The organism is Thalassobius vesicularis (assembly GCF_004799325.1).
GTDB lineage: Bacteria > Pseudomonadota > Alphaproteobacteria > Rhodobacterales > Rhodobacteraceae > Thalassobius > Thalassobius vesicularis.
On record NZ_SSMD01000006.1, the window covers coordinates 168,764 to 223,271 of the forward strand.

Below are 54,508 nucleotides of genomic sequence, written 5' to 3' on the forward strand. Positions count from 1 at the left end.
GGTCAGGTTCGGCTCGGCCAGGCTGCGCACGACGCCTTTGGATTCAAGGGCTTCCAGCAGCAGGCCGACCTCGACCGAACCAGCCGAGAAGCCGAACAGCATCGCGCCGTTCGCCGTCGAGGTGGCGGGGATCGTGCCGGACAACGAATTGCCCTGCGAGCCCGAGTTGTTGTTGGTGTTGGTGCCGCCCGAAACGGTGGCGTTGCCGCCCAGAATGCCGCCGTCCAGCGCCAGCGAGGTGCTGAGCGACTTGGAGACGTTGCGCTCCATCTCGGCGAAGCGGACTTTCAGCATGACTTGCTGCACGCCGCCGACGCTCATCAGGTTGGAGACGCGCTGCGGGGCGTAGCGTTCGGCCAGATCCAGTGCGCGTTGCAGGCGCGAGGCCGACGACACGGTGCCGGACAGCACGATGCCGTCATTGGCGGTGCGGACTTCGATCTTTTCGCCGGGCAGGATCTGGCGCAGGCGTTCCTTGAATTCGGTGATGTCGGCGGCGACGACCACATCGACGTTGGTCATCAGCTTGCCAGCGGCGTCCAGAATGGTCAGGGTGGTGATCCCCGGCGATTTGCCCAGAACATAGATCGTGCGGTCGGACAAAGAGGAGATGTCGGCAATCGCGGGGTTCGCGATCGAAAGCTCGGCAAAGGGGGCATCACTTTCGACGACAATGGCCCGGTTCATGGGAACCTGCAGCGAGGTCGAGGTGCCGCGTTTGACGACGCGCAGGCTCTCGGCCTGGGCGGGTGTGCTCAGGGAGGTTGCGGCAAAAGCCATGGACAGCCCGATTGCGGCTGCTTGGAAAACGCTTACGATTTTCATGTGACCTGCCTCTTCGATCACGCCTCGGTTACGGGTCTTTGTGCCCGCTCGTTTGTGCCACCATGAGCGAAAAAGCGAAACTTTGCAAGAATCAATAGGTTCTGGACTGAACCTGAGGTCGAATCGCCCCATGTGGCCCCCGGTCTGCTGCGAAAATACAACGGGGCGACCGATCGTTCGGCCGCCCCGTCGGGATAAAGGCTTGCGTGCCAAGGCAGATCAGTTGGTGCAGGGGATCGGGATCTGCACCACGTCCGAGCCGCGGCGGGTGCGGATCGTGCAGACCTGTTTCTGCTCTGCGACCTGCTCTTCGATGATCGGGGCCTTGTCTTCGATGCCCAGCAGGCTGCGCATGTCGACTTCGACGGCTTGCGCGACGCTGTCATCCTCGGCGCCGACAAGGGCCAGCGACAGACGACCGGTGGAGCTGGCCTGAGCCAGCGCAGCGACCTGTTGCGAATTGGCGGTGACGGTCACGGTGCGGGCAATCGAGGCCTCGGCGGTGTCGCCGTTTGCCGTCTGGTCGACCGCGATCAGCTGGATGTTCGGCTGGATCAGCTTGGTCACTTCGCGGCGCGAGTTCACGGTGGCGCCGGGGATTTCACCGGTCCAGTAGACATCGACCACATCACCCGGACGCAGGAAGCCCGACACGCCGGTGGCCACGTCGACCTTGATCGTGAAGGCGCGCATGCCGCGCTTCAGCCGCGAGGTCAGGCCGGCATCTTCGCCCGGCTCGGTGACCTTGATGGCCAGGACGGGCTCGTTCGGTTCCATTGCACGCAGCACAACGCGGCGCAGGTCGGGGTTCTTGGGGTCCGGAAACAGCGAGTCGGCGGTCTGGAACACGCCCTCGGGCAGGAATTTCTCGGGCCATTTGATCATGCGAACGTCTTCGGGTTTCAGCACTTCACCGTATTTCAGTGCTTTCTTGGCGACGATCACATCCACGGTCTGGACGATCTGTTCCTTGGCGGCGTTGGCCCGGGCCAGCTCGGTCTGGTAGCCCGAAATGTAATTTTTGGCCATGTAGACGGCAAAGCCCGCAAGGGCCAGGCCGGCGATCAGCACAAGTCCGAAAACTGCACGCATGTCGTTTCCTTTCGTATCTGCCCGCAAGTCACAATGCCTGCTTGCTCAGTCTGAAGTGCTAACAGTTGAATGTGGCGGAAAAATGCCCCGGCAGGGGCGGTTTGGCGACGTTCTGGAAACAAAAGAGCCGCGGCAGGATGCGCGCGGCTCTTCGTATGTCCTGGTCCGAGGCCGCTAGGGCGGCCCCGGCGCCTGGCTGGATTACGAACCGATCGTGGTCGATGCGTCAGCCGAGTTCAGGGCGGTGGTCATCTCGGTGGTCAGGCCCGAGGTCGAGGTTTCCACTGCGGTGAAGGCTGCAACGCCCAGGCCAACGACGGCTGCGGTCAGAACGACCCAGTCAACAGTCACGGCGCCGTTTTCGTCTTTGCGGAAGTTTTTGATGAACTTGATCATGGTGTAGGTCCCTTCGTTTGAATGTTGAACCGCCTCGCCGTTGCGGGCCTCTCTCACTTGCCCTGTCGCTGCGGTATGAGTGTAATTTGCCGGTGAATTCTGGCTGGAGTTGGGCAGGATCAGAACCATTTCGAGGAAATTCAGGTTCTTTTCCGTGCCGCTTTCGCCAATCAGCTGCCCAGCGTCGTGGTGGCGTCTGCCGAATCCAGTGCGGTCTGGGTGCGGCCGGTCACGGTGCCGACGGGGGCCTCGACCAGGGGAATGATCGCAATCACCAGCCCGATGATGCCAGCGGTGATGACGACCCAATCAATGGTGACGGCGCCTTCTTCGTCCTTGCGGAAGCTCTGTTTCAGTTTTTTCATCTCGGTGCCTTTCGCTGAAGCAAACTCGGTACTGGTCATCGGGGTCTGCGGTGCATGACCGGCAGGCAAAATATCCCTGCTCCGTGTCGAAAGGCGGACCCAATTGTGGCGAAACTTCATCCGTTAAAGACAATCCGACGGAGTTCTCGCACTTGCAAAAAGAGCCGCGGCGGGATGCGCGCGGCTCTTTTGTATGTCCTGGTCCGAGGCCGCTAGGGCGGCCCCGGCGCCTGGCTGGATTACGAACCGATCGTGGTCGATGCGTCAGCCGAGTTCAGGGCGGTGGTCATCTCGGTGGTCAGGCCCGAGGTCGAGGTTTCCACTGCGGTGAAGGCTGCAACGCCCAGGCCAACGACGGCTGCGGTCAGCACGACCCAGTCAACAGTCACGGCACCGTTTTCGTCTTTGCGGAAGTTGTTGATGAACTTGATCATGGTTTTAGTCCCTTCAGAAGATTTGAGTTTCAGTCTTTTTCCAACCTCGGCGGCGGTTTGCGTTGCCATCTCTCCTTGGCCCGCCGCCGTCTTGGTATGACCTTAATAAGCCACCGGATTCGGGCGAGAGTTGGGCGCGAATGGTACATTTCTGAAGAATTTCTTAATCTTATTTGCGGCTTGGATCTTATTTGTGGCCCAGGCCCGAAAACGGCCGCGCAAAAGAAAAAAGGCCGCTCGGTATCGAGCGGCCCCAGGAAAGCGTGTGCAAGGATGGCTTAGCTGTTGATCGTCGAGGTGGCGTCAACAGAATCCAGCGCGCTGGCGGTTTCCGTGGTCAGGCCCGAGGTCGAGGTCTCGATGGCTGCGGCACCGGCAACGCTGATGCCCACCACGGTTGCGGTCAGCACGACCCAATCGATGGTGACAGCGCCGTTTTCGTCTTTGCGGAATTTATTGATGAATTTCATCATGGTTCGGTCCTCGTTAAAGTTACAATCGTTACACTCACCGCTGGCGCAGCTTTCTTTGCGCCTCGAACTTGCGGTTCCATCACAATCTGCGGGTGAATCGGGGCGCAAATGTGGTCGGCTTGGTGCGTTTTTCAGAGAAAACGAAGAAACTTTTTGACGTGGTCAGAGCAGGGCCCAATGCGGGGTCAGCTGCTGCGAAATGCCAAAAAACAAAAGAGCCGCGGCAGGATGCGCGCGGCTCTTCGTATGTCCTGGTCCGAGGCCGCTAGGACGGCCCCGGCGCCTGGCTGGATTACGAACCGATCGTGGTCGATGCGTCAGCCGAGTTCAGGGCGGTGGTCATCTCGGTGGTCAGGCCCGAGGTCGAGGTTTCCACTGCGGTGAAGGCTGCAACGCCCAGGCCAACGACGGCTGCGGTCAGCACGACCCAGTCAACAGTCACGGCACCGTTTTCGTCTTTGCGGAAGTTGTTGATGAACTTGATCATGGTTTCATTCCTTTGAATGTAGGTTGCTCTGTGTCCCACCCCGGCGACTTCGGGCTGTCTCTCTCTGACCCGTTCCGTCGTGGCATGGTCATAATAAGCCACCCGATTGGGGCGAGAGTTTGGCGCGATTCCAGCAAAAAAATAGAAATTGAGGGAAAGTGAAAAATTCCAACTAAGCCAATGAAAATAAAAGATATAAAAGTGATATAGCCCTGCCGCCGTTGGGTGTTGGGGGGCGAATGTGGCGAAAACAACCTGATTTCGTACGTTCGTCATAGTTGTGCTGGCCGTAAGCCCTGTTTTTTGAGACACTAGAAAAAACAAACAGAGCAGGCATCTTCGTGAAATCCGGGCGATTGGGCGCATTTCTGGTGGTATTTCTGGCCGGGGCGGCTGTGGCCGAGTCCCCGCCGCCGTTCACGGATTTCACGTTCAAGCGGATCAAACCGCCCTCGAGCGGCGCCAAGAAGATCACCGTGCAGATCTCGCCCCAGGATTTCGCCGCGCAACGACCGGCCGCTGTGGTCGAGCCTGCGCCCAAGGTTACCCCGACGGCGGCCAGCGTCGCGCCTGTGCCGATGGCCTATGACTGGTTCTGGGAACAGGTCTCGCCCGAGTTGGCGGCCAGCGGGCCCGGGCGTCTGGAACCGGCGCTGGTGCGGCTGGCCAATCCGCCGGGCGGGGCCGGGATCGACGCGCCACGGTTGCAGACGCTGCTGGCCATCGCGAAAGACCGCAATGCCGATCTGTTGCTGAATACGGTGGGAACGGGCGTGTCCCCGGCGCTGGTGCTGGCGGTGATCGCGGTCGAGTCGGGCGGGCGCAAGGATGCCGTCAGCTCGGCCGGGGCGCAGGGCCTGATGCAGTTGATCCCGGCCACGGCTGAACGGTTCGGCGTCACCGATGCGCTTGACGCCGGGCAGAACATCAAGGGCGGTGTGGCCTATCTGGATTGGCTGCTGAAAGAGTTTGGGGGCGATCCGATTCTGGCCCTGGCGGCCTATAACGCGGGCGAAAACGCGGTGAAATCGCACGGCGGGGTGCCGCCCTTTGCCGAAACGCGGGCCTATGTGCCCAAGGTGCTGGCCGCCTTCGCCGCGGCGCGGGGGCTGTGCCGGACGCCGCCGCAGCTGGTCTCGGACGGGTGCGTGTTCAACCTTGGCAGCTGACATGAAAAAAGCCCGACCAAAATTGGCCGGGCTTTTACATCGTCGCTAAGGGTGGGCCTTAGCCGACGATGGTTGCTTCGGTAGCGGCGCGCAGCTCGGCCTCGGTCACGCCATCGGCGCATTCCACGATCTTCAGGCCACCCTCGACGACGTCCAGCACGCCCAGGTTGGTGATGATGCGGTCAACGACCGAGCGACCGGTCAGCGGCAGGGTGCATTCCTTCAGAACCTTGGAATCGCCGTGCTTGGAGGTGTGATCCATCACGACGACGACGCGGCCAACGCCGGCCACCAGGTCCATCGCGCCGCCCATGCCCTTGACCAGCTTGCCGGGAACCATCCAGTTCGCCAGATCGCCGGTTTCCGACACTTCCATGCCGCCCAGGATCGCCATGGCGATCTTGCCGCCGCGGATCATCGCGAACGAGGTGGCGCTGTCGAAATACGCGGTCTGGGGCAGTTCGGTGATGGTCTGCTTGCCAGCGTTGATCAGGTCGGCATCCTCTTCGCCCTCATAGGGGAAGGGGCCCATGCCCAGCATGCCGTTTTCCGACTGCAGGGTCACGTTGACGCCCTTGGGGATGTAGTTGGACACCAGCGTCGGAATCCCGATGCCGAGGTTCACATACCAGCCGTCTTGCAGTTCCTGTGCCGCGCGGGCGGCCATTTGGTTGCGGTCCCAAGCCATGGATCAAGCCTCCTCACGCTTGCGGGTGGTGCGCTGTTCGATGCGCTTTTCGTGCTGGCCCTGAATGATGCGGTGCACGTAGATGCCGGGCAGGTGGATCGAATCCGGGTCCAGCGAGCCGGTCGGCACGATTTCCTCGACCTCGACCACACAGATCTTGCCGCAGGTGGCGGCGGGGTGGTTGAAGTTGCGCGCGGTCTTGCGGAAGATCAGGTTGCCGGTTTCATCGGCTTTCCAGGCTTTCACGATCGACAGGTCGGCAAAGATGCCTTCCTCGAGGATGTAGTCCTGACCGTTCCAGTTTTTGACTTCCTTGCCCTCGGCGATCACGGTGCCCACACCGGTCTTGGTGTAGAAACCGGGGATGCCGGCACCGCCGGCGCGCATACGCTCGGCCAGGGTGCCTTGGGGGTTGAATTCCAGCTCCAGCTCGCCCGAGAGGTACTGGCGCATGAATTCCGCGTTCTCACCCACGTAGGAGGAGATCATTTTCTTCACCTGACGGGTCTGCAGCAGGATGCCGATGCCGAAATCGTCCACGCCCGCGTTGTTCGAGGCAAAGGTCAGGTCCTTCACGCCCGACTGCTTGATCGCTTCAAGCAGCAGTTCCGGAATACCGCACAGGCCAAAGCCCCCCGCGGCGATCAACATGCCGTCCTTCAGGACCCCGTCCAGGGCCTCGGCGGCGTTTGCGTAGACTTTCTTCATGGATGTCTCCCTCAAACCCAGTCTGATGGGCGCGGCGACTCGGGCACGCTTGCCCGAACGTCATCGACGCCAGCATGAGCAGGGGTTCTACGCGGTTAGACTACGTAGGCCAATACGTAGAAATACGAGAAAGCGCGGGAATCCCCGCGCCCGCTCATTTCTTCTTGGCCTTGCCCTTGGCGGGCTTCTTTTTCGCCGATTTCTCGGCGATCAGGGCCAGAGCCTGTTCCAGCGTGGCGTCCTCGGGTTTGACGTCCTTGGGCAGGGTGGCGTTGACCTTTTCCCATTTCACATAGGGGCCATAGCGCCCCTCCATGATCGAGATTGCGCCGCCATCGGGATGCTCGCCCAGTTCCTTGAGCGGTTTGGCTGCCGCAGCCCCGCCGCGCCCGCGACCGGGGTTGGCGCGCTTCTCGGCCAGCAGTTCGACGGCGCGGTTCATGCCGATCTCGAACACGTCGTTCGGGTCCTTGAGGTTGGCATAGACCGGCTTTGCCTCGTCGGGCAGCTGGTGCATCAGGTAGGGGCCGAAGCGGCCGAAATTCGCGGTGATCTGGCCGCCGTCCGGGTGCGCACCGATTTCGCGCGGCAGGGACAGCAGGGTCAGGGCCTTTTCCAGGTCCATGTCGTCCTTGCTCCAGCCTTTGGGCAGGGAGGCGCGGGGCGGTTTCTTGTTCTCGGGCGTGGGTTCGCCGCGCTGGACATACGGGCCGAAGCGGCCGGATTTCAGCCAGATCTCGTCGCCGGCATCTTCGCCCAGCACACGCTCGTCACCATCGGCACCTTCACCGGCGATGGGGCGCGTGTAGGTGCATTCGGGGTAGTTGCCGCAGCCGACAAACCCCCCGGTCCGCGAGGTTTTCAGGTGCAGCTTACCAGTGCCGCATTTCGGGCAGACGCGCGGGTCCGAGCCATCCTCGCGCGGCGGGTAGAGCTGGGGGGCCAGCGCCTCGTCCAGCACGTCCAGCACTTCGGTGATGCGCAGATCGCTGGTTTCGCCGATCGCGGCCGAGAAATCGCGCCAGAATCGGGCCAGCACGTCCTTGTAATCGCGGTCACCGGCGGACACGTCGTCCAGCTGTTCTTCAAGATCGGCGGTGAAATCGTATTCCACGTAGCGTTTGAAGAAGTTCATCAGGAACACGGTCACGATCCGGCCCTTGTCCTCGGGGAAGAGGCGGTTCTTGTCCTTGCGGACATATTCGCGGTCCTGGATCGTGGTGATCACCGACGCATAGGTCGAGGGGCGACCGATGCCCAGCTCTTCCATCTTCTTGACCAGCGTCGCCTCGGTGTAACGGGGCGGGGGCTGGGTGAAGTGCTGTTCAGGGCTTATCTGGCGTTTGTCGGCCTTTTCGCCCTGCATGATCTGGGGCAGGCGCTTGTCGTCATCGTCCATGACGCTGTCGTCGCGGCCTTCTTCGTAGACCGCAAGGAAGCCGTCGAACAGCACGACCTGGCCGGTGGCGCGCAGCTCGACCTGGCCATCGCGGCTGGCGATGTCGACGGTGGTGCGCTCCAGCCGGGCGGCTTCCATCTGGCACGAGATGGTGCGTTTCCAGATCAGATCATAGAGGCGACGCTGATCGGCATCCGTCAGTTTCAGCGCGGCGGCGTCCTTGGTCATGTCCGTCGGGCGGATACATTCGTGGGCTTCCTGCGCGTTCTTGGCCTTGTTCTTGTACATGCGCGGGCTGTCGGGGACATATTGGGCGCCGAACCGGTCCTTGATCGCGTCACGGGCCGCCATCACGGCCTCGGGCGCCATGTCGATGCCGTCGGTCCGCATATAGGTGATGTGGCCAGCCTCATAAAGGCGCTGCGCCGCGTTCATGCACTGCCGTGCGCCCATGCCGAACTTGCGGCTGGCCTCTTGCTGCAGGGTCGAGGTCATGAAGGGTGCCGCAGGGTTGCGGCTGGCAGGCTTGGCCTCGACCGATTTGACGGTCAGCTCGCGGCTGGTGATCGCCTGTACCGCCATTTCGGCCTGCGTTTGGTTCTCGATGCTGTACTTGTCCAGCTTGTCGCCGGCCAGCACGGTCAGGCGCGCCTCGTATTCCTGGCCGCGCGGGGTGCCCAGCAGGGCGCTGACCGACCAGTATTCGCGGGGGCGGAAGGCCTCGATCTCCATCTCGCGTTCGACGATCAGACGCAGGCAGACCGATTGCACCCGCCCGGCCGAGCGTGCGCCCGGCAGTTTGCGCCACAGCACGGGGCTGAGGTTGAAGCCCACCAGATAGTCCAGCGCGCGGCGCGCCAGATAGGCGTCGACCAGCGGCTGGTCGATGTCGCGCGGGTTTTTCATCGCCTCGGTGACGGCGGTTTTGGTGATCGCGTTGAACACCACGCGGCTGACGGCGGTGTCCTTCTTGATGGCGCGGCGCTTGCGCAGCGTCTCTTCGAGGTGCCAGCTGATCGCCTCTCCTTCGCGATCAGGGTCGGTGGCGAGGATCAGTGCGTTGTCGTCCTTCAGCGCGTCGGCGATGGCCTTGACGTGCTTGCGGCTGTCGACGCCGACCTCCCACTCCATCGCGAAATCATGCTCGGTATCGACCGAGCCGTCCTTGGCGGGCAGATCGCGGACGTGGCCGTAGGACGCCAGAACGGTGTAGTCGGACCCCAGATACTTGTTGATCGTCTTGGCTTTGGCCGGGGATTCGACAACGACTACTGGCATGAAAATTCCTTTCGACTCGCACCTCTGCGTATGGCGGCGGAAAATGTCGGTCGGAAAGGGTGTTTGTCAATGCGCCGTTGCAGGGTGCCTTGGTCGCACCTTTGGTGCGTAATTTTAAGGCACCAGCGCCAGCATACCACCAGGTTGGCGCTGGATGCGGCCATCCAGCTCCAGATCGGTCAGTACCGGAGAGACCGCAGCGGCCGGGCTGCCAAGGTCGCGGATCAGCTGATCCTCGGCGATGGGCGAGGGGCCCAGGCGGCGCAAAATCTGGCTGTGCAGGTTCGCCGTTTCCCGCAGCGTCCGCTTCTGACGCGGTGCCGGGGCGTCGCTGAGGTCGAAGCTGTGCTGCGTGGGTTTCGCGGTTTCGACGGGGGGCAGCGCCTCAAGAATATCCTCGGCATTGCGGACCAGACGCGCGCCGTCGCGGATCAGCATGTTGCACCCCGCCGCGCGGGCGTCGAAGGGGTGTCCCGGTACTGCCAACACCTCGCGCCCCTGATCCAGCGCATTGCGGGCGGTGATGAGGCTGCCCGATTTCGCCGCCGCCTCGACCACCACCAAGGCCTGCGCCAGGCCCGAGATAATGCGATTGCGGCGCGGGAAGTGGCGCGCTTGCGGGGGCATGCCGAAGGGTTGCTCGGACAGGCGGACACCCGTTTTGGTGATCGCTTCGGCAAGTTGTGCGTTTTCCGCAGGATACAGAACGTCGGCCCCACCGGCCATCACGGCAACGGTGCCGGTTTCCAGTGTGGCGGAATGGGCGGCGGCGTCGACGCCGCGCGCCAGCCCCGAAACGACGACATAGCCGTGGCTGGCCAGCTCTTGCGCCAACCCGCGCGCCATGCGGGTACCCAAGGACGACGCGTTGCGCGCGCCGGCGATCGCGATCATGGGGCGTTCCAGAATGGCGAGGTTACCGATCGCCCACAGCACCGGCGGCGCGTCAGAGATTTCGGCCAGTTGCGCCGGATAGCGGGCGTCGCCGGCGCAAATCATCTGGGCCCCAGCCGCGCGGGCGGACTTCATTTCGGCCCGTGCCAGGTTTTCGGGGCAGGGGGTGTAGTTGGTGACGCCCGCCGCGCGGGCAACTTCGGGCAGCGCCTCCAACGCGGCGGCGGCAGAACCGTGTTCGCCCATCAATCTGTAAAATGTCGCCGGACCAACCCGGTAAGAGCGCAAGAGGCGAAGCCACGACACCCGGTCATCTTCCGTGGTGGGTGGGAGTGGGGGGTGAGTGGAAGAATGATTTGTGTCGGTCATCGTCGCCTCGCCGTCTTGCAGAATCAGGTTTAGCTGCAAAGCGGTTAATGACGTGTAAACCGAAACGCGAGTTCAGCCTTTTGTTGTGAAAGAGGCTGGAGAAAACCAGCGCAGGGATAACCACTGAGCGCGGCGAATGTCAGCCCAAGGGGCATTGTCACCGTCCAGATCATGCCGAAGGTGGCGTGGATGAGCGCGCTAGCCAGCAGTCCCAGCGCATGCCCCCCAGTCCGGGGTTGCCGCTTGGGCGTTCGGATGTTGGGTCAATGGCTCATGCGGCGGCACCGCCGACGGTCAGGCCGCCGATCATCACGGTGGGTTGGCCGACGCCGACGGGCACCCATTGGCCGGCCTTGCCGCAATTACCCAGACCGGGATCCAGCGCCATGTCGTTGCCAAGGGCGCGGATCCGCTTCAGCGCGGTTGCGCCGTCGCCGATCAGGGTGGCTCCTTTGACGGGTGCGCCGATCTGGCCGTTTTTCACGCGGTACGCCTCGGTGCAGGAGAAGACGAACTTGCCGTTGGTCACATCCACCTGGCCGCCGCCAAAGCCCACCGCATAGATGCCGTCCTTCAGATCGGCTACGATATCTGCGGGGTTGGCGTCGCCGCCCATCATATATGTGTTGGTCATGCGCGGCATCGGCACGTGGGCATAGGATTCGCGGCGTCCGTTGCCGGTGGGTTGCACGCCCATCAGTCGGGCGTTCTGGCGGTCCTGCATGAAGCCGACAAGAATGCCGTCCTCGATCAGGACGTTCTTGCCCGAGGGCGTACCCTCGTCATCGAAACTGATCGAGCCGCGCCGGTCCGGAATCGTGCCGTCATCCAGCACGGTAACACCCTTGGAGGCGACCTGTTGGCCCATCAGTCCGGCGAAAACGGACGAGCCTTTGCGATTCGCGTCGCCCTCCAGCCCGTGGCCGATGGCCTCGTGCAGCAGGATGCCGGGCCATCCGGGGCCCAGGACCACGTCCATGACGCCAGCGGGGGCGGGCTCGGCATCCAAGTTGACCAGTGCGATGCGCAGCGCCTCGGATGCCTTGGCCTGCCAGTCCGCGGGGTCCAGAAGGCCGGCCAGGCCCACGCGCCCGCCGCCGCCCGCGGTGCCGGATTCGCGCCGACCGTTCTGTTCGACGATGACCGAGACGTTGACCCGTGTCATCGGGCGCACATCGCGCAGATGGGTACCTTCGGGGCGCAGGATCTCGACCTCTTGCAAAGAGGCCGTCACGGTCGCCGTCACCTGCACCACACGCGGGTCAAGCGCACGGGCGTAGGCGTCGATCTCGCGCAGGGTTTCGAGCTTCACCGAGAAAGAAGCGCCGCCGATCGGGTCTTCGTCGGTATAAAGGCGGCGGTTCGTGGCCTGCGGGGGCAGCGCCAATATGCCGCCGCCATCACCGACCGCCAGGCGGGCCGTAGCCACCGCGCGGCGCAGGGCAGATTCGGAAATTTCCGTGGAATGGGCGTATCCAGAGACTTCTCCGCTGACGGCGCGCAGGCCAAATCCCTCGGAGGCATCGTAACTGGCCGTTTTCACACGACCATCGTCGAACACGATCGCCTCAGAGCGGCGACGCTCCAGAAAAAGTTCTCCGTCTTCGGCCCCAAAAGTGGCCTCCCTCAACAAATCAAGGGCCTTGTCCGGGTCCAGTGCCTGCTCGAACGGGCGGAAAGGCGTATCGCTCATATCTGTTTTTCCTGTCTTTTCAGCGGCTGGAATTTGATCTAAATCAAAAAAAGCGTCCGTTTGCCGCAAGCACCATTGTTGTTCTGTGAAGGAGAATATGGTTTCTAGCGGCGACAAAACAACGGGTTTTGCCCCTGTCCGGTCCTGTCCGGGCGTCCGAATGAAAAACAAACACCTCAACCGATCAGGGTGACATATGAAACTGAACTCCAGCCTTCTGGCGGCAGCAGCAGCCTTTACCGCAGCCCCGGCTTTTGCTGCGGAAACCATTGGCAAGCCGCAACCCGGCCTTCTGGGCTTTCAGCCCGCCGCAACCGAACTGGCCCGTGACCTGCAATCGCTGGATCACCTGATCCTGGTTATCATCACCGCGATCACCCTGTTCGTGGTCGGCCTGATCGCCATCGTGATCGTGCGCTACAACCGCCGTGTGAACCCGAACCCGGCCAGCTTCACCCACAATTCCCCGCTGGAAGTGGCGTGGACGATCATCCCGATCGTGATTCTGGTGTTCATCGGTGCGTTCTCGCTGCCGGTTCTGTTCAAGCAGCAGGAAATCCCGGCTGGCGAAGTGCACATCAAGGTGACCGGCTACCAGTGGTACTGGGGCTACGAATACACCGACGAAGGTTTCGCCTTTGACAGCTACATGATCGGCCAACCCGCCACCATGGACGACGAAGACGAGAAAGCCGGCGCACAGGCCTACGTGAACAGCGACGCAATGCGCGCCAAGCTGAAGCGCATGGGCTACAACGAGGACGAGTTCCTGCTGGCCACCGACACTCAGGTCGTGATCCCCGTCAACAAGGTCGTCGTCATGGACGTGACCGGCGCCGACGTGATCCACTCGTGGACCATCCCCGCCTTTGGCGTGAAGCAGGACGCCGTTCCCGGCCGTATCGCCCAGCTGTGGTTCAAGGCCGAGAAAGAAGGCATCTACTTCGGTCAGTGCTCGGAGCTGTGCGGTAAGGACCACGCCTACATGCCGATCACCGTCAAGGTCGTCTCGGAAGCCGAATACGCCAAGTGGCTGAATGAAGCCAAAGAGCAGTATGCCGGCACCCCCGCCGCGCTGACCGTGGCTTCGGCTGACTAAACGGATCGGGGCGCGCTGATCGGCGCGTCCCTCCCTTTCCACCGATGGGCCGCGCCAGGTGCGCGGCAAAAGGCAGAAGATGAGCGACGCAAGCATCAACACTCAGGTCAATGGCGGCGAAGCGGGGTTCCGTGACTATTTCGCCCTGCTGAAACCGCGCGTGATGTCGTTGGTGGTGTTCACCGCGGCGGTCGGCCTGCTGGCCGCGCCCGGTGGCGTGCACCCCTTCGTGGCCTTCTGCGCCGTGCTGTTCATCGCCGTGGGCGGCGGTGCCTCGGGCGCGCTGAACATGTGGTGGGATGCCGATATCGACCAGGTGATGAAGCGCACCACCTCGCGCCCCATTCCCTCGGGCAAGGTGACCGGCCAAGAGGCGCTGGCCATCGGCCTGACCCTGTCGGTCTTCGCCTGCGTGATGCTGTGGCTGGCAACGAACATCGTTGCGGGCGCGCTGCTGGCCTTTACCATCTTCTTCTACGCCGTCGTCTACACGATCTGGCTGAAGCGCTGGACCCCCCAGAACATCGTGATCGGCGGTGCTGCGGGCGCGTTCCCCCCGATGATCGGCTGGGCGGCCGTCACCGGCGGCGTCAGCGTCGAATCCGTCCTGATGTTCATGCTGATCTTCATGTGGACCCCGCCGCACTTCTGGGCGCTGGCGCTGTTCATGAACTCGGACTACGAGAAAGCCGGCGTGCCGATGCTGACCGTGACCCACGGTCGCCGCGTCACCCGCAACCACATTCTGGTCTACACGATCCTGCTGGCCCCGCTGGCGATCGGCACTGCGTTCACCTCGATCGGTGGGCCGATCTACCTGACCGTGTCGGTCATCCTGAACGTCCTGTTCCTGCTGGGCGCGCTGAAGCTGTGGCGCCGTAACGAGGATCAGGCCCAGGTCGACAAGTACCGGCTGGAGAAGTCCTTCTTCGGGCTGTCGCTGATGTACCTGTTCCTGCATTTCGGCGCGATCCTGGCCGAAGCTGCCCTGAAACCCTATGGGCTGGGGGGCTGGTAAGATGGGAATGCATGTCGAGCATGAACTGCACAAGCGCCGCTCGGGCCGTAATATCGGCCTAGGCCTGGTTCTGGCGGCCTTCGTCGCAATCGTCTTTGGGCTGTCGCTGGTCAAGGTCACCCAAGGCGGGCTTGGGCCCAAGCCGCAGGCGTCTCAGGGGGCAAGCAACTGATGGCAATGGACCCCAAGAAGAAGACACTGATGCAGCTGATCGCCGTCGTCCTGACGATGGGCGGTCTGGCCTGGGCATCGGTGCCGTTCTACGACTGGTTCTGCCGCGTCACCGGCTTTGGCGGGGTGACCCAGACGGCGGATGCCGGCTCGGACGTCATTCTTGACCAGACCATCACGATTCGCTTCGACGCCTCCAAGGAAAGCGGCATGCCGTGGGAGTTCACCCCGATGCAGCGCGAGATGAAGCTGCGGATCGGTGAGACCGGCCTTGCGTTCTACGAGGCGTACAATCCGACCGATCACCCGGTTGCGGGGCAGGCGGCCTATAACGTCGCCCCCTATGCGGCCGGCGGATTTTTCACCAAGATCGACTGCTTCTGCTTTACCGAGCAGGTGCTGCAACCCGGTGAGCGGGTCCAGATGCCCGTCACTTTCTATGTGGACCCGGAAATTGTTGAGGACCGCGAAGGCAAATTCGTCCACAACATCACCCTGTCCTACACTTTCTACCAGATCGACCTGCCCGAGCAGCAAGCTGCTCTGGACCAGGGCAAGACGAGAAACCTGAATTAATAAAGGCCTTCCAACGAGGGAAACGCGATGGCGCACGAAAAGAACCACGACTACCACATTCTGCCTCCCAGCCTTTGGCCCCTTCTGGGTGCTCTGGCGGGCTTCATCATGCTGTTCGGCGCGGTGATCTTCTTCCACACTGACTCGCCCTGGATGCTGCTGATCGGCTTCGTTGGCGTGCTGTACGTCATGTTCGGCTGGTGGTCGGAAGTCGTGCACGAAGGCGAAACTGGCGACCATACCCCGGTCGTCAAGATCGGCCTGCGCTATGGCTTCATCCTGTTCATCATGTCCGAAGTCATGTTCTTCTCGGCCTGGTTCTGGAGCTTCTTCAAGCACGCCATGTACCCGATGGGCGAGAACAGCCCCCGTGTTGATGGCATCTGGCCGCCCGCCGGCATCGAGACCTTCGACCCCTGGCACCTGCCGCTGATCAACACCCTGATCCTGCTGTGCTCGGGCGCCGCAGCGACTTGGGCGCACCACGCCATCGCACACGAGAACAACCGCAAGGACATGATCAACGGTCTGCTGATCGCCGTCCTGCTGGGTGTCCTGTTCACCGTGTTCCAGGCGTATGAATACAGCCACGCGGCCTTTGGCTTCTCGGGCAACATCTACGGCGCGAACTTCTTCATGGCGACCGGCTTCCACGGTTTCCACGTCGTCGTCGGCACCATCTTCCTGTTCATCTGCATGCTGCGCGCGATGAAGGGGCACTTCACCCCCGAAAGCCACGTCGGCTTCGAAGCTGCAGCATGGTACTGGCACTTCGTTGACGTCGTGTGGCTGTTCCTGTTCGCCGCCGTCTACATCTGGGGCCAGTAACAGCGTTTCCGGTTGAAAAACCGGGCGTAAAGCACCAAAAGCAAGGCGCACGGGGCACCCCCTCGTGCGCTTTGACCGTGTAAGGAACCCTGATGCGCCGCATCCTCCTGCCTTTGATCTTCGGCCTGATCGGCACAGCGATCCTGACGTCGCTGGGCCTGTGGCAGTTGCGCCGGCTGGAGTGGAAAGAGGCCGTCCTGACCCAGATCGAGGCGCGCATCCATGCGGCCCCCGTGGCCCTGCCTGCGCAGCCCGACCCTGAGGCGGACCGCTTTCTGCCCGTGCAGGTCAGCGGCACCATCGTGGCCCCCTCCATCCGTGTTCTGGTCAGCCAGAAATCGGTGGGCGCGGGCTATCGCCTGATCAACGCGATGGAGCTGGACGGACGCTCGATTCTGGTGGATCGCGGCTTTGTCCCGCTGGAGGCGGTGCCGCCCCAGCCGCCCTTTGAAAACGTCACCGTCACCGGCAACCTGCATTGGCCCGAGGAGCGTGACAGCTACACCCCCGAGAACGATCGCGCCAAGAACATCTGGTTCGCCCGCGAGGTGGACGTGCTGGCGCAGGCCCTCGGGACCGAGCAAATTCTGGTGGTCGCGCGCGAAACCTCGTTCGACGACCGCCCCGTGACCCCGCTGCCCGTCGGCATCGAGGGCATCCCCAACGATCATTTCGGATACGCCGTGCAATGGTTCGGTCTGGCCGCCGTCTGGACGGCGATGCTGGGCCTGTTCCTTTGGCGCCAGCGCAAACCCGTGAAAGGGAAAGACCAGTGAAATACATCTCGACCCGGGGCCAGGCCCCTGTTCTGTCCTTCGAAGAGGCCATGCTGACCGGCCTGGCGCGTGATGGCGGCCTGTATGTGCCCGAGACCATCCCGACCCTGACGCAGGACGAGATCGCCGCACTGGCCGGGCTGAGCTACGAGGAAACCGCCTTTCGCATCATGCGGCCCTATATCGGCGACACCTTCACCGACGCCGAGTTCAAAGAGATCATCGCCAAGGCCTACGAAGGCTTCGGCCATACCGCCCGCGCGCCGATGGTGCAGCTGGACGCGAACCACTTCCTGCTGGAGCTGTTCCACGGCCCGACGCTGGCCTTCAAGGACTTCGCCATGCAACTGATCGGCCAGCTGTTTCAGGCCGCTCTAAAACGGTCGGGTCAGCGGGTGACGATCGTGGGCGCGACCTCGGGCGATACCGGGTCTGCGGCGATCGAGGCGTTCAAAGGTCTCGACGCGGTGGACGTGTTCATCCTGTTCCCCAACGGCCGCGTGTCCGAGGTGCAGCGCCGCCAGATGACCACCCCGGCGGAATCGAACGTCCACGCGCTGGCCGTCGAAGGGCATTTCGACGACTGTCAGGCCCGCGTGAAGGACATGTTCAACGATTTCGACTTCCGCGATGGCGTGCGTCTGGCGGGTGTGAACTCGATCAACTGGGCGCGGGTGCTGGCGCAGGTCGTCTATTACTTCTACTCTGCGGTTGCGCTGGGTGCCCCGGCGCGCAAGGTCAGCTTTACCGTGCCGACCGGGAATTTCGGTGACATCTTTGCCGGTTACATCGCCAAGCGCATGGGCTTGCCGATTGACCGTCTGGTGATCGCCACAAACCAGAACGACATCCTGCACCGCTGCCTGAGCACCGGCGAATATCGCCCCGATGGCGTGATCCCTTCGATCAGCCCGTCGATGGACATTCAGGTTTCGTCCAACTTTGAACGCGCGCTGTTCTACGCCTATGGCCAAGACGGCGCGGCTGTTTCCCAGCTGATGGACGAGCTGAAGGCCGGCGGTTTCACCGTCAGCCAGGGCGCGCTGGAGGCGCTGCAAGAGCTGTTCGACAGCGGCAATTGCTCGGAAGATGAAACCAGCGCGACCATCACCGACATGTTCGCCACGACAGGCGAGTTGATGTGCCCGCACACCGCCGTGGCGGCGAAGGTCGCCAACGAGCACCGCAAAACGGACGTGCCGATGATCACCCTGTCCACCGCGCACCCGGCGAAATTCCCGGCAGCGGTCAAGGCCGCGACGGGCGTGCATCCGGGCTTGCCAGCGCGTATGGCCGACCTGTATGAGCGTTCGGAACGGGTGACCGAGATCGGCAACGATCTGGCCGCCCTCGAGTCCCTCATCCGCGAGCGTATCCAGAAGTGACGGTTCAGCTGCACACCCTGTCGAACGGTTTCCGTATCGTGACCGAACACATGCCCGGCCTGCAATCTGCGGCCATCGGGCTGTGGGTTCTTGCGGGCGGCCGCCACGAGCGGGTGGAACAGAACGGTATCGCGCATTTCCTGGAACACATGGCCTTCAAGGGCACCAAGCGGCGCACCGCGTTGCAGATCGCCGAGGAAATCGAGGACGTGGGCGGCTACATGAACGCCTACACCTCGCGCGAGGTGACGGCCTATTACGCCCGCGTGCTGGAGGCCGACGTGCCGCTGGCGCTGGACGTGATCGCCGACATCGTGCTGAACCCGATCTTCGACGAGCGCGAGATCGAGGTCGAGCGCGGCGTGATCCTGCAGGAAATCGGGCAGGCCCTAGACACGCCCGACGATATCATTTTCGACTGGTTGCAGGAAAAAGCCTATCCGGATCAACCGCTTGGTCGCACCATTTTGGGGCCTGCCGAACGTGTCCGCGCCTTCACGCGCGAGGATCTGTCGGCCTTCATCGCGGAACAATATGGCCCCGGTCAGATGATCCTGGCCGCCGCTGGTGCGGTGGATCACGATACGCTCTGCCGCGAGGCTGAAAAGCTGTTTGGGCACCTGTCCGCGCTGGTCGTACCGACCCCGGCCGAGGCCCGGTTCCACGGCGGCGAGACCCGCACGGTGAAGGATCTGGAGCAGGCGCATTTCGCGCTGGCCTTCGAGGGGCCGAACTACGGCGACACCACGCTGCACACCGCGCAGATCTATGCCGGCGCGCTGGGGGGCGGCATGTCCAGCCGTCTGTTCCAGGAGATCCGCGAAAAACGCGGGCTGTGCTACACGATCTTCGCGCAGGCGGGGGCCTATGCCGACACTGGGATGATGACGATCTACGCCGGCACCTCGGCTGATCAGCTGGCCGAGTTGGCTCTGGTCACATTGGACGAGCTGAAACGCGCCGCTGAGGACATGACCGAGGTCGAAGTCGCGCGCTCGCGTGCCCAGATGAAGGCCGGGTTGCTGATGGGGCTGGAAAGCCCATCCAGCCGCGCCGAACGTCTGGCGCGCATGGTTCAGATCTGGGGCCGCGTGCCGGAATTGCACGAGGTCGTGGAGCGGATCGACGCCGTAACCACCGAGAATGTCAAAGAATTCGCCGAAGTGATGGCCGTGCAGGCCCCTGCGGCGCTGGCGCTTTATGGCCCGGTTGACGAAGCCCCCTCGCTGGAGGCGTTGCAAGACAGGCGCGCGGCCTGATGCTGTTGGGCAAGCGCAAGGTCAAGATCGAGACCGAACGGCTGACGTTGCGCCCGCCCGTGCATTCGGACTATCGCGACTGGTCCAGCCTGCGCTTGCACAGCCATGCCTTTCTACAGCCGTGGGAGCCGACCTGGGCCGCTGACCACCTTGCGCGCAAAGCCTTCACCAACCGGGTCTATTGGGCGCAGCGGGCGATCGGCAATGGCTCGGCCCTGCCGCTGTTCCTGATCCGGCGCGAAGATCAGGCCCTGCTGGGCGCAATCACGCTGGATAATATCCGCCGTGGACCCGCGCAGGCGGGCACGCTGGGCTATTGGATCGGACAGGATTTCGCCCGCCACGGCTATATGCTGGAAACGATCAAGGCATTGACACATCACGCTTTTCACAAGCTGGACCTGAGCCGGATCGAAGCCGCCTGCCTGCCTGAAAACGTCGCATCGCGCGGGGTGCTGGAGAAGGCGGGGTTCAAGTATGAGGGCGTCGCGCAGTCCTATCTGCAGATCGACGGGCGCTGGCGGACGCATGTGCTCTATGCCAGCCTGCGCATGGACCGGCGCGGACGGACCGAGATCGGTCAGGCATAGGCTCTGGACGGATCATGTGCAGATGTTAATGATCTGTGCATGAAGCTGAATGATGCCACGCCCGAATTCATCGACTCGCTGAGAAAAGCCCTGTTTGACAAGGCTTTGCGTCCGGTTGAGCCGCGTCACCTGGAAGAACCCCGAGGCGCCTGGACCGGCCACGCCGCCGCCGTCATCGCCCCGGAAACGACCGAGCAGGTCGCGACGGTTCTGCGCATGGCGAACGAGGCACGTGTCGGAGTGATTCCCTATGGCGGCGGAACCGGGCTGGTCGGCGGGCAGGTCATGCCGGACGGCGCGGTGCCGATCGTGTTGTCACTGGAACGGATGACCAAAATTCGCGACGTTTTTCCGAATGAAAACATCATGATAGCCGAGGCGGGCGCGATCCTGCAGGATCTGCACACGGCGGCCGAGGCGGCGGATCGGCTGTTCCCGCTGGCCATCGCTGCCAAGGGATCGGCGCGCATTGGCGGCAATCTGGCGACCAACGCGGGCGGCGTGAACGTCCTGCGCTACGGCAACACCCGAGAGCTGTGCCTGGGCCTGGAAGTGGTGCTGCCGGACGGAAGAATCCTCAACAATCTCAGCAGGTTGCGCAAGGATAACACGGGCTACGACCTGAAGGATCTGTTCATCGGCTCCGAAGGGACGCTGGGCGTGATCACCGCGGCGGCGCTGAAGCTCAGCCCGCGCCCGGCGGGTGAGGGGACCGCGTTGATGATCGTGAACAGCCCGTCCGGTGCGCTGGAGCTGCTGGGTTTGGCGCGCGCGCATATGGGCGAAGGGGTCAGCGCGTTCGAGCTGATTCATCGCACGGGGCTGGAGTTCCTGGCCGAGAAGCTGCCGGAAATTCGGCTGCCTTTTCAAGAGTTTCCAGAATGGTTCGTGCTGATCGACGTGGGCCTTGCGCGGGGTCTGAACCCGGCCGAGGCGCTGGAGACCCTGTTCGCAGATGCCTTTGAGTCGGGTCTGGTCAGCGATGGTGTGATCGCGCAATCGGAAACGCAGCGCACGGCGTTCTGGGAGGTGCGGGAGCAGATTCCCGAGGCGAACCGGTTGGTGGGGGCGATCAGTTCGCACGATATTTCGGTGCCGCTGGGGCTGGTGCCGGAATTCATCGCGCGGGCGGGCGAAAAGCTGGCCAGCATGGGGGATTTCCGAATCAATTGCTTTGGCCATCTGGGCGACGGAAACCTGCATTACAACGTCTTTCCGGCCAAGGGGCGCACCAGAAAAGAGTATGCAGATCAGAAGCTTACGATCTCGGACACCGTGCATGACCTGGTGGCGGACCTGGGCGGATCGTTCAGTGCGGAGCACGGGGTGGGCCGCCTGAAAGTGGCCGAACTGGAACGCTACGGCGACCCGGTAAAACTGCAATTGATGCGGATGCTGAAGGCCAGTTTCGACCCGAACGGCATCATGAATCCCGGGGCGGTGCTGCGCCGTAACGATTGATTAACCCGGGAAATCGTATGATTCCCGGGAAAAATCGTACGCCCGAAATCGTTAAAGACAGGGGGTGAAATCGTCGCTGGAATAGCAGCGATCGGCGAGGGCGTTTGCGTCGGCGATGGCTTGCGCGCTCATCCGGGCGTTCAGCTGATCCAGAAAGCCGCGGGCCTTGGGGTTTCCGTTTCCGTCGGCATACGCGAACCAGACCCAGGCGCGGATATCGTCCTGGGGTTTGACCTCGCCATAGAAAAACAGCTGCCCGAGGATGTGCAGCGCGGCGGGGTCGAATTGGATGGCGGCCTTTTCGTACCAGCCCGCGCCGCGGGGCATGTCGCGGGGGACGCCCTGCGCGGTGTAGAAGATCGTGCCGAGCGACAGCATCGCGGGGACGTAGCCCGCGTTCGCAGCTTTCTCGTACCACGCGATGGCGGCGGGGATGTCTTTGCTGGTGCCTTGCCCATGCGCCAGCATCGAGGCGACGTTGTTCTGGGCGATGGTGCGCCCCCCCTCGGCGGCGATGCGCCAGTATTTCAGCGCGGTGGCATAGTCCTGCGGGATGCCACGGCCATAGTGGTGCATCAGGGCCAAATTCTCGGCGGCCACCAGCATGCCCTGCGCGGCGGCGGCTTCGTAGAGCTGTGCGGCCTGCACGGGGTCGCGGGGCAGGGGCGGACGGCCCTTTTCGAGGTAATAGGCCAGATTGTACTGACTGATCTTGTCACCGGCGGCGGCGGCTTTGCGCAGCCAGTGGGCCTCGGCCTCGGGGTCTTTGTCGGTGCCGGTGCCGTTCAGGTAATAGCGCGCAAGGTCGGACATCGAGGCAGCCTCGCCCAGATCGGCGCCCTTGCTGGCCCAGAAGAATGCCTTTGCGGGATCCTTGGGCAGGCCGCCGCCGGTTTCATAGCGGGCAGTGACGTTGGCAATGGCCTTGGCGTGGCCGGATTCGGCAGCACGCAGCATCCATTGGGCGGCGGTCTCGACGTTCTTTTCGGTGCCCTCGCCCTGCTGGTACATGTTGGCCAGCCAATACTGCGCCTCGGCGTCGCCCGCAGTGGCGGCGGTGGACAGCAGCGTGAAGGCCAGCGTCAGATCCTGCGCCTGATAGGCGGCGAGGCCCAGAAAGCGGGCCTGCAGCGGATCGGTCTGTTGCGCGGAAACGGGGGCGGCGAGGGCGATCAGAAGGGGCAGGACAAGGCGCATCAATGACTCCGTGAAAACGGGGCCATTTTAGCGCGGATTGCGGCAGGCGTCATCTGACGAGGGGTCACAATCCCTCGAACGCGCAGAGGGCGTGGACGTCCATGCCCATCTTTTCCAGCCGGGCGCGGCCGCCCAGATCGGGCAGGTCCACCACGAAGGCGCAGCTGATGATCTGGCCGCCCAGACGCTCGACCAGCTTGATGCCGGCCTCGGCGGTGCCGCCGGTGGCCAGCAGGTCATCGACCAGCAGCACGGTTTCGCCGGGCTGGATGGCGTCGTCGTGAATCTCGACGATGGCCTCGCCGTATTCCAGTTTGTATTCCTCGGAGATGGTGGTGTGCGGCAGCTTGCCCTTTTTGCGGACGGGCACAAAGCCGGTGCCCAGCTGGTGCGCCACGGCACCGCCCAGGATGAAGCCGCGCGCCTCGAGTCCCACAACCTTGTCGATGCGCTGGCCGGCATAGGGGTGCAGCAGCTGATCGACGCACAGGCGGAACCCGCGCGGATCGGCGAAGAGCGTGGTGACATCGCGGAACAGGATGCCCTCGTGCGGGAAATCGACGATGGTGCGGATGTAATCGCGGACGGATTTCTGCGGTGCCATGGTGCCCTCTGGTTTGTTGCCGGGCACAGGTGTGGCGCAGCGGGGCGGTCAGGGCAAGGCCAAAAGGAAAAGCCGCCCCCAAGTCAGGCGGCGGCTTTTCGTCTTAGCCCCGGCGTTCGTTCGAGAAAAACCGGTAGAATTTGCCCGAAAGCCAGGACACGTGGGGTTTGCGCCAATCCATCCGGTCCTGGACCAGCATGGATTTTGCGGCGTACAAGTTCATTTCCTCTTCCCTTCTTGTTACATTTGCCGCTAAACAATTGTGCAGCAATTGGATATCTAATGTATATACATTTGCTATCCAAATTTCAAGATGGGTCCGGGACATTGTCCAAAAAAGACAAGAAAACCGCCAAGAAGAAAGACAGCCAACTGGTGCTGCGCCTGGACAAATCCGAGCGCGACGCCTTTGTCGAGCTGTGCAAAGAGCTGGATACCAGCGCCGCCCGCGAGATCCGCGGGTTCATCCGTAAGTTCATGGACGACCACGCCGCCCAAGCGGGGGAGTGAGCCTTAGCCCAGTACCCGTCCGGCGACAGCGTCCAGTTTCGCCAGCAGCGCGGGGTCGCGTTTGTCCGGCGCGGTCAGGATGGCGTAGTCCAGCGCGCGGTCGCAGCCATGCGGGCAGGGCGCGCGCTCGGCCCCCAGCAGGGCGGGCAGGCGGCGGACCATGTTGCGGCCCTTGTCGGCGTTGCCGGTCAGGGTGGCGATGATCTGGGCGATGTCGACCTCGCCATGATCGGGGTGCCAGCTGTCGTAATCGGTGACCATCGCGACGGAGGCATAGCACAGCTCGGCCTCGCGGGCGAGTTTCGCCTCGGGCATGTTGGTCATGCCGATCACGTCGCAATGCCAGCTTTCGCGGTACATCTTGGACTCGGCCAGGGTCGAGAACTGCGGCCCCTCCATCGCCAGATAGGTGCCACCCTTGTGGACGGTGATCCCGGCGTCGACGGCGGCGGTGTAGCACGCCTCGGACAGGCGGGGGCAGGTGGGATGGGCGACCGAGACATGCGCAACGCAGCCGGTGCCGAAGAAGGATTTCTCGCGCGCAAAGGTGCGGTCGATGAACTGATCGACGATGACGAAATCGCCCGGCGCCATGTGTTCCCGGAACGACCCGCAGGCCGAGACGGCGACGACATCGGTCACGCCCAGACGTTTCAGCGCGTCGATATTGGCGCGGTAGGGCACCGTGGTGGGCGAATGCACATGCCCGCGCCCATGACGCGGCAGAAAGCACATTTTCACCCCGTCCAGCGTGCCGGTCAGGATCGCGTCCGAGGGCGCGCCCCACGGAGTGTCGACGGTGACCCATTCGGCCCCTTCCAGACCGTCGATGTCATAGATGCCCGAGCCGCCGATGATGCCGATGGTGGTGTGCATTTGGTGTTCCTTCGTGTCTCAGGCTTTGTCGTCGGGGCGGGCCAGGGCGAACAGATCCTTGACCACGGAATAGTCGCGATAGCCCAGACGGGCCAGCGGCTGGAAGGTGGTCACGTCAAAGATCCCGTCCTTCATGCAGGCGTCGTTCATGTAGATGCCGGTGACCTCGCCCAGGACAAGGGTGTTGTTCTGGCCGCGCAGGGGGATGATCTGGTTCAGCTTGCATTCCAGCACGGCCGGCGCCGCCGCCACATAGGGGCAGTCGATGGTGCGGCACTCGGCCTTTTCCAGCCCGGCATGGGCGAATTCGTCCTGATCGGCGGGCAGGGTGGCCGAGCTGGCATTCATCGCGTCCCGCAGCGCGTAGGACACGACGTTCAGCGCAAACACCCCGGTGTCGCGGATATTGGCGACGGTGTCCTTGGCGTCCACCTGGTCAGGCTTGACCCCGGTCGAGGCGAACATCACCTGCGGCGGCACATAGGCGACAGCGTTGAAAAATGAGTAGGGCGCCAGATTGTCCACGCCATTGGTGCCACGCGTCGAGACCCAGCCAATCGGGCGGGGTGTGACGATCGCGTTGAATGGGTTATGCGGCAGCCCGTGGCCGTCCTTTGGTTCGTAAAACATCTGCCCTCGGTCCCCTTCCTGTTATCGGCCCTTATTGTTATCGGATTGTGGTTTGTCTCAGACCTAGTGCCGTGTTAGGGGCGTTTCCACCATCAAGTCAACGCTATCGGAGTCGATCCACGCCCAATGTTCAACATCACCGAGGAAACGCCCAATGATTGGTGGGAGGTCGAGGCCCTCTATGACCTGTGTTTCGCGCCGGGGCGGACGGCGCTGTCCTCGTACCGATTGCGCGACGGCGTACCGATGGTGAAAGAGCTGTGCCTGCTGGCGCGAGACAACGATGGGCATCTGGGCGGGGTGATCCGCTATTGGCCGGTGCTGGTAGGCGGCAAACGCGCGCTGCTGCTGGGCCCGGTCGCGGTACACCCGACACGCCAGGGCGAAGGGCTGGGCGCCTTCCTGATCCACGAAAGCCTGGACCGCGCGATCCTGCTGGGCTGGGAACGGGTGATGCTGGTGGGCGACGCGCCCTATTATTCGCGCTTCGGGTTCGAAAAGCTGGAGGGCGTGATCATGCCGCCCCCCACCAACCCCGACCGCGTGCTGGGCGAAGACCTGGTTCCCGGCGCCTGGGACGGCGTGACAGGAGAAGTCACGAAATTCACGGGTTGAATCGCGGGGCCTGAGCGCCAATCTGATCATGGTAACCAGACCGGAGGCCGCCATGACCACAGATCTGATCGACATCGAGGCCGAGCTGGACGCGCTGGCCCGCCGCCACCGCGCCGCGAACGGGCTGGGCATGCAAGTGTTGAACCTGATCGGTGGAAAGGCCGAATCGCTTTTGGACAAACTGCCCACCCCGGTGCGCGACCGGCTGGACACGGCCACCGAAAAAGCGCTGAACGTGGCGATGAAAGCGGCACATGGCTCGCGCTCTGTGGTCAAGGACCAGCCGGGCTGGCTGAACACGGCGGTGGCCACGGCGATGGGGGCTGCGGGCGGGTTCGGCGGGCTGCCCTCGGCGCTGGCGGAACTGCCGGTGACCACGACGGTGCTGCTGCGCGCGATTCAGGGCGTGGCGGTGGAACATGGGTTCGACCCCGAGTCCGAGTCAGTGCAATTCGACTGCATCCGCGTCTTCGCCGCCGCCGGCCCGCTGGCCAAGGATGACGGCGCGGACTTGGCTTTTCTGACCACGCGGGTGGCGCTGCAAGGCAAAGCGGTGCAAAGCCTGATCCAGACAGTGGCCCCGAAACTGGCAGCGGTGCTGGGACAGAAACTGGCCGCCCAAACCGTGCCGGTTCTGGGCGCCGTGGCGGGCGCCGCGACGAATTATGCCTACACCAGCTACTACCAGGAAATCGCCCACGTCCATTTCGCGCTGCGCAAACTCGCGATCGAGGCCGACCGCTCCGAAGACGAATTGCGCCAAGCCCTGGCAGAGCGCCTTTCCCTGCCCAACACGACCCGCGCCTGAGGGCGGACAGCATGGGGGCTCTGCCCCCAAACCCCCGGGATATTTGTGAAAAGAAGAAGACAGGCGCGCGCCCTTATCCCTTCTTCTTTTTCTAAATATCCCGGGGGGTGTGGGGGGCTGGCCCCCCACGGCGCTATTCGACCGTGCGCAGGTAGGCCATGACAGCGGGCCGAACGGATTGTTCGCTGCGGTCGCGGGCTTCGTCGATCACTTCGCGCAGCTGACGCAGGTCCAGTTGGCGCAGCAGGTGTTTCACCGGGCCGATCGAGGCGGGGCGCATCGACAGCATCCGGAAGCCCATGGCGGCGAAGCAAGCGGCTTCGACCGGGCGGCCGGCGTCTTCGCCGCAGAAGCTGAGCGAGGTGTTGGACGCGTCGCAGCGTTTCACGATGCTTTCGAGGAAGGTCAGGAAGCTGACGTTCAGCGTGTCGTAGCGGCGGCGGACGCGCTCGTTTTCGCGGTCGGCGGCAAAGAAGAACTGTTTCAGGTCGTTGCCGCCGATCGAGAGGAAGTCGACCTCTTGGTAGAACCGATCAGGCGCGAAGGCGAGCGAGGGAGTTTCCAGCATGGCGCCGACCTCGACCCGTTCGGGGACGGGGTGGCCCAGCACGCGTTCGCGTTCCAGCGCCTTGTCCATCTCGGCTTTGGCGGCCTTGTATTCCTCGTACTGGGCGATGAACGGGAACATGATCGTCAGCGGCCGCCCGTGCGAGGCGCGGATCAGCGCCTGCAGCTGCATCCGCAGCACGCCCGGCTTGTCCAGCCCGACGCGGATGGCGCGCCAGCCGAGGGCCGGGTTCGGCTCTTCCTGCGGTTTCATGTAGGGCAGCACCTTGTCCGAGCCGATGTCGAGGGTTCGGAACACCACGCGTTTGCCCTTGGCGGCGTCCAGCACGCGGGCGTAGAGCGCCGACAGCTCGGAGCGTTTGGGCATCTGGTTGCGGACCAGGAATTGCAGCTCGGTGCGGAACAGGCCGACGCCTTCGGCGCCCGAGCCGTCGAGGCTGGGCAGATCGGCCATCAGGCCCGCGTTCATGTGCAGGCCGACCTCGGTGCCGCAGAGGGTGCGGGCGGGTTCGGTGCGGATCGAGGCGTAGCGTTCCTGTGCCTGCGCCTGCATCGCGATCTTGTCGCGGAAGGCGGCGACGACGGTGTCGTCGGGGCGCAGGTGGACGATGCCCTGATCGCCGTCGACCATGATGTGGTCGCCGTTCAGCGCCTCGGTGGTGATGCGTTCGGCGTGGATGACCAGCGGGATCGCCAGTGCGCGGGCGACGATGGCGGCGTGCGAGCCGACCGAGCCTTCTTCGAGCACGATGCCCTTGAGCGAGCGGCCGTAATCCAGCAGTTCGGCCGGGCCGATGTTGCGGGCGATCAGGATCGGGTCGGCGGGCATGTCCGCGCCGGTTTCCTGGCCCTGGCCGGTCAGGATGCGCAGCAAGCGGTTGCTGAGGTCGTCCAGATCGTGCAGGCGGTCGCGCAGGTAGGCGTCGGTGACTTGCGACAGGCGGGCGCGGGCGGTGGATTGTTCTTTCTCGACGGCGGCCTCGGCGGACAGGCCGCGCGAGATGTCCTCCTCCATCCGGCGCATCCAGCCCTTGGAATTGGCGAACATGCGGTAGGCTTCGAGCACTTCCAGCTGTTCGGCATCGCCGCCCGAGGCCCCGGCCAGCATCCGGTCAACGCCGACGCGCAGGGTTTCGACGGCCTCGTTCAGGCGGGCGAGTTCCTTGTGCGGGTCTTCGGCGATGGGGTTGGTGATGACAACGCGGGGTTCGTGCAGCCAGACGTGGCCCTCGGTCGCGCCTTCCTGGCCGGTGGTGCCGCGGATCATCACGGCCTGCTTGTGGCGGGCGGTCATGGCGGCGTTGTCGGCGGTGAAGGCACCGAGTTCCGTCATCTCGGCCAGCACCATCGCGACGACTTCGAGCGCGTAAACCTCGTCCGAGGAGAATTGCCGCGCCTGTTTCGATTGCACGACCAGAACGCCCAGCTTTTCGCCCAGACGCTGGATCGGGATGCCGAGGAAGGAGGAGTAAATCTCTTCCCCGGTCTCGGGCATGTAGCGGAAGCCCTTGGCGGATGGGGCGTCGGCCTCGTTCACGATCTGGCCCGAGCGGGCGACGCGGCCGACCAGACCCTCGCCCAGCTTCATGCGGGTCAGGTGGACGGCCTCGGCCTTCAGGCCCTCGGTGGCGCAAAGTTCCAGGGTTTCAGCGTCACGGAACAGATAGATCGAGCACACCTCGGTGCCCATGGAATCGGCAATGAGATGCGTGATCTCGTCCAGGCGCGCCTGGCCGGCATATTCCTTGGCCATCACGTCGCGCAGACGACGCAGCAGCTTGCGGCTTTCGGTTTCCGTGGTTTCGGTCATCCCGTCGGCAATCCCAGATTCCCATGATGCAGGGGGCTATAGATCACAAGTCGCAGTTGAGGAAAACGGTTAACGTGTCGCGGGGTACGAAATTTGCGCGAAATCTTGCGGATGTGGAATTTTCTTGCGCTTTTCGGTATTTATATTGTGCAGTCGCCGCATAAATGATGCGGTTGCGGCATTTTTCGCACTCGTATCGCGCTGGTATTTTTCGCGTTATGCGAGTTTTGAACGGTCATCGCAACCCATGAAACGACAAAACCGGGCAGGTTGCCCCGCCCGGCTTAAAACGCGACTGGCGCGAAGGGTCAGAGCTTTTCCAGCTCGAACGCGTCGTGCAGGGCCTGAACGGCCAGTTCCATGTATTTGCGGTCGATCAGCACCGAAATCTTGATCTCGGAGGTGGCGATGACCTTGATGTTGATGCCTTCCTCGGACAGCGTCTTGAACATCTTGGCAGCAACGCCCGACTGCGAGCGCATGCCGATGCCCACGGCCGAGATCTTGCACACGTCGGTGTCGGCGATCAGTTCCTGGAAGTTGATGTCGCCACGGCCCTTGGCGTCGTTCAGCGCCTTCTGGGCGCGCAGCACCTGATCGGTCGGGCACGAGAAGGTCATGTCGGTCAGACCCTGCTCGGCGACGTTCTGGATGATCATATCGACGTTGACGCCGGCCTCGGACAGGGGGCCGAAGATGGCGGCGGCGATGCCGGGTTTGTCAGCGACATCGACGAGGGTCATCTTGGCCTCGTCGCGCGAATAGGCGATACCCGAAACGGGACGGTTTTCCATGACTTCCTCCTCGGCACAGACAAGGGTGCCGGCTTCTTCTGACGGTTCTTCGAACGAGCTGAGCACGCGCAGTTTCACCTTGTAGCGCATGGCCAGTTCGACCGAACGGGTTTGCAGGACCTTGGCCCCCAGCGAGGCCAGTTCGAGCATTTCCTCGAACGAGATCTTTTCCAGTTTGCGGGCCTTCGAGCTGATCCGCGGGTCGGTGGTGTAGACGCCATCCACATCGGTGTAGATGTCGCAACGCTCGGCCTCGAAGGCGGCGGCAAAGGCGACGGCGGTGGTGTCCGAACCGCCACGGCCCAGCGTGGTGATGCGGCCCTCGGGCGAGATGCCCTGGAAACCGGCCACGACGGCGACCTTCATGCCTTCGTTGAACTTGGCAGAGATGTTGTCGGTCGGGATCGCCTCGATCCGGGCCGAGCTGTGGGCCGAGGTCGTCTGCACCGGCACCTGCCAGCCCTGCCAGCTGCGGGCGGGGATATCCATTTCCTGCAGGGTCAGCGCCATCAGGCCAGCGGTCACGTTTTCACCCGAGCTGACGACGGCATCGTATTCACGCGCGTCATACAGCGGCGAGGTTTCGTTCACGAAGCCCACCAGTTTGTTGGTTTCACCCGACATGGCCGAGACGATGACGATCACGTCATAGCCCTTGGCCACTTCCAGTCCGACGCGCTTTGCGGCGCGCTTGATCCGGTCCAGCGTGGCGACGGAGGTGCCGCCGAATTTCATCACGAGAACGGGCATGGTCAGTCCTTGTTCCTTGGTCCCGCGCGGATTAGCGGTTTCAGCCGTCAAGAGCAAGATTGCATCGCCACCGCAGGGGGAATTTGCGCAATCTGTCGCGTTCGGGGCCCTAGAAGGGGTGATCGCGTCCGTCCCACGTTTCAAAACAACCGGTTGAGGCCAGCGACAGCGCCGCGAAACGCGCGGTCAGCCCCTCTGCGGCCTGATCGACGGTGATCTCGGCGGTCGCGCCGCCCATGTCGGTCTGCACCCAGCCGGGATGGTAGATGCCCACGGCGATTCCAAGCCCGCGCAGATCGGCGGCCAGGTTGCGGCCCAGATTCAGCGCGGCCGCCTTTGAGGCGCGGTAGACATAGCTGCCGCCGGGCGCGCGGGTATCGCTGGCCATCTGGGACGAGATGATCGCGATCTTCGGCTGGGCGGCCATTTGCAGGCTGGGCAACAGCGCCTGCACGGTCAGGAACACGCCGGTGACGTTGGTGGCGAACTCGGTCGCCCACATGTCGGCGGGGTAGCCATCGGCCAGCGACTGGCCCTTGTCCAGATAGACGCCCGCATTGCAGACCAGCAGATCCACCGGCTGGCCATCCAGCGACTGCGCCAACGGTTCGAACTGCGCGGGCTGGGTGACGTCCAGCGGGTGATAGCCGGGGGCGTTGCGCGCGGTGCCGGTGACGGCATGGCCAGCGGCGCGATAGCGGGTCAGAAGCGCGTGGCCAATACCGCGATTGGCGCCGGTGATGACGATCTGCATGGGGGCCTCAGTTGGTTTTGCGCCCGGTCACGAAGGGCAGGGGCAGGACAGGAATGCCGTCTTCCAGCAGCTTGCGGGCCTCGTCGGGCTTGGCCTCGCCGTGGATCGCGCGTTCGGGGGTGTCGCCGTCATGCATGGCGCGGGCCTGACGGGCGAAATCGGGGCCGACATATTCCGAGTTTTCCTCGACCTTGCGCTTGAGCTCGGCAATCGCGCGTTCAGTATCCGAGGCGGGCGCGCTGAGGGGTTTCTCGGGCTGCGGGGCGGCGGCGGAACGGGCAGGGCGCACACGCGGCGCCATGATCGCCTTTTCGACCTGCGCAGAGCCACAGACGGAACATGTCACCAGTCCCGCCGCCTTGAGCTTGTCAAAGGCGTCGCCGGACTGGAACCAGCTGTCAAAGCGGTGGTCGCTGTCGCATCTGAGGCTGAATTGGATCATCGTCGGGCCGTGTGTCTAAGGTAGATCATTACATACCGGCGACACCGGGAAAATCAAGTTTGCCCAAGCGCGTGATTGGCACAAGCCGCCCGCAAATGCCCAACGTATGGTCAAGCAAACCAAGGAAGGACACCCGATGCTGACATTGTGGCATTGCGAAAACGCGCGCTCGTTCCGCCCGCTCTGGGCGCTGGAGGAACTGGGGCTGGACTATGAGCTGAAGATGCTGCCATTCCCGCCGCGCTTCACCAAGCCGGAATACATGGAGGAAAACCCGCTGGGCACCATCCCGCTGCTGGTGGATGGCGCCACGCGGATGACCGAAAGCGCCGCCATCCCGCATTACCTGGCGATGGTGCATGGCGAGGGTCGGCTGACGCTGGCGCCCGACCACCCGGATTATGGCGCCTACCTGAACTGGCTGCACCACGGAGAGGCGACGCTGACCTTTCCGCAGACGCTGGTGCTGCGCTACGCGATCTTCGAACCCGAGGAACGCCGCCAGCCGACCGTTGCGGCAGATTACAAACGCTGGTTCCTGGTGCGGCTGAAACTGCTGGAGGAAACGCTCTCGGACGGGCGCGAATTCCTTGTGGGCGGGCAATTCACCATGGCCGACATCGCGGTGCATTACGCGCTGTTTCTGGCGATCCGCATCGGTATGCGGGACGAACTGCCGCCCAACTGCCTGCGTTTCCACGACGCGCTGCTGGAACGCCCCGGCTTCAAAGCCGCACAGGCCCGCCAAAGCGCCGAGGGCCAGGCGCAAGGCACCGGCAAAGTGCTGTAATTCCGGAGAAGAGACATGAGCAAAGTCATCATCACCTGCGCCCTGAACGGCGTTCTGACCGACCCGCGCCAGCACAGCGTCCCCGTCACCCCGGCCGAAATGGCCGCCGAAGCCCGCCGCGCCTATGACGCCGGGGCCTCGGTCATGCATATCCACCTGCGCCAGCAGGGCGAGGGGCAGGGCCACCTGCCCAGCTGGAATATCGCGCTGTCCACCGAAGTGCAGGCCGCCATCCGCGAGGCCTGCCCGGGCGTCATCATCAACCACACCTCGGGCATCGTCGGGCCGGACTACCAGCCCGCGCTGGACGTCATCCGCGCCACGAAACCGGAGATGGCCGCCTGCAATGCGGGCTCGCTGAACTACCTGAAACTGCGCGCCGACGGCCGCTGGGCCTGGCCGCCGATGCTGTTCGACAACACGGTGGAAAAGGTGCAGCACTTCATCGACGCGATCGAAAGCGTCGACGCCATCCCCGAATTCGAATGCTTCGACACCGGCATCGTGCGCAGCGTCGGCATGTACCAGAAGAACGGCATGTTCAAAGGCACCGCTCAGGTGAATTTCGTGATGGGCGTTTCCTCGGGTCAACCCGCCCGTGCCGACCTGCTGCCGATCCTGCGTGACCTGGCCCCCGAAGACGCACGCTGGCAGGTGACCGCCATCGGTCGCGAAGAAATCTGGCCCCTCCACCGCGCCTGCGCCGAACTGGGCGGCCACCTGCGCACCGGGCTGGAGGACACGTTCTACCTGGCCGACGGCGCCAAGGTCAGCTCGAACGGTCAACTGATCGAGGCAATGGCAACATTGGCCCAAGAGGCAGGCCGCTCAATCGCCTCCCCCACCGAAGCGCGCGCGATCCTGGGGTTGCCACATTGAGCGCGCTGAAGCGCGCACAGGATATCTCGACCTGACGGCCTCGGGTCATGGGGGCGCTGCCCCCAAACCCCCGGAGTATTTGGGTCAAAAAGAAGCTGGTTTCTTTCTGAATGAAATACTCCGGGGTGAATTGGCCAAAGGCCAAGAGGGGCAGCGCCCCTCAATACCCCATCTGGCTTGCAATCAGGTTTCGGATCACCTCGTCCGCGCCGCCGCCGATGCTGAGCACCTTGGTTTCGCGGAACACACGTTCGGAGACTGAGCCAGTCATGTAGCCCATCGCCCCCATGATCTGCACTGCTTCGGCGGCGACGTATTGCACCGTGTTGGTGGCGGTGATCTTGGCCATGCCGGTGCGGGCGACGTGGATGTTGAGCGGGTCCAGCCGGTTCAGGCGGCGCCAGGCGACGTCCAGCGTCAGGGCGCGGGCGGCGTGGATGCGCATGGCCATGTCGACCAGTTTGTGTCGGATCACCTGCTGTTGGATCAGCGGTTTGCCGAAAGTGGTGCGGTTGCGGGCCCAGTCGGTCGCCTCTTCCAGGCAGGCCTGGGCTGAGGCGTAGGCGGAGACGGCCAGGGTCAGGCGTTCGTCGTTGAAGTTCAGCATGGCGGCTTTGAAGCCTTCGCCCTCGGCGCCGATCAGGTTTTCGGCGGGGACGCGGACGTTGTCGAAATGCAGAAGCGCCGTGTCCGAGGCGTGCCAGCCCATTTTTCGCAAGGGTTTGCGGGTCAGGCCGGGGGTGTCGCCTTCGACAAGGATGAACGACAGGCCACCCGGGCCGCGGTCATCGGGGTTGGTGCGGCAGGCAACGGTCAGGAAATCGGCCTGGACACCCGAGGTGATGAACGCTTTTTCGCCGTTGATCACGTAGCTGTCGCCGTCGCGCCGGGCGGTGGTTTTCAGCGCCGCCACGTCCGAGCCGCCACCGGGTTCGGTAATCGCCAGGGCCGCGATCTTTTCGCCGGCGATCACCGGTGGCAGCACGCGGTGTTTCAGTGCATCGCTGCCGACCGCGACGATGGGCGGGATGGCGATGCTGTGCGAGCCGAGCGACGCGCCGACACCGCCGGCGCCGGTCAGGGCCAGTTCCTCGGTCGCGACGATCTGCATGAAGACATCCGCGCCCGAGCCACCGTATTCCTCGGGGTAGGTCAGGCCCTGGAACCCGACCTCGGCCGCCTTTAGATAGAGCGAGCGGGGCAGGCGCTGGGCCTCTTCCCACGTTTCGATATTCGGGCGGATTTCGCGGTCGACAAAGCTGCGCATGGCGCGGCGGAACGCGATGTGATCCTCGGAGAAATACTGATCCGGGGCGGTTTCGAAGGCGGTCATCTGTAGATGCCCATCATCTTGGTCAGGATCTGCAGCATCACCTCGTCCGCGCCGGCCCCGATCGAGGTCAGGCGGCCGTCGCGCCAGATGCGGGAAATCTCGACCTCTTCGGTGAAGCCCATGCCGCCCCAGAATTGCAGGCAGCCATCGGCGATTTCGCGGGCCAGACGACCGGCCTTGAGCTTGCAGGTAGTGGCCAGGCGCGACACGTCTTCGCCGCGGGCCACGGCATGGGCGCCTTGCCAGCAGGCGGCGCGCAGCACGTCCAGTTCGGCCTGGTATTCGGCCAGTTTGAACTGGACCCACTGGTTGTCGAGGATCGATTTGCCGAAGGCCTTACGCTCGCGGGTGTAGTCGATGGTGCAATCGATGGCGCGTTGCAGGCTGCCCAGCGTCGAGAAGGCACCCCACAGGCGTTCGGCCTGGAATTGCTGCATCTGGTAGATGAAGCCCATGCCCTCTTGGCCGATCAGGTTGCGGCGGGGGACGCGGACGTTGTCGAAATACAGCTGCGCCGTGTCCGAGCTGTGCATCCCCACCTTGCGGATCTTGCGGGCGACGCTGACGCCGGGGGTGTCCATCGGCATGATGATCAGCGACTTGTTTTTGTGCGCGGGGTCGTCCGAGGTGTTGGCCAGCAGGCAGCAGACATCGGCCTGCGTGCCGCTGGTCGTCCACATCTTGCCGCCGTTGATGATGTAATCGTCGCCGTCCCGGATGGCCGTGGTCCGGATCGAGGCCACGTCGGAGCCCGAGCCGACCTCGGACACACCGAGGCAGAACACGATGTCGCCGGTGATCGCCGGGGCCAGGTATTCTGCGCGCAGCTCGTCGCTGCCGTGGCGGGCCAGCGCGGGGGTGGCCATGTCGGTTTGCACGCCGATTGCCATCGGCACGCCGCCGGCCTTGATCAGGCCCAGCTCTTCGGCGAGGACGGCATTGAAGGTGTAGTCCAGCCCCATGCCGCCGAATTGCTCGGGCTTGTCGATGCCCAGCAGGCCCAGATCGCCCGCGCGTTTGAACACCTTGTGTGCGGGAAATATCTGCGCCTCTTCCCATTCGTCCACATAGGGGTTCACGTCGTTTTCGATCCATTTGCGGATGGTGGCGCGCAGCGCCTCGTGGTCTTCGGTCAGATGCATGGTGGCCTCCTCGTTTCGGCAATCCTGATCGGCGGGGGCGCGGGGGTCTTGCGCCAATTCGCTGATCCGAAGTGACGTGCGGTTACAGGGGGACGGGCTTGCTTTGACCCGGGGTGCGGGGAAACATGGCGGCAACGGAAAGGGAGGGATTTCCATGCAGATCGAAGGCGTGATCGCGGTCGTTACCGGCGGCGGAAACGGGATTGGCAAGGCGCTGGCCGAAGGGCTGGCGGCGCGCGGGGCGAAGAAGGTGATCGTTGCGGATCTGGACGGAGAGGGTGCCGCCAAGGTGGCCGACAGCATCGGCGGGCGGGCCTTCACGCTGGATGTGCGCGACGGCGCGGCCATCGGCGCGATGATCGAGACGGTCGAGGCCGAAGAGGGGCCGATCGGTCTGTTCTGCTCGAATGCGGGCGTGTTCATGGGGCGGGATGACAGCCTGTCCAACGCCGTCTGCGCCAGCGATCGGGATTGGCAGATGTCGTGGGAAATCAACGTGATGGCCCATATCCACGCGGCCCGCCACATGGTGCCCCGGATGCAGGCGCGCGGTGGCGGGTATTTCCTGAACACGGTCAGCGCGGCAGGTGTTCTGAACCAGATCGGCAGCGCGGTCTATGGCACCACGAAACACGCCGCCATCGGCTTTGCCGAGAACCTGGCCTTTACCCATCGTGACGACGGCATCCGCGTGTCGGTGCTGTGCCCGCAGGCGGTGCAGACGGCGATGATCGCGGGGGGATCGGGCTCGGCCGGGCTGGACGGGATCATGTCGCCCGAAGCGGTGGCCAAGGCCGGTCTGGACGGGGTCGAGGCCGAGCGGTTCCTGGTGCTGCCGCACGAACAGGTGGCCGGGTACATGGAGAACAAGCTGGCCGATTACGACCGCTGGATCGGCGGCATGGCCAAGCTGCAGCGGATGCTGCGGGCGCAGGGCTGACCCTGCGCCGCGATCAGAACGGGACTGCCTCGGGGGCCAGGGTGTAATTGGCCCCCGCATAGATCTTCAGGTGGCGCGAGCCCTGACGGATCGAGCGCGGCTTCAGCCCGTAGGTGCGCCGGATCGAGTGGCTGAAATGGCTGCTGTCCGGATAGCCCAGACCCAGCGCCACATCGGTCAGCGAGTTGCTGCCATTGGCGTGATCCAGGAACCGGCGCGCGCGTTTCCACATCCGCATGGACCGGAACGAGACGCTGGTGTTCAGCTTGAACAGGTGCAGGAAGCGCGAGGGCGACAGGCCGATCTGGCCGGCGTAATCCTCGGCCGAGACGGTGCTGTCCTCGATCTCGTCACACATCAGTTCCAGCACACGGTGAATGCGCGGGTCCATCTGGCGCTGGGGCAGGACGCCGCCCAGGAACAGCTGATCGAATTCGGCGGTGGACAGGCCGGTTTCGGGAATATCCTGATTCAGACGGTCGCGGCGGTCGCGGACGCGCTCCAGCAGGCGGGCGCGGTCGGCGGGGTTGGCGGCCAAGGCTTGCAGACGGTCCTGTGCCTCGTCCGACAGGCTTTCGGGTTCGAATCCGATGTTGTGAATCATGCCGGTCGGTGCCAGCAAACGGTGCGTCTGGAACGGCGCCACCAGCGCGGATTCGGTGCTGACCCAGCCCGCGCCCATGTCGATCTGAAACTCGCCATCCGGCGCGAAGTGGAACGTGAACCCCCCGAGATTACGAGGTTTTTTCGAGTTTCCGGCCAGCCCGGAATAGAACATGCGGTCGCGTCCGATGACCAGAACTGCGGGGTTCCAAGGCGTGTTCACGATGTCTCCTCCCATCCTGCGGCGGGGTGCCGCACGTGCGAAGGTGCCGCGTTTTGAACCGATGTGTCAATTCAGATCGTCAGACGATATTGCCTGAACATCTTTTTTGTCGTAACGTAACCAAGCGACAGAGGAGGCCGCCATGATCCCCGATAAATCCCCCCGAGTTCTGGAGTTGGAGGCGCGTCTGCTGGCCTTCATGGAAGAGCACATCTACCCCAACGAAAAACGCTTTTATCAGGAAGCCGAAGATCAGGGGCCGTGGCGTCTGTATCCCATCGTCGAAGAGCTGAAGGTCAAGGCCCGTGCGGCCGGGCTGTGGAACATGGCGCTGCCCGACCCGGCGCATGGCATGGGCCTGTCCAACCTGGAATACGCGCCGCTGTGCGAGATCATGGGCCGCTCGCATCTGGCACCCGAGGTGTTCAATTGCAACGCCCCCGACACCGGCAACATGGAAGTGCTGGCGCGCTACGGCACGCCCGAGCAGCAAAAACAATGGCTGGAGCCGCTGCTGAACGGCGAGATCCGCTCGGCCTTTGCGATGACGGAACCGGATGTGGCCAGCTCGGACGCGAAGAACATCCAAAGCTCGATCATTCGCGATGGCGACGAATACGTCGTCAACGGCGTGAAATGGTACACGACCGGCGCGACCCATCCGAACTGCAAGATCTTCATCTTCATGGGCAAGAATGACCCGGATGCAGACCCCTATCGTCAGCAATCCATGATCCTTGTGCCGCGCGATGCGCCGGGGGTCAAAGTCGTGCGCTCGCTGCCGGTGTTCGGCTATTACGGCGTGCCGGATCGCGCCTCCGAGGTGCATTTCGACAACGTGCGGGTGCCGGCGGGGAACATGCTGCTGGGCGAAGGGCGCGGGTTCGAGATCGCGCAAGGCCGCCTGGGACCGGGCCGCATCCACCACTGCATGCGTCTGATCGGTCTGGCCGAACGCACTCTGGCCAAGATGTGCCTGCGCACGCAACAGCGCGTGGCCTTCGGCAAGCCGGTGGCGGAACAGTCCGTCACCCGTGAGCGCGTGGCCGAGGCGCGTATCCTGATCGAACAGAACCGCCTGCTGACCCTGCGGGCGGCGCATATGATGGACACGGTCGGCAACAAAGAGGCCAAGGCCGAGATCGCCATGATCAAGATCGCCGTGCCCAACATGGTCTGCCAGATCGCCGACTGGGCGATTCAGGCCTTTGGCGGCGGCGGTACGGGCAACGATTTCGGCACCGCGAATGCCTATGCGACGGCGCGGTTCCTGCGTCTGGCCGATGGCCCCGACGAGGTGCACCGCGATCAGCTGGCGCGGCTGGAGTTCAAGAAACAGGCCGCGCGCAACGACAAGGGCGGTGTCACCGATTGGGGTGTCTGGGCGCCCAAGATCGCGCTGCCGCCTGAAATGTAAGACGGTCGCCGGGGGTACTGCCCCCGGCACCATCCGCGCTCAGTCCTCGAGGTGCAGGGTATCCAGCGCGTCGATCGAGCGGCGGACATAGGCGCGGGCCTCGGTCTCGGCCACGGCGCCATTGCCGGACAGAACGGCGACGCTGATCTTGCGATAGGATTCGCGGCGCTGCTCCAGCGAGATTTCCAGCCGGTGGCCGAACATGTGCACGTTCATGTTGGCCAGAATGCTTTCCAACTCGGCATTGCCACCCAGCCGCGCCAAGGTGCGGTGAAAGCGGTTGCGCAGGCGGGCGAACTCGAACTTGTCCAGCGCGGGCGAGGCGCGCATCAGCGGCTCCAGCACTTCGGTCAGTTGCTCGCGGTTGCCGGGTTCGTGAATCCGTTCCGCCGCCTGACGCGCGGCCAATCCCACAAGCTGTTGAATGATCAGCAGAATGTTCATCGCGTCCACGCGACCCAGCTGGCGGATGCGGGCACCCCGGTTCAGGTGGGACTCGGCGATGCCCTGCGCGGTCAGCTTCTTGATCGCCTCGCGCACGGTCGAGCGGCTGACGCCGTAGCGCGCGACCAGATCAGGCTCGACCAGCCGTTGGCCGGGCACAAAGCGCCCTTCGTACAGGCCGCGCACGATGTCACGCGCAACGGTGTCGGAGGAGCTGATCTTGGGTGCGGTCATGATGGTCGTCCGGCGAATTCGTTCAACTATTCGACGGTATTGCCCCGTCTTTGGCAAGCCATACCTTTGGTGGTGAAGGGCAAGCACGCGGGCTTGTCTTGGCGGTGGCGTGCGGGCAAGGTAACCCCGATTTGCGAGGAGGAGCAAGATGACCAAAGGCCCCAAGCTGCCGGCGCCGGTATTGCGGCACGTGTGCGATCTGTATGTCGACCTGGACCCGATCAAGGAGATGGGCCAAGGACAGGCCGGGCTGCGGCGCATCATCCCGATCATCGGCGGGCGCGTCGAAGGCCCCGCGCTGAACGGGCGCATCCTGAATGTCGGGGCCGACTGGCAGACGATCTGGGGCAATGGCGTGGCCGAGCTTGAGGCGCGTTATGCGTTCGAAACCGATGACGGCGCGCTGATCGAGATCCGCAACTACGGCTATCGTCATGGCCCGGCTGAGGTGCTGGCCGCCGTCGCGCGCGGCGAGGCGGTGGACCCATCGACTTATTACATGCGGACCTCGGCCCAGCTGGAGACCGGGGATTCGCGGTACGAATGGGTCAACCGGACCATGTTCAGCGGCTATGGCGCGCGTCTGGACGGGCAGGTCGTGATCTCGCTTTACGCGGTCGAGTGAAGCGCGCCGACATCGCCCTGTGCGACCGAGACCGATTTCACGATGGCGTGGCAGGGTAGCCCCGGCACCAGCCCCATTGCCGTTGCCGAGCGGCGGGTGACGCGGGCCAAGAGGTGCTCTTGCCCGCAGCGCAGCCGTACGATCGCGCCGGGGCCGTCGCCCATCCGGACTTGTTCCACCGTGACGGGCAGGACGTTCAGCGCGGAAATCCCGGTGGGGGCGGTCAGGGACAACATGATTTCATGGGCGTGGATGCGCACGCGCAGGGGCGATCCGGGGGCGGCCTGAACGCGCGGCAGCAGCAGCGCGCCGCCCGAGCAGGCCAGCTCGGTCAGCCCGTCGGGGTGGTGGGTGGTGACGCGGGCGGTCAGCACGGCGCCGGTGTCGCGCAGGCCGATCAGCGGGGCCAGATCGGGGTCTGACAGCAAATCGGCCAGCGGCCCCGCGCGCCGGACGGCACCGTTTTCCAGCAGGACCAGCGTGTTGGCCAGGCGGGCGACCTCGGTCATGGCGTGGCTGACATAGAGGATCGGCAGGCCCGCAGTGTCGCGCAGACGCTCCAGATAGGGCAGGATCTCGTCTTTGCGGGCGGTGTCCAGCGCGGCGAGGGGTTCATCCATCAACAGCAGATCGGGCGCGGACAGAAGGGCGCGGCCAATGGCGACGCGCTGTTTCTCGCCGCCGGACAGGGCGGTGGGGTGGCGGCTGAGCAGGGGGGCGAGGCCCAGCATCTGGATGATGTCGTCCTGTGGCAGCGTGGGGCGGCGGTGGAAGCGCGCGCCGTAGCGCAGGTTTTGCAGAACCGTCAGGTGCGGGAACAGGCGGGCGTCTTGGAACACATAGCCGACCCGGCGCTTATGGGTGGGCATGTCGATGCGCGCGGCGCTGTCGAACAGGGGGCTGCCGTTGACGGTGATCCGCCCGGCCTGCGGTTTCAGCAGCCCGGCGACGGCGTTGATGATCGTGGTCTTGCCCGAGCCTGAGCGCCCGAAGATCGCGGTGACGCCTTCACCAGCCTCAAACGCGGCGCGCAGCTGGAAGCCGCCGAAATCGTGGGTGATGTCGACCGAGATGCTCATGCCTGCCTCCGCCTTGTGGCGCGGCGCGCCAGCAGTTCCGAGGCCAGAAGGGCAGCCATCGACAGGGCGACCGAGACTAGGACCAGCTTCATCGCCGAGGCCTCTCCGCCCGGGACTTGCAGGAAGGCGTAGATGGCCGAGGGCAGGGTCTGGGTCTGGCCGGGGATGTTCGACACGAAGGTGATGGTGGCACCGAACTCGCCCATCGCCTTGGCAAAGCCCAGGATGGCCCCGGCGATGATGCCGGGGGCGATCAAGGGCAGGGTGATCGTCAGGAACACCCAAAGGCGCGAGGCGCCCAGCGTGCCGGCGGCCTGCTCCAGCCGGGGATCGACGGACTCGATGGCCAGCCGGATCGCGCGGACCATCAGCGGGAACGCCATGATCGCGGCGGCCAGCGCGGCCCCGGTCCAGCGGAAGGCGAGGGTGATGTCCAGCACGTCATAGAGGAACGCACCGACCGGGGCGCGACGGCCAAAGGTCAGCAGCAGCAGGTAGCCGGTGACGACAGGGGGCAGGATCAGGGGCAGGTGCACCAGCCCGTTCAGCAGTTGCAGTCCCGGAAAACGCCCGCGCGCAAGGATCAGGGCGGTCCCGATCGCCAGCGGCAGGCTGCACGCGATGGCCCACAGGCCGACCTTCAGCGACAGGGCCACGGCGGCCCATTCTGCCGGTGTCAGCCAGTCCGTCATTGCAACTCGGTCAGCGGGACAAAGCCCGCGTGACCCAGAATGGCCGAGGCTTCGGGCGATTGCAGATAGGCCAGAAAGGCGGCGGCCTGAGGCGAGGCGCTGTCAGAGGTCAGCGCGGCGGGGTAGGTGATGGGCGGATGGCTGTCGGCGGGAAAGGTGGCCAGAACGGCCACGCGCGGCTCGGCCAGGGCGTCGGAGTGGTAGGTGATGCCCAGCGGGGCCTCGCCCAGGGCGACCAGCGCCAGCGCGGCGCGGACGTTGTCGGTTTGGGCGACGCGATCCTGAATGGCGGCCCACAGGCCAAGGGACATCAGCGCCTCTTTGCCGTAAATCCCGGCGGGCACGGCGTCGATCAGGGCCATCGCCAGCGGGCCGTTGCCCAGACGGGCGGGCAGGTCGCTCAGCGTCATCGGGGCGTCCCTGGCCGGGCCGATCAGCACCAGCGCATTGCCCAGCAGATCGACGCGGCTGTCGTTGCGGATCAGCCCCTTCGCGGCCAGATGATCCATCCAGCCGGGATTGGCGGACAGGAAGATGTCGGCGGGGGCCCCGGCCTCGATCTGCCGGGCTAGGGCCGAGCTGCCCGCGAAGGACAGGGTGACGGTGTGCCCGGTTTCGGCCTGCCATTGGGTTGCGACCTGCTCTAGCGCGGTTTTCAGGCTGGCAGCGGCAAACACGGTGACATTGCCCGCCCAAAGGGCCTGGGGCAGCATCAGCAGAAGGGCAAGCAGAAGGCGCATCATGGTCCTTATGTTTTTCCGGACATATCGCCCAAGCGGGCGCGTCGGCGCAAGCGTTATTTTTCGTGGGACATATCGGAGAGCAACGCGGTGATCGTCGCGATTTCCTGTTCGCCGGCCTGCTCCATCTTGTGTTCAAGCGTGCGGAAGGCGTCCAGAACCTGTCGGCCTTCGGGGGTCAGCGTGGCGCCACCGCCCTTGGCCCCACCGCGGGACGAGGCGACCAGAGGCGCGCGGAAGGCGGCATTCATCTCTTCGACCAGCGACCAGGCACGCTTGTAGCTCATGCCCATTTCGCGCCCTGCGGCGGAAATCGAGCCCGTGCGGTGGATCAGGTCAAGAAGGTCGGCCTTGCCGGGCCCGACTTTCAGCCCGTCGGAAAAGACAAGGCGAATGCGCAGGCGCGGCAGGTGCGGGTCAGCGTCAGCAGCTGGTTTTGGTGCTGTCGGCATCGGCCGGGCCGCAGAACAGGCGGTACAGAAGCTGGATCACTTCATAGGTGTTCTGATCGGCCAGCGAATAGTAGATCGTCTTGCCGTCACGGCGAGTGGCGACCAGCCCTTCTTCGCGCAGGCGGGCCAGCATCTGGCTGACGGCGGCCTGTCGGATGTCCAGCAACCCCTCCAACTCGCCCACGGACTTTTCGCCCGAGCCGAGGTGGCACAGGATCATCAGCCGGCCTTCGTGGGCCAGGGTCTTCAGATATGCGGCGGCACTCGCGGCGCTGCGGGCCATTTCCGAAGGGGGTGCGGGAGGCGCTTCCATGTTCACGATCGTCAAGTCCTGCGCAGTTTTGGATTTCGGTTCCGGTGGATCGGGGCGTTTTGGCGACACCCGAGGCCGGAGGAAAATCAGTACACTCTTTGACGGTTGGCAGAGTTCACCGTCTATTTCGCTGATTTTATCGTGATTGTAACAGGAAATGGAAGGCGTTTCGGGGGAAACGCCTTCACATTCACGAGATTGCAGATGTTCTGATCAGTCGATCATGATCACGTTGCGGCGCGCGGCACCGGACATGGTGTCGGCAAATGCCTCGTTGATCTGGTCCAGCGTCCAGCGGCCCGAGATCAGCTCGTCAAGTTTCAGGCGGCCCTGCTGGTACAGATCGACCATCCAGGGGATGTCGCGCTTGATCGCCACGTCACCCATTTTCGAGCCCAGGATCGACTGGCCGACATCGGCCATCAGCAGCGGGGAATAGCTGGCGTTGGAGCCGAAATGCGGCAGGCCGACCATGACGACATTGCCGCCATTGGCCAGATAACGCGGGGCCTGATCGTAGACGGCGGCCACGCCGACGGTCACCAGGACGGCATCCGCACCGCGCCCGCCGAAGATTTCCTTGACCTTGTTGAAGGGCTTGCCCTCGGGGACGATGCCGTGGGTCGCGCCGAATTCCTTGGCGACCTCCAGCTTGTCGGGGTTCATGTCGACGGCCACGATGCGGCGCGCACCGGCGATGCGGGCGCCCTGAATGGCGTTCAGGCCGACGCCGCCAGCACCGATCACCACAACGTCCTGACCGGGACGGATGTTGGCGGTGTTGATCGCGGCACCCACGCCGGTAATGACGCCGCACGAGATCAGCGAGGCCGCGTCCTTGGGCATGTCCGCCGGGATCACCACGACCTGGCTTTGGTCGACAACGGCCTTTTCGGCGAATGCGCCGCAGAACATGGCCTGGTAGAGGGGCTCCCCGTTCGCATCGGTGATGGGGCCTTTTTTCCAGTCGCCGGGGTTTTCACAGACCACGGTATGCCCGCCGCCGCAGCTGGGGCAGACTCCGCACGAGCGGATCAGGGTAACGGCCACGCTGTCGCCCACGTTGATGCCCTTGACGCCCAGACCCACCGCGGTGACGGTGCCTGCGGCCTCGTGCCCGTAAACGGCGGGGATCGTGCCGCCAAAGCCGCCCTGCCAGAACGAGATGTCCGAGTGGCACACGGCGACCGCGTCGATCTTGACCTCGACCTCGCCCGGTTCGGGCGCGCGCAGGGTGATTTCTTCGATGGTCATCGGCTTGCCGTATTCGCGGCAAACGGCGGCTTTCACTTTGGTCATGGGGTGTTCCCTCTTCTCCACACGGGGGCAAGGTGCCTTTGGGGAAGGTCTTTCGCAAGTGCGAAATAATGTTCCGATACGCAAAAAAACGCAGCGTCAGATGCTATTCCGCAAGGCGGGACCGCTGGGTGGTGAAAACCACCAGCCCCAGGAACATCAAAGCGGCCGACAGCACGAAGGGCGCACCGGGCAGATGGAACGGGGCCGAGTCCGAGGTGAACAGCGCGAAAGCCTGCGTCATCAGCAGCGGCCCGACGATCATCGACACCGAGGCGAGCGAGGCGATGACGCCCTGCAACTCGCCTTGGGCGTCGTCGCGGGCGATGTGCGAGAGGAGGCCCTGCAGCGCGGGCAGGCCGATCGCGCCGATCGCCGAGATCGGGATCAGTGCCATCACCAAGCGGCCATCGGGGACGAAGGCGACCAGAAGCAGGGCGATGACCTCGATCCCCAGACCGAGGGCGATGGTTTTGGTCTCGCCCAGCAGGCGGATCGCGGGGCGGATCAATGCGCCCTGAACGACGGCCATCGAGATGCCGTAAACCGCCAGCGAGACCCCGATCATGCCGGGCGACCAGCCAAAGCGGGCCACGGTGAAATAGGCCCAGACCGAGGGGTATACCACGTTGGCCAGGTGATTGAGGAACACGACCCACAGCAGCGGCTTCGCCGGCCCCATCTTGGCAATCGCCCGAAGCGCGGAAAACGGGTTGGCTCCGGACAGGGTGAAGGGGCGGCGCGTCGCCTCGGTCACGGTTTCGCGCAGTACGAACAGGCCGAACAAGACGTTGGCGGCGGCAAGGGCGGCGGCCCCGTAAAATGGCGCGCGGGTGCCGTATTCGGCCAGCAGCCCGCCCAGCACCGGGCCCAGAACAAAGCCCAGCCCGAAGGCCGCGCCGATCAGGCCAAAATTCGCGGCCTTGTCACGTTTGTCAGAAATATCAGCCATATAGGCATAGGCGGTGGAGTGCGTCGCGGCGGTGATCCCGCCCAGAATGCGCCCGAACATCAGCCAGCCCAGCGTGCCCGCCAGCGCCATCACGATGTAATCCGCCACCATGATCGACAGCGACACCAGCAGCACCGGGCGGCGACCAAAGGCATCCGACAGGCGGCCCAGAAGCGGGCTGAACAGGAATTGCATCGCCGCGAAGACTGTCGAGAGCACGCCGCCCCAGATCGCCGCACTGGCGATGGTGCTGCCCGAGACCTCTTGGATCAGGTCGGGCATCACGGGCATGATCAGCCCGATCCCCATGGCATCGAGCGTCACCGTGATCAGGATGAAGAGGATGGGCAGGCGAAGCGTCATGAAACGGCGATATCGGATTTGGGTGACAGGGAAATGTCAGCCAAAGATAGGCGCTGGTGAAGGGCGGGGAAAGGGGGGCTGTCTGCCCCCCTCTGCGGTTTCACCGCATTCACCCCCCGAGGATATTTTCAAAAAGAAGAATTACAGGGCGCGGGTTGCGGCGGCGAAGGCGCGGGCCTCGGCCGGGGCCTGGCCGGTTTGCCGGGCGGGGTCGAAGATGTCGTCGAGCGGCAGGTCGGGATAGGCAGCGCGGGCCAGCGTGGAGAGGGGGGTGTCCTCGGCAAGGGATTGTTTGCACAGGGTTTTGATGGCGGCCTGTGCCTCGGGGCGGGGCAGGTGTTCGGCGAGGCGGAAGGAGAGCGCCTCGGCGTAGAGCAGGTCGAGGGTGGAGCTGAGCGCGGTTTGCATCGCCGCCGGGTTGGGGGCGATGGAGGCGGCCAGCGCGCGGCCGTGTTCGAGAGCCGAGGCGGTGGCGAGGCAGAGTTGCGGCAAGGTCAGCCATTCGGTGAACCAGGCGGCACCGTCGCGGTCCTGACGGTGCAGGCCGGCGCCTTGCAGGATGGTGTTCAGGCCGATGACCTGGCGCGACAGGGCGACCATGGCTGAGGGCTGCACCGGGTTCTGTTTTTGCGGCATGGTCGAGGAGCCGCCGGAGGCACCCAGGGTGACCTCGGAAATGCCGGTTTGGGTGAAGAGGATCAGGTCCTCGCCCATCTTGCCGAGGGCGGTGGCGAGGCGGCTGAGCCAGCCTGTGATCGCCAGGATCGGGCCGCGATCGGCGTGCCAGCTGCGCTGAGGATCCTTGAGATTCAACGACTTGGCGAATGCTGCGCGCAGTTCTGCGGCACGCGGGCCAAAGGCGGAACCGGTGCCTGCAGCGCCGGACAGCGAGACCAGCAGCGCGCGGTCGCGCAGGGCGGGCAGCTCGGCCAGAAGATCCAGCAGCGGGGCGCCCCAATGCGCGGCGGTCGCACCGAAGGAGATGGGCGTGGCGTGCTGGCCGTAGGTACGGCCGGGCATGGGCAGATCGGCGTGAGTTTCTGCAAGCTTTCCAAGGGATTGGGCCGTCTCGGTCAGGTTCGCCGACAGGATGTTCAGGAACTGCCGCAGGCGCAGCATCTGCGCGGTTTCCGAGATGTCCTGCGAGGTCGCGCCCCAGTGCACATATTGGGCGTGCTCGGGGGCCTGCATTTCCTTGCGGAAGGCCGCGACAAGGCCGGGGACGGTGACGCCGTTGGTGCCGGTTGCCTCGGCTAACCCACCGGGATCCAACGGAATTTCCAGCGAGGCGCGATGGATGAAGGCCGCGCTTTCGGCGGGGATCAGGCCCATCTCGCCCTGGACTTTGGCCAGGGTGCCCTCGACCAGCAGCATGGCGCGAACCTCGGCGCTGTCGGTGAACAGTTTGCCTGCCTCCCCGGCGGGGAAAAGACGGCTGTAAAGCTCGGAGGAGAAGACCGAAGCGGCCATGGCTATCCCTTTGTTATTGTTCTGAGATCTTGTTGAGAAGATGCGCCAGGCCGGCCGGATCCGCGAAGAAGGGCGAGTGCGCGCAGGGCAGGGTGTAGACGTCCTTGGCGGGCCAGTCCTGCGTCATCGTCACCTGGTATTCCGGCGGGATCGTGCGATCATCGGCGCAGCGGATGTAACTCTTTGGAACGCTTGCATAATTCGCGCCGGTTTCGACGGGGACCGAGGTCGGCTGCGTGGCCTGAATGCACAGGTTTTCAAGGGCGTATTCGGTCGTTCCGGGCGGGCAATCATGGTAAAAAATGTCTTTCACCATGGCGGGATCGGCGGTCCAGCCCAGCTTATCTTGTGTCATGCGGATCGCGGGCAACAAGGGCTGGTAGGGTGCCTCCATCCTCATCTGCGAGAGCGACAGGCCGGGTTTGGGGACGTAGGCGCACAGGTAGATCAGGCGCTGGATGTGCGAGGGGTCGCGTTCAGCGGCCAGCGTGATCGGGTAGCCTCCCATCGAATGGCCCACGACAATGGCCGGTCGGTCCAGCGCAGACAGCACCGCGTCGGCGTAAGCGTCCAGTGTAACCTTTTGATATGGCGTTGAATCCTGGCCGTGTCCGGGCAGGTCGATCGCTTGCACGCTATGACCAAGCGCCTGCAATTCGGGGATCACGTCGCGCCAGCACCAAGCGCCGTGCGCCGCACCGTGGATGAGCAGGAAATGAGCCATGAGACTGCCTTTTGCGGGGGTCGATACAGGGCATTTAGCACGGCTGGGCGCCGATTACACGCTTCGTTAACCCGCTGGAGCGTATGATTCTTTCGAATAAACGTACAAAGGGCAGGGCGCGCCGAAGAGCGCCCCGCCCAATGCCTCACATGTCGAGGAAGACGGTCTCGTCATCGCCCTGCAGGCGGATGTCGAACCGGTACTGGCCGTCGCCGGTCTTCTTGGCGATCAGGGTGTCGACGCGGTTGCGCTGTTCGATGCGCGACAGCAGCGGGTCGGCGCTGTTGTCTTCGTCCTCGAAGTAGATGCGGGTCTGCAGGCCGATGTTGATGCCGCGCGCGACGATCCACAGCGCGATATGCGGGGCCTGGAACCCACCGCCGCGCATCGGCGTCTTGCCGGGCTTGACGGTGCGCAGGGTGAACTCGCCGGTGTCCTTGTGGGCGGCGAAGCGGCAGAAGCCGTTGACCTTGGCGTCGGCGCCAGCCTGACCGGGGAACTTGCCCGCGGCGTCGGCCTGCCAGCTTTCGATCATGGCATCGCGCAGCGCCCAGCCGGTGCCGTCGATGACCGACCCGGTGATGGTGATGACTTCGCCGGCGGCACCGTCTTCGATGGCGCGCAGGCCCAGATCCTCGGGGTAGATGCCGGGGTTGCCGGCAAAGGTCGGGATCGTGCCGATGTGCACGTAGGGGCCTGCCGTCTGCGACGGGGTTTCAACGAGAGTGTCGAGTTTCTGGACCATGACTTACATCCCTTCCAGTTTGTTTTCGAACATGGTCTGGCGACGGCCGCGCAGAACGATGTCGAACTTGTACGCGAGGAAATCGAGCGGACGCGATTTCGAGAAATCCAGCGCCGAGACCAGGCGGTCCAGCTGGCTGCGGTTCTTGATGGTGGCCGCGATCGGGCAATGGTCGATCAGCGGGTCGCCCTCGAAATACATCTGGGTGATCAGGCGCTGCGCAAAGCTGTGGCCGAAGACCGAGATGTGGATGTGCATCGGGCGCCATTCATTGCCGCGGTTGGGCCAGGGGTAGGCGCCGGGGCGGATGGTCAGGAACTCGTAATATCCGTTCTCGTCGGTGATGGTGCGTCCGCAGCCGCCGAAATTGGGGTCGAGCGGCGCCAGGTAGGTGTCCTTGATGTGGCGATAACGGCCACCGGCGTTCGCCTGCCAGATCTCGACCAGCGTGTTGGGCACGGGGCGGCCGTTCTCGTCCAGCACGCGGCCGTGCATCAGGACGCGCTCGCCGATGGCGGGCTTGTTGGCGTCCTTCGAGAAGTTGATGATCAGGTTGTTGTCCATCGGCCCGATCAGGGAATGGCCGAAACGGGGGCCGGTTTCCTCGGACGGGGTGGATTCCATCGACAGCAGCGGCCACTTGGGCGAGCGCGGCACGCTGGTCTTGTAGTCGATGTCATACGCAGCCGGGTGCATGGCCCGGTTGCGGGGGATCAGCGGCCCCATGTCGGTCGGGATGATCGGATCGCTCATTCCTGGGTCTCCTCCATTTCGGCGTAAGTTGCCTTGGCGATTTTCAATGCGTGGTTGGCGCGGGGGACGCCCGCGTAGATGGCGACGTGCTGGAACGCTTCGAGGACGTCGGTCTTGCTGGCGCCGGTGCGGGCGGTGGCGCGGATGTGCATGGCGATTTCCTCGAAGTTGCCGGTCGCGGCCAGCAGGGCGAGGGTGATCATCGAGCGTTCGCGCGGGGTGATCCCGTCCGAGGCCCAGACGGTGCCCCATGCGCCCTCGGTGATGAGGGTCTGGAAGGGCTCGTCGAAGGGGGTTTTGGCGGCCTCGGCGCGGTCCACATGGGCGTCACCCAGAACGCGGCGGCGGACCTGCATCCCGGCGTCGAATTTATCAGACATGGCCGATCTCCTTCAGGAAATTGGTAAGGATTTCCGCGTATTCCTGCGGCTGTTCCACACAAGGGAGGTGGCCCGCCTTGCGGATGAGATGAAATTTCGACCCCGGCACCAGATCGACGGTTTCGCGCACCAGATCGGGGGGCGTCGAGCCGTCCTCGGACCCGGCGATGCCCAGCAGGGGCAGGCGCAGACCAGAGGTGGGCGTGTAGAAATCGGTGCCCGAGATCGCGGCGCAGCAGCCGACGTAGCCCTCGACCGGCTGGCGGACCAGCATGTTGCGCCAGGCCTGGAATTCGGGCGTGTCACGGAACGGTTTGGAGAACCAGCGTTCGAGGATCGGGCCCTCGAGGGCTTCGATGCCGCCTTCGTTCACGGCCTTGATGCGGTCGGCCCACATCTCGGGCTGGCCGATCTTGGCGGCGGTGTTGGACAGCACGACCGCGCGCACCAGGTCCAGCCGTTTGACGGCCAAACCTTGCGCGATCATGCCGCCGATCGACAGACCGACGAAGACGCACTCCTTCACCCCGAGGTGATCCAGCAGCCGTTCGACATCGCGCACCAGCGTCCCCATGGAATAGGGGGCGGGGGTGCAGTCGGACAGGCCGTGGCCGCGCTTGTCGTAACGGATCAGGCGCAGGCCTTGGGGCAGCAGGGGCAGAACCTGATCCCACAGGCGCAGGTCGGTCCCCAGCGAGTTGGCGAAGACCACGGGCGCACCCGCAGGGTCCCCGTCATCGCGGTAGTGAAGTTTGACGTCTCCGAGGTCGGCGATTTTCATCAGAAGGGCAATCCTACATAGTTTTCGGCCAGCACGGTCTGTGCGGCATCATTTTCACGCAGGAATTCAAGGTCGGCCCGTTGCATCTTGATGTCAAACTCGGACTGATCGGGGAAGCGGTGCAGCAGGTTGGTCATCCACCAGCTGAAACGCTCGGCTTTCCAGATCCGGGCCAGGGCTTTTTGCGAGTAGACGTCCAGCCCGTTGGAGTCCTTGTCCAGGTAGTGCTGGCGCAGACCGGTATAGAGGTAGTGGATGTCGGACGCGGCGGTGTTCAGGCCCTTGGCGCCGGTCGGCGGCACGATGTGGGCGGCGTCACCGCACAGGAACAGCGCGCCGTAGCGCATCGGCTCGGTGACGAAGCTGCGCAGGGGCGCGATGGATTTCTCGATCGAGGGGCCGGTGACCAGACGCTCGGCCGCTTCTTCGGGGATGCGGCGCTTCAGCTCGTCCCAGAACGCCTGATCGGACCAGTCGTCGGGGCTGTCGGAAAGGGAACACTGCACGTAATAGCGCGACAGGTTGGCGTTGCGCATGGAGCACAGCGCGAAGCCGCGGGCGGAGTTGGAGTAGATCAGCTCGTGGTCCACGGGCGGGGTTTCGGACAGTACGCCCAGCCAGCCGAAGGGGTAGACCTTTTCGTATTCGCGGCGCACCGACAGCGGGATCGCCTGACGCGAGGGGCCGTGGAAACCGTCACACCCGGCGATGAAATCGCAATCCAGACGCTGCGACTGGCCGTTATGGGTGAAGGTGACGTAGGGCTTTGCGGTCAGGTCGTGCAATTCGACGTCGGCCACGCCGTGCAGGACGGCGCCGCCCATCTTTTCGCGGGCGTTGTAGAGGTCGCGGGTGACCTCGGTCTGGCCGTAGACGACGACGTGGTTGCCGGTGTGCTTGGCAAAGTCGATGCGGAATTGTTCGTTGTCATAGGCGATGAGGGTGCCGTCGTGGATGAAGCCCTCTTTGTCCATCCGCTCGGCCACGCCGGCCTCGCGCATGAGGTTGACGAAACCGGTTTCCAGAACGCCGGCGCGGATGCGGCCCAGAACGTATTCGCGGGTCTGACGCTCCAGCACGACGGTGTCGATCCCGGCCTTGTGCAGCAGCTGGGACAAAAGCAGCCCCGAGGGGCCGCCACCGATGATGGCAACTTGAGTACGCATGTGATTCCTCCCGTTCGCGTTGTCAAATGGTTGCAAAACTAGTGTACAGTGTCAATTACATTTGCGCAGAATAATTAACAATGCAAATTTGTTCGGAAAAATTGGACGAAACCGTCAGAGGAACCGGGTCAGCGCGGTCTGGAACATGTCCGAATCGACGTTGCCGCCAGTGGCGACGGCGATGACGTGATCGCCCTCGATCTCGTCGCCGTGGAACAGGGCAGCGGCCAGTGCTACGGCCCCGCCGGGTTCGACGACGATCTTCAGACGCAGAAAGGCGAGGGCCATTGCGTGCAGGCAGTCGTCTTCGCTGACGGCGATGCCGGGGCCACACAGGCGATGCATCACCGGAAAGGTCAGGTTGCCCGGTTGCGGCGTGATGATGGCGTCGCAGATCGAGCCGGACAGGCGGGCGTTGCGCTGGATCGTGCCGGTGGCGAGCGAGCGTTTCACGTCGTCAAAGCCCTGCGGTTCAGCCGGACGGGTGCGCAAGGTGGGGGCGTGTGCCTCTAGCGCCAGCGCGATGCCCGAGGTCAGGCCGCCGCCGCCGGTGCAGATCAGAACGTCAGCGTTTTCAATGCCTTGCTCGGCGGCTTGTTCGGCGATTTCCAGCCCGCAGGTGCCTTGGCCGGCGATGACTTGCGGCTCGTCGAAGGGTTTGATCAGGGTCAGGCCGCGCTCGGCCGACAGGCGGTCGCCGATGGCGTCGCGGTCCTCGGTCGCGCGGTCATAAAGCACGACCTCGGCCCCCAGGGCGCGGGTGTTGTCGATCTTCAGCTTGGGCGCGTCCGAGGGCATGATGATGACGGCGGGCGCACCATGCAGAGCGGCGGCATAGGCCACGCCCTGCGCGTGGTTGCCCGAGGAAAAGGCGATCACGCCGCGCTTGCGGGTGTCCGGGTCCAGCGCCGAAACGGCGGACCAGCCGCCGCGGAACTTGAAGCTGCCAGTGTGTTGCAGGCACTCGGCCTTGACCCACAGTTTGCGGCCCGCGATGTCATCCAGAAACGGCGAGGACAGGAGCGGCGTGCGGCGCGCGTGGCCCGCAAGGCGCTGGGCGGCGGCGTGGATCATGTCGATGTTCATTGCAGGGCCTTTATCCAGTGGGTCAGCGCGTCCAGCGCCTGGGGTTCGTCAAGGAACGGCACATGGCCGCGATCGGGCACGTGGGCGACGATCAGGCCGGGCAGGACGGCGGCCATTTTGTCCACGGCCTCGGCGGTCAGCAGGTCAGAGTTCGCCCCGTGGATCACCGCGCAGGGCAGCGGCGCAATGGCTGCGAAGAGGGGCCACAGGTCGGGGCTGTCGCCCGATTGCAGGCTTTCGGCCACGGCATCGCGCAGGCGGGGGTCATAGTTGATCTCGACGCCGCGCCGTGTCTGCACGAAGGTGTGGGTGACCTCTGTCCGCCACCGCTCGGCCGGGACATTGGCGAAGCCGGGCATCTGCGCGCGCATCAGGGCGTAGTCGTCCAGCGTTTTGGCGTCGGGGTTCACGCCCAGATAGGTCATGATGTTGGCGAGGCCGGCCATGTTCAGCTCTGGCCCGACATCGTTCAGGGCGACGCCCAGCAGGCGGTCCTTGGCGGTGGCGGCCATCACCATGCCGATCAGCCCGCCGCGCGAGGTGCCCAGGATCGCCACCTTGTCCAGCGACAGGTGGGCCATCAGCTCCAGCACGTCCTGGGTTTCGCGGGGGATGGAATAGGTGCTGTAATCCTCGGCCCAGCCGGATTGGCCACGGCCCCGGTAATCCATGCGGATCAGGCGAACGCCCGGCAGGTGTGGGGCGACGAAATCGAAGTCGCGCGCGTTGCGGGTCAGCCCCGCAAGGCACAGGATTGGCAAGCCGCTGCCCTGATCCTCGTAATGGATGGAAACGCCGTCGGAAGTGGTGAATTTGGCCAATTTACCCTCGTGCCAATGCTGGAATGCCCGTCAGATCCGAGAGGATATGCTGCGGCCGTCCCGGCAGGCGATCCTCGGGCGCGTTGGCGCGGTTGACCCATGCCGTGACGAATCCGTAGGACGAGGCCGCCGCGGCATCCCACCCGTTCGAGGACACAAACAGAACCTGATCGGGGGCGCAACCGAAGCGTTGACCGACAAGGTCATAAACCACGGAGGCGGGCTTGAAGATGCCAACGGATTCGACCGACAGGCAATCGTCCAGCACATCGCCC

At 64.1% G+C, this 54,508-nt stretch carries 60 protein-coding genes (2 of these 60 cut by a window edge); 19 read left to right on the forward strand and 41 right to left on the reverse strand.

The window, feature by feature from the left end; all coding sequences use genetic code 11:
• The 7 genes from E7681_RS13555 to E7681_RS13585 form a co-directional block, all read right to left on the reverse strand.
• Nucleotides 1-825, reverse strand: the 5' portion of a protein-coding gene (locus E7681_RS13555) for a type II and III secretion system protein family protein (RefSeq protein ID WP_136339839.1). It extends 609 nt beyond the left edge of the window; 825 of the gene's 1,434 nt are visible here — the first part of the coding sequence; the start codon lies at nucleotides 823-825; its stop codon lies beyond the left edge, outside the window.
• A gap of 219 nt (nucleotides 826-1,044) precedes the next feature.
• Complete coding sequence (cpaB, locus tag E7681_RS13560; protein ID WP_136339840.1) at nucleotides 1,045-1,917, reverse strand: Flp pilus assembly protein CpaB; 873 nt, start codon at nucleotides 1,915-1,917, stop codon at nucleotides 1,045-1,047.
• Between the two features lie 201 nt (nucleotides 1,918-2,118).
• Nucleotides 2,119-2,313, reverse strand: coding sequence for a hypothetical protein (locus tag E7681_RS13565; RefSeq protein WP_136339841.1), 195 nt, complete (start codon nucleotides 2,311-2,313; stop codon nucleotides 2,119-2,121).
• Nucleotides 2,314-2,483: 170 nt separating this feature from the next.
• Nucleotides 2,484-2,678, reverse strand: a complete 195-nt coding sequence (locus tag E7681_RS13570; protein ID WP_168733210.1) for a Flp family type IVb pilin — start codon at nucleotides 2,676-2,678, stop codon at nucleotides 2,484-2,486.
• A gap of 239 nt (nucleotides 2,679-2,917) precedes the next feature.
• Nucleotides 2,918-3,112 (reverse strand): hypothetical protein, encoded by a 195-nt coding sequence (locus E7681_RS13575; RefSeq protein ID WP_136339843.1) that lies wholly within the window; start codon nucleotides 3,110-3,112, stop codon nucleotides 2,918-2,920.
• Nucleotides 3,113-3,390: 278 nt separating this feature from the next.
• Nucleotides 3,391-3,585 carry a Flp family type IVb pilin gene (locus E7681_RS13580; protein WP_136339844.1) on the reverse strand — a complete coding sequence of 65 codons (195 nt, stop codon included), beginning with the start codon at nucleotides 3,583-3,585 and terminating at the stop codon, nucleotides 3,391-3,393.
• A 292-nt stretch (nucleotides 3,586-3,877) separates the two neighbouring features.
• Entirely contained in the window at nucleotides 3,878-4,072 is a 195-nt protein-coding gene (locus E7681_RS13585; protein WP_136339843.1) for a hypothetical protein, read from the reverse strand.
• 335 nt (nucleotides 4,073-4,407) lie between these two features.
• Between E7681_RS13585 and E7681_RS13590 the strand changes: the two genes are divergently transcribed.
• On the forward strand, nucleotides 4,408-5,241 hold the full coding sequence (locus E7681_RS13590) for a lytic transglycosylase domain-containing protein (protein ID WP_136339845.1): 834 nt from the start codon (nucleotides 4,408-4,410) through the stop codon (nucleotides 5,239-5,241).
• Nucleotides 5,242-5,299: 58 nt separating this feature from the next.
• On the opposite strand, the gene E7681_RS13595 is transcribed toward E7681_RS13590, so the two are convergent.
• The 5 genes from E7681_RS13595 to tldD form a co-directional block, all read right to left on the reverse strand.
• The gene (locus E7681_RS13595; RefSeq protein ID WP_136339846.1) at nucleotides 5,300-5,929 is read right to left on the reverse strand and encodes a 3-oxoacid CoA-transferase subunit B; all 630 of its coding nucleotides are present in this window, start codon (nucleotides 5,927-5,929) and stop codon (nucleotides 5,300-5,302) included.
• 3 nt (nucleotides 5,930-5,932) lie between these two features.
• Complete coding sequence (locus E7681_RS13600) at nucleotides 5,933-6,637, reverse strand: CoA transferase subunit A (RefSeq protein ID WP_136339847.1); 705 nt, start codon at nucleotides 6,635-6,637, stop codon at nucleotides 5,933-5,935.
• 154 nt (nucleotides 6,638-6,791) lie between these two features.
• Nucleotides 6,792-9,314, reverse strand: a complete 2,523-nt coding sequence (gene topA / locus E7681_RS13605; RefSeq protein WP_136339848.1) for a type I DNA topoisomerase — start codon at nucleotides 9,312-9,314, stop codon at nucleotides 6,792-6,794.
• Nucleotides 9,315-9,428: 114 nt separating this feature from the next.
• Nucleotides 9,429-10,577 (reverse strand): DNA-processing protein DprA, encoded by a 1,149-nt coding sequence (gene dprA, locus E7681_RS13610; RefSeq protein WP_136339849.1) that lies wholly within the window; start codon nucleotides 10,575-10,577, stop codon nucleotides 9,429-9,431.
• Between the two features lie 271 nt (nucleotides 10,578-10,848).
• Nucleotides 10,849-12,270: a metalloprotease TldD gene (gene tldD / locus E7681_RS13615; RefSeq protein ID WP_136339850.1), complete on the reverse strand. Its 1,422-nt coding sequence runs from the start codon at nucleotides 12,268-12,270 to the stop codon at nucleotides 10,849-10,851.
• 196 nt (nucleotides 12,271-12,466) lie between these two features.
• Here tldD and coxB point away from each other — a divergent pair, with 196 nt between their 5' ends.
• The 10 genes from coxB to E7681_RS13660 all read left to right on the forward strand — a co-directional run bounded on the left by coxB (nucleotide 12,467) and on the right by E7681_RS13660 (nucleotide 21,433).
• Nucleotides 12,467-13,369, forward strand: coding sequence for a cytochrome c oxidase subunit II (gene coxB / locus E7681_RS13620; protein ID WP_136339851.1), 903 nt, complete (start codon nucleotides 12,467-12,469; stop codon nucleotides 13,367-13,369).
• 79 nt (nucleotides 13,370-13,448) lie between these two features.
• Complete coding sequence (gene cyoE, locus E7681_RS13625) at nucleotides 13,449-14,387, forward strand: heme o synthase (RefSeq protein WP_136339852.1); 939 nt, start codon at nucleotides 13,449-13,451, stop codon at nucleotides 14,385-14,387.
• Between the two features lies 1 nt (nucleotide 14,388).
• Nucleotides 14,389-14,559, forward strand: coding sequence for a hypothetical protein (locus tag E7681_RS18850; RefSeq protein WP_168733211.1), 171 nt, complete (start codon nucleotides 14,389-14,391; stop codon nucleotides 14,557-14,559).
• A complete protein-coding gene (locus E7681_RS13630) occupies nucleotides 14,559-15,134 on the forward strand; it encodes a cytochrome c oxidase assembly protein (protein WP_136339853.1) in 576 nt (191 codons plus the stop codon). Before E7681_RS18850 ends, E7681_RS13630 begins: the two co-directional genes overlap by 1 nt.
• Nucleotides 15,135-15,161: 27 nt before the next feature.
• A complete protein-coding gene (locus E7681_RS13635; RefSeq protein ID WP_136339854.1) occupies nucleotides 15,162-15,962 on the forward strand; it encodes a cytochrome c oxidase subunit 3 in 801 nt (266 codons plus the stop codon).
• 92 nt (nucleotides 15,963-16,054) lie between these two features.
• Nucleotides 16,055-16,738 (forward strand): SURF1 family protein, encoded by a 684-nt coding sequence (locus E7681_RS13640; protein WP_136339855.1) that lies wholly within the window; start codon nucleotides 16,055-16,057, stop codon nucleotides 16,736-16,738.
• Nucleotides 16,735-18,123 carry a threonine synthase gene (thrC, locus tag E7681_RS13645; protein WP_136339856.1) on the forward strand — a complete coding sequence of 463 codons (1,389 nt, stop codon included), beginning with the start codon at nucleotides 16,735-16,737 and terminating at the stop codon, nucleotides 18,121-18,123. The genes E7681_RS13640 and thrC overlap by 4 nt, the downstream gene beginning before the upstream one ends.
• Nucleotides 18,120-19,382, forward strand: coding sequence for a M16 family metallopeptidase (locus E7681_RS13650; RefSeq protein WP_136339857.1), 1,263 nt, complete (start codon nucleotides 18,120-18,122; stop codon nucleotides 19,380-19,382). Before thrC ends, E7681_RS13650 begins: the two co-directional genes overlap by 4 nt.
• Nucleotides 19,382-19,972 carry a GNAT family N-acetyltransferase gene (locus E7681_RS13655; protein ID WP_136339858.1) on the forward strand — a complete coding sequence of 197 codons (591 nt, stop codon included), beginning with the start codon at nucleotides 19,382-19,384 and terminating at the stop codon, nucleotides 19,970-19,972. The genes E7681_RS13650 and E7681_RS13655 overlap by 1 nt, the downstream gene beginning before the upstream one ends.
• Nucleotides 19,973-20,011: 39 nt before the next feature.
• Nucleotides 20,012-21,433: an FAD-binding oxidoreductase gene (locus tag E7681_RS13660; protein ID WP_136339859.1), complete on the forward strand. Its 1,422-nt coding sequence runs from the start codon at nucleotides 20,012-20,014 to the stop codon at nucleotides 21,431-21,433.
• Between the two features lie 51 nt (nucleotides 21,434-21,484).
• Here E7681_RS13660 and E7681_RS13665 read toward each other — a convergent pair whose 3' ends face one another.
• Nucleotides 21,485-22,630 carry a tetratricopeptide repeat protein gene (locus E7681_RS13665; protein ID WP_136339860.1) on the reverse strand — a complete coding sequence of 382 codons (1,146 nt, stop codon included), beginning with the start codon at nucleotides 22,628-22,630 and terminating at the stop codon, nucleotides 21,485-21,487.
• A 64-nt stretch (nucleotides 22,631-22,694) separates the two neighbouring features.
• The gene (locus E7681_RS13670; RefSeq protein ID WP_136339861.1) at nucleotides 22,695-23,234 is read right to left on the reverse strand and encodes an adenine phosphoribosyltransferase; all 540 of its coding nucleotides are present in this window, start codon (nucleotides 23,232-23,234) and stop codon (nucleotides 22,695-22,697) included.
• 327 nt (nucleotides 23,235-23,561) lie between these two features.
• Between E7681_RS13670 and E7681_RS13675 the strand changes: the two genes are divergently transcribed.
• Nucleotides 23,562-23,744 (forward strand): hypothetical protein, encoded by a 183-nt coding sequence (locus tag E7681_RS13675; protein WP_136339862.1) that lies wholly within the window; start codon nucleotides 23,562-23,564, stop codon nucleotides 23,742-23,744.
• Nucleotides 23,745-23,747: 3 nt separating this feature from the next.
• On the opposite strand, the gene E7681_RS13680 is transcribed toward E7681_RS13675, so the two are convergent.
• Both E7681_RS13680 and E7681_RS13685 read right to left on the reverse strand, forming a co-directional pair.
• Nucleotides 23,748-24,620 (reverse strand): S-methyl-5'-thioadenosine phosphorylase, encoded by an 873-nt coding sequence (locus E7681_RS13680; protein ID WP_136339863.1) that lies wholly within the window; start codon nucleotides 24,618-24,620, stop codon nucleotides 23,748-23,750.
• An 18-nt stretch (nucleotides 24,621-24,638) separates the two neighbouring features.
• On the reverse strand, nucleotides 24,639-25,250 hold the full coding sequence (locus tag E7681_RS13685) for a flavin reductase family protein (protein ID WP_136339864.1): 612 nt from the start codon (nucleotides 25,248-25,250) through the stop codon (nucleotides 24,639-24,641).
• 126 nt (nucleotides 25,251-25,376) lie between these two features.
• Here E7681_RS13685 and E7681_RS13690 point away from each other — a divergent pair, with 126 nt between their 5' ends.
• Together E7681_RS13690 and E7681_RS13695 are read left to right on the forward strand one after the other, a co-directional pair.
• On the forward strand, nucleotides 25,377-25,865 hold the full coding sequence (locus E7681_RS13690) for a GNAT family N-acetyltransferase (protein ID WP_136339865.1): 489 nt from the start codon (nucleotides 25,377-25,379) through the stop codon (nucleotides 25,863-25,865).
• 52 nt (nucleotides 25,866-25,917) lie between these two features.
• Nucleotides 25,918-26,673 carry an EcsC family protein gene (locus E7681_RS13695; RefSeq protein WP_136339866.1) on the forward strand — a complete coding sequence of 252 codons (756 nt, stop codon included), beginning with the start codon at nucleotides 25,918-25,920 and terminating at the stop codon, nucleotides 26,671-26,673.
• Between the two features lie 133 nt (nucleotides 26,674-26,806).
• On the opposite strand, the gene ptsP is transcribed toward E7681_RS13695, so the two are convergent.
• The 4 genes from ptsP to E7681_RS13715 form a co-directional block, all read right to left on the reverse strand.
• The gene (gene ptsP / locus E7681_RS13700; RefSeq protein ID WP_136339867.1) at nucleotides 26,807-29,050 is read right to left on the reverse strand and encodes a phosphoenolpyruvate--protein phosphotransferase; all 2,244 of its coding nucleotides are present in this window, start codon (nucleotides 29,048-29,050) and stop codon (nucleotides 26,807-26,809) included.
• A 308-nt stretch (nucleotides 29,051-29,358) separates the two neighbouring features.
• Nucleotides 29,359-30,594 (reverse strand): aspartate kinase, encoded by a 1,236-nt coding sequence (locus E7681_RS13705; RefSeq protein WP_136339868.1) that lies wholly within the window; start codon nucleotides 30,592-30,594, stop codon nucleotides 29,359-29,361.
• A gap of 109 nt (nucleotides 30,595-30,703) precedes the next feature.
• Nucleotides 30,704-31,348 (reverse strand): SDR family NAD(P)-dependent oxidoreductase, encoded by a 645-nt coding sequence (locus E7681_RS13710; protein ID WP_136339869.1) that lies wholly within the window; start codon nucleotides 31,346-31,348, stop codon nucleotides 30,704-30,706.
• 7 nt (nucleotides 31,349-31,355) lie between these two features.
• A complete protein-coding gene (locus E7681_RS13715) occupies nucleotides 31,356-31,790 on the reverse strand; it encodes a DUF1178 family protein (RefSeq protein WP_136339870.1) in 435 nt (144 codons plus the stop codon).
• Between the two features lie 106 nt (nucleotides 31,791-31,896).
• On the opposite strand from E7681_RS13715, the gene E7681_RS13720 reads away from it, so the two are divergent.
• Together E7681_RS13720 and E7681_RS13725 are read left to right on the forward strand one after the other, a co-directional pair.
• Nucleotides 31,897-32,580, forward strand: coding sequence for a glutathione S-transferase family protein (locus E7681_RS13720; protein WP_211089801.1), 684 nt, complete (start codon nucleotides 31,897-31,899; stop codon nucleotides 32,578-32,580).
• Nucleotides 32,581-32,595: 15 nt separating this feature from the next.
• Nucleotides 32,596-33,459: a beta-keto acid cleavage family enzyme gene (locus E7681_RS13725; protein ID WP_136339871.1), complete on the forward strand. Its 864-nt coding sequence runs from the start codon at nucleotides 32,596-32,598 to the stop codon at nucleotides 33,457-33,459.
• A 160-nt stretch (nucleotides 33,460-33,619) separates the two neighbouring features.
• Here the strand turns inward: E7681_RS13725 and E7681_RS13730 are convergent, their stop codons facing one another.
• Together E7681_RS13730 and E7681_RS13735 are read right to left on the reverse strand one after the other, a co-directional pair.
• Nucleotides 33,620-34,792, reverse strand: a complete 1,173-nt coding sequence (locus E7681_RS13730) for an acyl-CoA dehydrogenase family protein (protein ID WP_136339872.1) — start codon at nucleotides 34,790-34,792, stop codon at nucleotides 33,620-33,622.
• Nucleotides 34,789-35,934, reverse strand: coding sequence for an acyl-CoA dehydrogenase family protein (locus tag E7681_RS13735; RefSeq protein WP_136339873.1), 1,146 nt, complete (start codon nucleotides 35,932-35,934; stop codon nucleotides 34,789-34,791). The genes E7681_RS13730 and E7681_RS13735 overlap by 4 nt, the downstream gene beginning before the upstream one ends.
• Nucleotides 35,935-36,088: 154 nt before the next feature.
• Between E7681_RS13735 and E7681_RS13740 the strand changes: the two genes are divergently transcribed.
• Nucleotides 36,089-36,874, forward strand: a complete 786-nt coding sequence (locus tag E7681_RS13740; protein ID WP_136339874.1) for an SDR family NAD(P)-dependent oxidoreductase — start codon at nucleotides 36,089-36,091, stop codon at nucleotides 36,872-36,874.
• A gap of 13 nt (nucleotides 36,875-36,887) precedes the next feature.
• On the opposite strand, the gene E7681_RS13745 is transcribed toward E7681_RS13740, so the two are convergent.
• Nucleotides 36,888-37,700: a helix-turn-helix domain-containing protein gene (locus E7681_RS13745; protein ID WP_168733212.1), complete on the reverse strand. Its 813-nt coding sequence runs from the start codon at nucleotides 37,698-37,700 to the stop codon at nucleotides 36,888-36,890.
• Nucleotides 37,701-37,842: 142 nt separating this feature from the next.
• Here E7681_RS13745 and E7681_RS13750 point away from each other — a divergent pair, with 142 nt between their 5' ends.
• A complete protein-coding gene (locus E7681_RS13750; protein WP_136339876.1) occupies nucleotides 37,843-39,117 on the forward strand; it encodes an acyl-CoA dehydrogenase family protein in 1,275 nt (424 codons plus the stop codon).
• Between the two features lie 39 nt (nucleotides 39,118-39,156).
• On the opposite strand, the gene E7681_RS13755 is transcribed toward E7681_RS13750, so the two are convergent.
• Nucleotides 39,157-39,795: a GntR family transcriptional regulator gene (locus E7681_RS13755; RefSeq protein WP_168733213.1), complete on the reverse strand. Its 639-nt coding sequence runs from the start codon at nucleotides 39,793-39,795 to the stop codon at nucleotides 39,157-39,159.
• 148 nt (nucleotides 39,796-39,943) lie between these two features.
• On the opposite strand from E7681_RS13755, the gene E7681_RS13760 reads away from it, so the two are divergent.
• The gene (locus E7681_RS13760) at nucleotides 39,944-40,420 is read left to right on the forward strand and encodes a DUF3237 domain-containing protein (protein ID WP_136339878.1); all 477 of its coding nucleotides are present in this window, start codon (nucleotides 39,944-39,946) and stop codon (nucleotides 40,418-40,420) included.
• Here E7681_RS13760 and modC read toward each other — a convergent pair.
• From modC to E7681_RS13845, 17 genes are all read right to left on the reverse strand, one after another.
• Nucleotides 40,405-41,499 (reverse strand): molybdenum ABC transporter ATP-binding protein, encoded by a 1,095-nt coding sequence (gene modC, locus E7681_RS13765; protein ID WP_136339879.1) that lies wholly within the window; start codon nucleotides 41,497-41,499, stop codon nucleotides 40,405-40,407. The genes E7681_RS13760 and modC overlap by 16 nt on opposite strands.
• Complete coding sequence (modB, locus tag E7681_RS13770) at nucleotides 41,496-42,191, reverse strand: molybdate ABC transporter permease subunit (protein ID WP_136339880.1); 696 nt, start codon at nucleotides 42,189-42,191, stop codon at nucleotides 41,496-41,498. The genes modC and modB overlap by 4 nt, the downstream gene beginning before the upstream one ends.
• Complete coding sequence (gene modA, locus E7681_RS13775; protein WP_136339881.1) at nucleotides 42,188-42,934, reverse strand: molybdate ABC transporter substrate-binding protein; 747 nt, start codon at nucleotides 42,932-42,934, stop codon at nucleotides 42,188-42,190. Before modA ends, modB begins: the two co-directional genes overlap by 4 nt.
• Nucleotides 42,935-42,987: 53 nt before the next feature.
• Nucleotides 42,988-43,383: a winged helix-turn-helix domain-containing protein gene (locus E7681_RS13780; RefSeq protein ID WP_136339882.1), complete on the reverse strand. Its 396-nt coding sequence runs from the start codon at nucleotides 43,381-43,383 to the stop codon at nucleotides 42,988-42,990.
• Nucleotides 43,355-43,696: an ArsR/SmtB family transcription factor gene (locus tag E7681_RS13785; protein WP_136339883.1), complete on the reverse strand. Its 342-nt coding sequence runs from the start codon at nucleotides 43,694-43,696 to the stop codon at nucleotides 43,355-43,357. The genes E7681_RS13780 and E7681_RS13785 overlap by 29 nt, the downstream gene beginning before the upstream one ends.
• Nucleotides 43,697-43,909: 213 nt before the next feature.
• Complete coding sequence (locus E7681_RS13790; protein ID WP_136339884.1) at nucleotides 43,910-44,995, reverse strand: Zn-dependent alcohol dehydrogenase; 1,086 nt, start codon at nucleotides 44,993-44,995, stop codon at nucleotides 43,910-43,912.
• A gap of 103 nt (nucleotides 44,996-45,098) precedes the next feature.
• Nucleotides 45,099-46,307 carry a TCR/Tet family MFS transporter gene (locus E7681_RS13795; RefSeq protein ID WP_136339885.1) on the reverse strand — a complete coding sequence of 403 codons (1,209 nt, stop codon included), beginning with the start codon at nucleotides 46,305-46,307 and terminating at the stop codon, nucleotides 45,099-45,101.
• A gap of 141 nt (nucleotides 46,308-46,448) precedes the next feature.
• Nucleotides 46,449-47,777 (reverse strand): class-II fumarase/aspartase family protein, encoded by a 1,329-nt coding sequence (locus tag E7681_RS13800; RefSeq protein ID WP_136339886.1) that lies wholly within the window; start codon nucleotides 47,775-47,777, stop codon nucleotides 46,449-46,451.
• Nucleotides 47,778-47,790: 13 nt separating this feature from the next.
• Nucleotides 47,791-48,501: an alpha/beta fold hydrolase gene (locus tag E7681_RS13805; protein WP_136339887.1), complete on the reverse strand. Its 711-nt coding sequence runs from the start codon at nucleotides 48,499-48,501 to the stop codon at nucleotides 47,791-47,793.
• A gap of 145 nt (nucleotides 48,502-48,646) precedes the next feature.
• On the reverse strand, nucleotides 48,647-49,246 hold the full coding sequence (gene pcaG / locus E7681_RS13810; RefSeq protein ID WP_136339888.1) for a protocatechuate 3,4-dioxygenase subunit alpha: 600 nt from the start codon (nucleotides 49,244-49,246) through the stop codon (nucleotides 48,647-48,649).
• Between the two features lie 3 nt (nucleotides 49,247-49,249).
• Entirely contained in the window at nucleotides 49,250-49,999 is a 750-nt protein-coding gene (gene pcaH, locus E7681_RS13815) for a protocatechuate 3,4-dioxygenase subunit beta (RefSeq protein WP_136339889.1), read from the reverse strand.
• Complete coding sequence (gene pcaC, locus E7681_RS13820; protein ID WP_136339890.1) at nucleotides 49,996-50,379, reverse strand: 4-carboxymuconolactone decarboxylase; 384 nt, start codon at nucleotides 50,377-50,379, stop codon at nucleotides 49,996-49,998. The genes pcaH and pcaC overlap by 4 nt, the downstream gene beginning before the upstream one ends.
• Nucleotides 50,372-51,160, reverse strand: a complete 789-nt coding sequence (pcaD, locus tag E7681_RS13825) for a 3-oxoadipate enol-lactonase (protein WP_136339891.1) — start codon at nucleotides 51,158-51,160, stop codon at nucleotides 50,372-50,374. The genes pcaC and pcaD overlap by 8 nt, the downstream gene beginning before the upstream one ends.
• Entirely contained in the window at nucleotides 51,160-52,326 is a 1,167-nt protein-coding gene (gene pobA / locus E7681_RS13830) for a 4-hydroxybenzoate 3-monooxygenase (protein ID WP_136339892.1), read from the reverse strand. Before pobA ends, pcaD begins: the two co-directional genes overlap by 1 nt.
• A 114-nt stretch (nucleotides 52,327-52,440) precedes the next feature.
• Entirely contained in the window at nucleotides 52,441-53,412 is a 972-nt protein-coding gene (locus tag E7681_RS13835; RefSeq protein ID WP_136339893.1) for a threonine ammonia-lyase, read from the reverse strand.
• Entirely contained in the window at nucleotides 53,409-54,233 is an 825-nt protein-coding gene (locus tag E7681_RS13840) for an alpha/beta fold hydrolase (RefSeq protein WP_136339894.1), read from the reverse strand. The genes E7681_RS13835 and E7681_RS13840 overlap by 4 nt, the downstream gene beginning before the upstream one ends.
• A gap of 1 nt (nucleotide 54,234) precedes the next feature.
• Nucleotides 54,235-54,508: the end of a haloacid dehalogenase type II gene (locus E7681_RS13845; RefSeq protein ID WP_136339895.1), read on the reverse strand. The gene runs 410 nt beyond the window's last position; only the last 274 of its 684 coding nucleotides appear in the window; its start codon lies beyond the right edge, outside the window — the gene reads right to left on this strand; it ends in the stop codon at nucleotides 54,235-54,237.

Bases quoted from the DNA above. Each gene is read 5' to 3' on its own strand.
- E7681_RS13795 (WP_136339885.1), bottom strand. From the start codon at position 46,307: ATGACGCTTCGCCTGCCCATCCTCTTCATCCTGATCACGGTGACGCTC.
- E7681_RS13655 (WP_136339858.1), top strand. From the start codon at position 19,382: ATGCTGTTGGGCAAGCGCAAGGTCAAGATCGAGACCGAACGGCTGACG.
- E7681_RS13585 (WP_136339843.1), bottom strand. From the start codon at position 4,072: ATGATCAAGTTCATCAACAACTTCCGCAAAGACGAAAACGGTGCCGTG.
- coxB (WP_136339851.1), top strand. From the start codon at position 12,467: ATGAAACTGAACTCCAGCCTTCTGGCGGCAGCAGCAGCCTTTACCGCA.
- E7681_RS13715 (WP_136339870.1), bottom strand. From the start codon at position 31,790: ATGATCCAATTCAGCCTCAGATGCGACAGCGACCACCGCTTTGACAGC.
- modA (WP_136339881.1), bottom strand. From the start codon at position 42,934: ATGATGCGCCTTCTGCTTGCCCTTCTGCTGATGCTGCCCCAGGCCCTT.
- E7681_RS13725 (WP_136339871.1), top strand. From the start codon at position 32,596: ATGAGCAAAGTCATCATCACCTGCGCCCTGAACGGCGTTCTGACCGAC.
- E7681_RS13635 (WP_136339854.1), top strand. From the start codon at position 15,162: ATGGCGCACGAAAAGAACCACGACTACCACATTCTGCCTCCCAGCCTT.
- E7681_RS13570 (WP_168733210.1), bottom strand. From the start codon at position 2,678: ATGAAAAAACTGAAACAGAGCTTCCGCAAGGACGAAGAAGGCGCCGTC.
- tldD (WP_136339850.1), bottom strand. From the start codon at position 12,270: ATGAGCGATACGCCTTTCCGCCCGTTCGAGCAGGCACTGGACCCGGAC.
- E7681_RS13660 (WP_136339859.1), top strand. From the start codon at position 20,012: ATGAAGCTGAATGATGCCACGCCCGAATTCATCGACTCGCTGAGAAAA.
- cpaB (WP_136339840.1), bottom strand. From the start codon at position 1,917: ATGCGTGCAGTTTTCGGACTTGTGCTGATCGCCGGCCTGGCCCTTGCG.
- E7681_RS13740 (WP_136339874.1), top strand. From the start codon at position 36,089: ATGCAGATCGAAGGCGTGATCGCGGTCGTTACCGGCGGCGGAAACGGG.
- E7681_RS13800 (WP_136339886.1), bottom strand. From the start codon at position 47,777: ATGGCCGCTTCGGTCTTCTCCTCCGAGCTTTACAGCCGTCTTTTCCCC.
- E7681_RS13690 (WP_136339865.1), top strand. From the start codon at position 25,377: ATGTTCAACATCACCGAGGAAACGCCCAATGATTGGTGGGAGGTCGAG.
- pcaH (WP_136339889.1), bottom strand. From the start codon at position 49,999: ATGAGCGATCCGATCATCCCGACCGACATGGGGCCGCTGATCCCCCGC.
- topA (WP_136339848.1), bottom strand. From the start codon at position 9,314: ATGCCAGTAGTCGTTGTCGAATCCCCGGCCAAAGCCAAGACGATCAAC.
- E7681_RS13630 (WP_136339853.1), top strand. From the start codon at position 14,559: ATGGCAATGGACCCCAAGAAGAAGACACTGATGCAGCTGATCGCCGTC.
- E7681_RS13640 (WP_136339855.1), top strand. From the start codon at position 16,055: ATGCGCCGCATCCTCCTGCCTTTGATCTTCGGCCTGATCGGCACAGCG.
- cyoE (WP_136339852.1), top strand. From the start codon at position 13,449: ATGAGCGACGCAAGCATCAACACTCAGGTCAATGGCGGCGAAGCGGGG.
- E7681_RS13805 (WP_136339887.1), bottom strand. From the start codon at position 48,501: ATGGCTCATTTCCTGCTCATCCACGGTGCGGCGCACGGCGCTTGGTGC.
- dprA (WP_136339849.1), bottom strand. From the start codon at position 10,577: ATGACCGACACAAATCATTCTTCCACTCACCCCCCACTCCCACCCACC.
- E7681_RS13680 (WP_136339863.1), bottom strand. From the start codon at position 24,620: ATGCACACCACCATCGGCATCATCGGCGGCTCGGGCATCTATGACATC.
- E7681_RS13735 (WP_136339873.1), bottom strand. From the start codon at position 35,934: ATGCATCTGACCGAAGACCACGAGGCGCTGCGCGCCACCATCCGCAAA.
- E7681_RS13790 (WP_136339884.1), bottom strand. From the start codon at position 44,995: ATGACCAAAGTGAAAGCCGCCGTTTGCCGCGAATACGGCAAGCCGATG.
- E7681_RS18850 (WP_168733211.1), top strand. From the start codon at position 14,389: ATGGGAATGCATGTCGAGCATGAACTGCACAAGCGCCGCTCGGGCCGT.
- ptsP (WP_136339867.1), bottom strand. From the start codon at position 29,050: ATGACCGAAACCACGGAAACCGAAAGCCGCAAGCTGCTGCGTCGTCTG.
- E7681_RS13760 (WP_136339878.1), top strand. From the start codon at position 39,944: ATGACCAAAGGCCCCAAGCTGCCGGCGCCGGTATTGCGGCACGTGTGC.
- E7681_RS13665 (WP_136339860.1), bottom strand. From the start codon at position 22,630: ATGCGCCTTGTCCTGCCCCTTCTGATCGCCCTCGCCGCCCCCGTTTCC.
- pcaD (WP_136339891.1), bottom strand. From the start codon at position 51,160: ATGAAAATCGCCGACCTCGGAGACGTCAAACTTCACTACCGCGATGAC.
- E7681_RS13575 (WP_136339843.1), bottom strand. From the start codon at position 3,112: ATGATCAAGTTCATCAACAACTTCCGCAAAGACGAAAACGGTGCCGTG.
- E7681_RS13705 (WP_136339868.1), bottom strand. From the start codon at position 30,594: ATGCCCGTTCTCGTGATGAAATTCGGCGGCACCTCCGTCGCCACGCTG.
- E7681_RS13600 (WP_136339847.1), bottom strand. From the start codon at position 6,637: ATGAAGAAAGTCTACGCAAACGCCGCCGAGGCCCTGGACGGGGTCCTG.
- E7681_RS13695 (WP_136339866.1), top strand. From the start codon at position 25,918: ATGACCACAGATCTGATCGACATCGAGGCCGAGCTGGACGCGCTGGCC.
- E7681_RS13785 (WP_136339883.1), bottom strand. From the start codon at position 43,696: ATGGAAGCGCCTCCCGCACCCCCTTCGGAAATGGCCCGCAGCGCCGCG.
- E7681_RS13720 (WP_211089801.1), top strand. From the start codon at position 31,897: ATGGTCAAGCAAACCAAGGAAGGACACCCGATGCTGACATTGTGGCAT.
- pcaG (WP_136339888.1), bottom strand. From the start codon at position 49,246: ATGGTCCAGAAACTCGACACTCTCGTTGAAACCCCGTCGCAGACGGCA.
- E7681_RS13595 (WP_136339846.1), bottom strand. From the start codon at position 5,929: ATGGCTTGGGACCGCAACCAAATGGCCGCCCGCGCGGCACAGGAACTG.
- E7681_RS13750 (WP_136339876.1), top strand. From the start codon at position 37,843: ATGATCCCCGATAAATCCCCCCGAGTTCTGGAGTTGGAGGCGCGTCTG.
- E7681_RS13670 (WP_136339861.1), bottom strand. From the start codon at position 23,234: ATGGCACCGCAGAAATCCGTCCGCGATTACATCCGCACCATCGTCGAT.
- E7681_RS13755 (WP_168733213.1), bottom strand. From the start codon at position 39,795: ATGACCGCACCCAAGATCAGCTCCTCCGACACCGTTGCGCGTGACATC.
- pcaC (WP_136339890.1), bottom strand. From the start codon at position 50,379: ATGTCTGATAAATTCGACGCCGGGATGCAGGTCCGCCGCCGCGTTCTG.
- E7681_RS13580 (WP_136339844.1), bottom strand. From the start codon at position 3,585: ATGATGAAATTCATCAATAAATTCCGCAAAGACGAAAACGGCGCTGTC.
- modB (WP_136339880.1), bottom strand. From the start codon at position 42,191: ATGACGGACTGGCTGACACCGGCAGAATGGGCCGCCGTGGCCCTGTCG.
- modC (WP_136339879.1), bottom strand. From the start codon at position 41,499: ATGAGCATCTCGGTCGACATCACCCACGATTTCGGCGGCTTCCAGCTG.
- E7681_RS13685 (WP_136339864.1), bottom strand. From the start codon at position 25,250: ATGTTTTACGAACCAAAGGACGGCCACGGGCTGCCGCATAACCCATTC.
- E7681_RS13565 (WP_136339841.1), bottom strand. From the start codon at position 2,313: ATGATCAAGTTCATCAAAAACTTCCGCAAAGACGAAAACGGCGCCGTG.
- E7681_RS13710 (WP_136339869.1), bottom strand. From the start codon at position 31,348: ATGCAGATCGTCATCACCGGCGCCAATCGCGGTATTGGCCACGCGCTT.
- E7681_RS13780 (WP_136339882.1), bottom strand. From the start codon at position 43,383: ATGCCGACAGCACCAAAACCAGCTGCTGACGCTGACCCGCACCTGCCG.
- pobA (WP_136339892.1), bottom strand. From the start codon at position 52,326: ATGCGTACTCAAGTTGCCATCATCGGTGGCGGCCCCTCGGGGCTGCTT.
- E7681_RS13835 (WP_136339893.1), bottom strand. From the start codon at position 53,412: ATGAACATCGACATGATCCACGCCGCCGCCCAGCGCCTTGCGGGCCAC.
- E7681_RS13730 (WP_136339872.1), bottom strand. From the start codon at position 34,792: ATGACCGCCTTCGAAACCGCCCCGGATCAGTATTTCTCCGAGGATCAC.